Genomic DNA, 57,671 nt, shown 5'->3' on the forward strand with positions numbered 1-57,671 from the left:
CGAGCGTGCCCGGGTTGGCGTCTGCACCGGACGGAGCGACGAAATATGTCGCGCCGTGCACGCAGGTGGCCATGAGCATGCACCCTATCGCAGCGCACAGGGATTGAAGCAGGAGCGATTGACTCGGCATGTCCGTACCTCGTGGAGTTGACTGCCGCGGTACTTCGGGACGCGCTTCGCCGCCCCCTGCCACGCGGCGGTGCGGCGGCATCGAGGCGGCTTATACGCTAGTGCCCGGCGGCAGGCGCCACAGGTCGGCGTCGTGAATGCCGACGCTTCCCAGCATCGCCGCAGCGCGCGGGATCAACCGTCTCAGATGGTGATGATGGCGTACACGACATCGAGGATAAGATCGGCGGCGAGCAGACTCTCGATCAACGGATCGACCTGATTGGGAGCGCCCGCGACGAAGTACGTGCGCCCGATGCTCTCATCCTGGATCAGATCCCAGTTCAGGTTCTGCGACGACTCGACCATGCGAAACGCCTCGGGATCCGGCTTGACCAGCAGCACCGCCCCTTTCCGCAGGTAGTCTTGGAGATAGACGTGCTCCTCCACGCGAATGACTTTGCTCAGGCGCTCGATCTCGCGGCGCACCTTTTCCTTGTCATCTGCGCTGCACCGGAAAGTGATCACCACGGTGCCACTATCGTCGGGCGTCTCCTCCGAGCCATGGGCGACGATGCTGTCAATGGAGATGCCCCGGTTCGAGAACGCGGAAGCGATGCTCGTCATCGCGCCCGGCTTGTTGACCGCGATCACACGGAACAGCCAGCGATGTTGGTTGGCGGTTGTGCTCATGCCTTCTCACCCGTTGGATGGCGGAGGTTCGGGCGCATAGTCCGCCCACCGCTTGATTGGTTCCTCGCCCGAAAGGGCCCGGCACGCGCCCGCGGCCATCGCCTGCATTTCCAGCGACTCCGGAAAGACTACGACGGGCGCGAGATGGCCGATGCGGCTGCGCAGCTGATCAACGATAGCCTCCGATCGCGCCATGCCGCCCGTGACCGCGATCGCATCCACCTCGCCGCCCAGGGTTATCGCCAGGGCACCGATTTCCTTGGCCACCCAGTAGACCATCGCCTCGACCACTTGGCGCGCGGTCTCGTCGCCGGCGGCAATGCGCCGCGCGATCTCTTCGAGATCGTATGTTCCGAGGTACGACCGCAGCCCGCCGCGGGTCGAAAGCTCCCGCTCAAGTTGCTCGCGCGTGAACTTGCCGGAGTAGGCGAGGCCAATCACGTGCTTCAGCGGCAACCGGCCTGCGCGCTGAGGGCTGAACGGGCCGTCGCCGAGCAAGCTAATCGTGGCGTCGATCATGCGATTGTGACGCAGTGCCGCGACGGTGATCCCGCCGCCGAGGTGCGCCACGATCAGGTTGATCTGGTCAACTGCATGGCCGAGCTCCTCTGCCGCCCGCCGCGCCGTCTCTTTCACGCTCAGGAAATGCGCCGCGCTGCGACGCGGAACCGGCGCGTAGCCCGAGATCTCGGCCTCGGGCATGAACTCGTCCGCAACCACCGGGTCAATCATGAACGCCGGAACGCCGAGTTCGCGCGCCACCTCGGCCGCGAGGGGAATCCCCAGGTTGCACGGATGCTCGAGTTCGGCATGGCGCGTGATCGCCTCGACCAGCGCGTCGTCAACGATCACTTGGCCATTTTCGACGCGCGCGATTTCGTACACGCCCGCCTCCAGCTTGCGCTTGCCGCGCGGTAGCAGCCCGCCGCGCCCGACGATCGCATCAACGTTGGCGATCGCGTGATCGGCGAGAAACTCCCGCACCAGAGCCAGACGGTTTCGGATGTCGTCAGATGGGTCGGAAGAGGCCGGCGCGTGCCGCACCTCACCCGCGTTGAGCTCGCCCTCACCGTGGAAGAAGGAGAGCTTGGTGGAGGTCGAGCCGGGGTTGATGACGAGCACGCGGTGACGGCCGGACGCGCGGGTGAGGAGTGCGTGGCCGCGCGTGCGACGTTCGCCCGAGGGGCGCAGTTGGGTGTAGACACTCGTTAGGGCAATCGACGCCAGGCGGGAACTCAGCAGCTCCGAGCGCGACACCGGTGCGACGGGGACCTCGAGGCCGACGGTGATATTAGCGAGGCTCGCCGCGCCATAGTCGGACATCGCCATGATGGCCTTGTACACAGCATTCGCTGCGTCAATGTTGGTGAATGCCAGGATGTCGGCCTGCCCGGCCACCGACGCGCACTCCGGGAACCGCTCGATCAGTCGTTTGACCTTGACCGATTGCGGGTCAACCGCGAGGTCGAAAGAGAGCGGGCCGTAGACCTCCATGTCCTGCCATTGGTGGCGGGTGAGTTCGGCAGCGATGCGACTCGACGCGAGCGCCTTGATGTCCTCCTCATTGGCGGAGATGATGGCGACCTTGGGGCGCGCTCGCCCGAAGACGACGCGCGCGACATCGGCGGCGCTCTCGATGATGTCCACCATGCGCGCGTAGGTGCACAGGACGGTGATGCCGGGATCGGTGAGCATCATCAAGCGGCCCTCCGCGATGGGCGCCGCGTCGAAGCACGCGACAACGCTGATCGTCGGGCGGATGCGGATCTTGAGGAGCTCGCGGTACAAAGCCGGCGTGGGAGTGCCGCCCTTGATGATGATGCCCGCATCGCCCGACTGCGCGCAGGCGACGGTTTTGGCGGCGGTATCGCGGTCATCCGCGGCGGCGATGATATCCGCCGGATCCACCATGACGTGAGTCTGCTCGATGGCGTCGCGGATGAGCCGCTCGTCGCCGACCAGAATCACGCGGTCAACGATGCCGTGATCCTGCGCCGCCTCCACCAGCAGGAGATCGGCGACGCGATCCCCGCCGGCGACGACCACGCTCTTGTGCTCCAACGCGCCGGCGACGATGACGAGGTCGGAGACCGCGTGGATCTCTGACGCAGCGTTAATCGTGGGCCTCAGTGATTGTGAGGGCGGTTCGCGCATGCTATCGCGTCCTCAGTGAGCGCTCTGAGCCCAACGTGGTAGGACCTGTGCGACCGAACGTTCAGGGCAGGCCGCCGCGACCAGCGCGCCAGTCATCGGCCTTGACGTGCAGACTCCGCACCGCGGACCGCGGATGACGCGCTCAGTGCATCTCCTCCTCACATGTGCCGATGCCGTGGCGGTAGAAGCTGAAGCGCACGTTGGGATGCAACGCCAGCAGCGACATCGGCACCGCCGCGTCCGGGATCTTCTTCGAGATCATGAACGCGGTGAGGCGCATGCCGAATGGGTTGTCGTGGTTCCCCGCCTGCCAGATGGACACCCGCTCCGCCTTCCACGTCTCCACCGGCCCCACGCTCAGCGCCTGGGTCGGGACGTCCGCTACCTTTCCGCCGCCGGATGTGCGAGCATTCTGGATGATCGTCATCGGGTGCAGGTCCACCACTCGCGCACTCTGCTTCAAGTACTCTTCGGGTGGGGGAGGGGCATCCTGGTACTTGCCCTGCCGCTTCGGCGGGTCATTGAACGCCCAGTGCTTGACCTCGCCCTGGCCGCCCTGCATCACGACACAGCGTACCTGATCGAAGCTCGCGGTGTAATCGGCGAGATGATCCGCCTTGGGGAAATGCAGGTTGGCGTCCGGCATGACGAGTTGTGGGTCAATGCGGCTGAAGCACAGCTCGCGGTCGGCCTTCTCGAACGACAAGGGATGTGTCGCCGGCACCTCGCGCCCGTCGAGGTACCACTCGTCCATGCCCCAGAAGTGTGCGTGGCGCAGGTCGAGCCGGAGCGCATTGACCAACTGCGCGGCTAGCGGCAATTGCTCCGTCGGCCCGATCGGGCCGCAGATGCCGGCCGGCTTGTCCTCCGTCGCCTGCGACCAGGCCTCGACGTATTCGAGCGCCTCAGCGAGATAGAAGCTCTCCAGCGTATCGTAGAATACGATCTCGAAACCCGGCCGCGAGAGCTGTGCTATATCGTCGACCGTGAGCTTGGCGACGTCCTCGAGGATTCCGCGGTCGACGGTGGTGTAATCCCACCATTCCGGCGCGACGACGCTCAGTGGTCTGCTCATGTCAGTCTCCCTGGTCCCAGGTGATCCGCCCGGCGCGTGCGTGCCGACGCCGTCTCAACCGCTCGGCGGTCGTATCTACGTTGAATCCTATTTGACGGCACTTCGGCGTCTCCTCCTTGCGGCGGGTCCAGTGTCGCATTCCGGGCGCCGCCAAAACGAGAACCAGGGGGTGCCTCCGGTCGCCTCTCTTGCAGGTCAGAGCGGAAGTGGCGGTGAAGGTGTTTGCCATCCGCGTGGGTCCGAGGGTTTTCAATGCGCGCCAAGTTCTCGGGCGAGGTGAGCATCATGTCCCAAGCAGTCCTGACGTGTACCGACTTCCTGGTCGTGCTCGCGGTTATCGCGATTGCGCTCGCGGCCGTCACCGAGACACGCGGGCAGGGCGAACCCGGCCAAACGCTGTACAACGGCATACAACTACCGTCGCAGTGGCCGCCGCAAAGGGATGCGCTCACGCTCGCCCCGCCCCCCAAGCCACCGTATCTGGTCACGCCGCCTGACGTCATTCCAATTGACGTCGGGCGCCAGTTGTTCGTTGACGATTTCCTGATCCAACGAACGACGCTGAAGCGGACGTATCATCTCGCGGAGTACCACCCGGCCACGCCGGTCCTGAAGCCGGATCGCGCGTGGGAGGCTGAGCGCTGGCCGACGGCGATGGTGTTCAGCGACGGGGTGTGGTACGACCCGCAGGACCGACTCTTCAAGATGTGGTACATGGGCGGCTATGCGCATTCGACGTGCTACGCCACCTCGCGCGACGGTATCCACTGGGAGAAACCGGCTCTCGATATCGAATCCGGCACCAACGTCGTTCACACGAGCAAGCGCGACTCCGGCACGGCGTGGCTCGACCTCGATGAGCAGAAGCCTGAGCGGCGATACAAGATGTTTCTTTACGACTCACAGGGCGGACTCTCCAGCTGGTTCTCGTCTGACGGCATTCACTGGAGCGACGTGGGTCGCACCGGACCGACCGGCGACCGTACCACCGTCTTCTACAATCCATTCCGCGAGGTCTGGGTGTACGGCATCCGCGAGTACTTTCCGCCGCCGAATGGCGTCGGGCGCTGCCGGCGGTACTGGGAGCACCCGGACGTGCTCGCAGGCGCGAAGTGGGAGGCGGGCGAACCGACTCTGTGGGTGGGCGCCGACAAGCTCGATCCACGCCGCGCCGACCTCAACACTTCGTGCGAACTGTACAACCTCGATGCCGTGGCGTACGAGAGTATCATGCTCGGGCTGTTCAGCATCTGGCGCGGCCAGCCGCAGGATCGCGCGAAGCCCAACGAGGTGTGCGTCGGCTTCACCCGCGACGGGTTCCACTGGTATCGCCCGGATCGCCGCGCGTTCATCCCGGTGTCCGAGAACTACGGCGACTGGAACTGGGCGAACGTGCAGTCCGCCGGCGGGTGCTGCCTGGTCGTTGGTGATGAGCTGTGGTTCTACGTCAGTGGGCGGGCGGGCGAGCGCGGCTCGTCAGCCTCCGGCGTCAGCAGCACCGGCCTGGCTATGCTGCGCCGCGACGGGTTCGCTTCAATGGATGCCGACGAATCCGGCGGGACGCTCACGACGCGGCGCGTGCGGTTCAGCGGGAAGTACCTGTTCGTCAATGCGGACGCCGATGGAGGCGAACTGCGCGTCGAAGTGCTCGACGAGCACGGCAGGATGATACGGCCGTTCACGCGCGCCAACTGTGTGCCGATTTCCGCGGATAAGACCCTTCAGGCCGTACACTGGAAGGGCGCGGAAGATCTCTCCGCCGTGGCCGGCAAGCCGGTCAAGCTCCGGTTCCGCCTGACGAACGCAAGCCTCTACGCGTTCTGGGTCAGCCCGGAGAAGTCCGGCGCCAGTCGCGGTTACGTCGCTGCCGGCGGCCCGGGTTTCACCGGCCCGACTGACACCGTCGGCGCGGCCGCCTACGGCCGCTGACGCCGCCGCATCGCATGTTGCCAGAGCGTTGCCGCGCCAGGTGCGTCATTCAGAGCGGAGCGCCGAGCGTCAGCGAGGTGCAAAGCGAAGAATCCCGGCGTCGCCGATGCGCTTACGTACGGACAGCAGGAACTCGTGCGGCCGCGGCTTATCAATGAAGCGCTCGCAAGGAAGCGCCCTTCTTGCGCGCGCGGTCTCGGCAGGCGGTTGCCACCATCCCTATGAGGTTATTCGGCTTCGCCTCAGAATGACAGTGTCGGCATCCTCTGCGGGTGCTCCCCATAGGCCCTCAGCAAGAGGCATCCCGCTGCGGAGCTACGTTTCCGCGCGCAGCGCGGAACGGATCAGGTTTTCGGCCGAGAAGTCGCCGTCGGTCAACGCGGCGAGCGGCGTTTCGTCCCCGAGGATCCTGTCGCGGATCTCCGCGGGCGACAGACCGTCGGCCTCGAGCTGTTTCGACACGGCGATGAGATGCTCCAGACCGGAAGCGCAATCCCTCAGCGCCGCCCGCCCATCCTCCACCACGCTGCCGACGCCGGTGAAGAGCACCAGGCGTTCGCCCTCCAGCTCGGCGAGCCCGCGCATGTCCCTGACGAGCTGACCGACGTCCTCCTCCGGGCGGGCACCCTTGGGCGTCGGGGTGACATACAGATCGCCGGAGAAGACGTGGCCTGCGCTCTGCTCGAAGAGCGCGATGTGGCCGCGGCAATGGCCCGGGGTTTCGATGACTCGAAACTCGCGGCTCTGCGTATTGATTGTGTCGGGCGTCGGCATGGCATCGCTGGCGTCGGGAATGCCCCAGACCTCGCGCCGATAGCGCGACAGCTCCGGGCGCAGGCCGATGAGCGGCACCGATTCCCGGTGCGCGTAGATGCGCAGGCCTCGTTTGTCCTGAAGCGCCCGGTTCGCCCCAACGTGATCCTCGTGGTAGTGCGTGTTGACGATGACTTCAACGCGCTTGTCGGCGAGAAACGCGAGCAGTTCCTGCGAGATGTGGGCGCACCCCGTGTCAATCAACAGACCATCAACGAGACAGCCCGCCGTCCAGTAGATGACACCACCCGGGTTATCGCGGCCCATCCTGATGATGGTGACGTCTTCAAACTCGTATGCGCTGATCACGCAAAGCCTCTCTGCGCATGTCCTCGGCGGTCGGCGCTCCAGATCAAGGGCGCTGGCGCAATCGTCGTATCTTCGCTGTGACTGCCGTTTCTGCCTGCAAGACGGCCTCCTGCCGTACGATGGAGACCATCTGACAAAGTCTGCTCGGCCCGGCATTCTCCTGTAGGGGAGACCCTCTAGGCGCTCCCTTTCAGCGGCCCCTTGCACGCACAATCGGTTTGCCGTAGAGTTGATGCCGCCTGACGCTGCCGGAGGTCACCTATGCCGACCCTGAGACACAAGGTGCTCGCGTACATAACGCACGGCAATCGCCTGCTCGTCTTCAGCCATCCGGATGCCCCCGACGCGGGCATCCAGGTGCCCGGCGGCACGATAGGCGACGGCGAAGATCCTGCTCGGGCTGTCCTGCGTGAGGCAGTGGAGGAAACCGGCATCCATGACCTGCGCGTCGAAGCGTTCCTCGGGCGCTTTGATCAGGACGTTCCGGAACGCGGCGAGATCTTCAGGCGCAACGTCTTCCACCTCGTATGCGAAGGAAATCCGCCCGAGACATGGCAGCACGAGGAACGGCACCCGAGCGACGGCACTCCGGGGCCGATCATGTTCGAGTTCTTCTGGGTGATGCTGCCGGACGAGGTGCCTCCGCTTGCGCCGGGCCACGACGCACTGCTTGCCGAACTGCTGGCGCGAGTGCGCGCTGCGGATTAAGGGGGTAGTAGGTTGCTGTGCACCTGCGGCTGAGGCCGGGTTATCCGTGACGAGAGTATGCTTCGGGAGATCGCGCCTAGACGCTCATTGGTACGGTCAAGCCGCGCTGCGGAATCGCGCGCGGCGCGATACAGACTGGCCGTGAGCAGCCACTATGGCGGAGGCGACGACGACACCTCCATCCCCGACTCCCCGACGGGGATGACGGAGGCAGGCTGGTTGCCCGGCCACAACGAGACCTGCCGCACGGTCGCCACAAACTGGAACCCGACCGCCGCGTAAATGCGGCCCGGGGCTTCTTGGACATGGTACAGGTAGAGCCCGGACTCGCCGCGCTCGACTGCGAGTTGCTGGAGCCGGCACAGCATGGCCCGGCAGATGCCCCGCCGGCGGAAGCGCTCTCGCGTCGCGACGTCCTCCACGTTGCCCCACCCTCCGCTCCAGATGCAGGCGAGAGAGGCGGCCGGTTCCCCATCGATGCGGGCCAGCAGGCAATCCGCCCTCGGGTCTCGGCTCAGGCTCGCCCACACCTGGCGGTGCCGCAACACGGTCTCGGGATCCGCTCCTTCACCGTGCACCGCCAGCAGGTCTTCGAGTTCCTCTGGGCCGGCGACCGAGAGGGTCAAGCCAGGCACCTCCCACAGTTCCCCGCGAGCCCCGCTGCTCGGCCACGCCCGAAACGTCTGCTCCTGGCAGGCCGAGCGCCATCCCAACTCTTCAGCGAACCGTATCAGGTCTGCGTCATTGGGTGGGATGAAGAAGCGCAGGCGGGGCTGGAGATTGCGCGCGCGGTACCATGCCGCGACTTCGCTCAGGACAGCGGGCAACTGCTCCGCGGGCAACTTGCCGTCGAGGTAGGCGTGATTGCTGTCATGCGAGCCGGGATTCTCGGGATTCGCCCAGATCACTCCCCATGGCCGCGGCTCCCATGTCGCGAGGACTTCGTGGAAGGCGCGCTGGAGAGATGTCAGCTCTTCGATCCCAGGTATCTTCTGCATGGTGTCAGTGGATTGCGGGAGTGCATCCCATAGCAGAGTTGCAGGCGACACCGGGGCCGCGCATCCGCCGCTCCGCTGCTGCGCCGCAAAGCAGCGACGATCCGACGGGGCGCATGTGCTTGATCTGCCGCGGGTGGTGCCCCGGCAGAGGCTGTACGCGGCGCATGAGGCTATGCGTCGGCACGGCGGTTCACGCGCGCCGACCCACAGTGGCCGAACACCCCGCCTGTCAGGGCCAGCCCCTTCCAGGTCGGGTGTAGGCAACACCGATCATGCCATCAGCACCTCGACACAACGCGATGGCGCAGATGGCCCGCACGAGCAAGCCGTGCACGCCGTCCTTGGCGACGGCGTGCACGGCGGGCGCGACCCGGGCTCACGCCCGCCCCGCTCGTCTCCAGACTGTCTCCCCGGCCGCCCACACGGACAACAAGGGCGACGGCATCGCGCCTAACGTCGGAAGTATCGGCGCCGAGGGCGCTTCGAAGCCCGCTTGGCTGCCCGCTCCTCGCGGCGTTGCCGCTGACAATCCGGACACAGCCGCGGTGGCGGATACCCGGATCGCTCATCCCTGGCTCGCTCCGCCTCAGGGTACAGGAACGCTTGCTGGCAAGCCTCGCAGACTAGCTCGGGCTCGGAAGACAACGGCTACCAGCCGCGTCCGCCGCCGCCGCCGCCGCCGCGGCGCCCGCCGCCACCACCGCGCTCCGTGCGCGGGCGTGCCTCGTTCACCGTCAGCGCGCGCCCATCCACCTCGCGCCCGTTGAGCGCCGCGATGGCCTCGGCGGCCTTCTCCTCCGGGACGTCGACGAAGCCGAACCCCTTGTCCGGGATCAGCCGCACCTCCGACGGCTCGTACTCCGCAAACAGCTCGCGGAGCGCGCTCTCCGTTGTGGAGTAGCTCAGGTTCCCTACGTAGAGACTCTTGATGGCCATGATGGCCTCCTTCTGACACGGCCTGGCTCCGTGCGGCATTACCGCGACCAACCCGACGGCGACTTCTCACCTGCGTGCCAGGCCGCGGGCAATGGAAACGTCGCCTAGGAATATGCCCTAGCTTGCCGTCTTCGGGGACGCGCCCTCCTTAGAGAATGCCACGCCCTACTTGCGGATGTGCGCCCATTGGCAGAGTTGGCGCGGGGCGGCTCGGTTTCGGTCAACCCGGGCACGGATATACGAGGGAGGGCCCGGCCGAGCGTGCGCTCGATGTCGGCCAGCAACGGCGCATCTTCGCGCCCGGCGAGGCTCAGCGCGTCGCCGGTGGCGCCGGCGCGCGCCGTGCGACCGATGCGGTGCAGATAGTCGCCCGGTGTCGCCGGCATATCGTAATTCACGACGTGGGTCACGCCCTCGATATCCAGGCCGCGAGCGGCGATGTCGGTAGCCACCAGCACCCGCACCGCGCGCCGCCGGAAGCTGTCCAGCGCCTTCTCCCTTTGGCCTTGACTGCGATCCCCGTGGATGCAGGTCGCATTCATGTTGCTGCGTTGAAGTTGCCGCGCGAGACGATCGGCGCGGCGTCGTGTGCGCAGGAAGACGAGCACGCTGCGCATTGTATCATCTTGCAGCAGGTTGAGCAGCAAGTCCGTCCTGCGCTCGGACGGCACGTGGTACACCGCCTGCGAGATGGTCGAGGGCGGCACCGACTGAGATCCCACTTCCACCAGGACGGGATTGCGCAGAATCTCCTCGTACGCCAATTCCAGCACCGGGATAGGCATGGTGGCGGAGAACAGCAGCGACTGGCGCTCGCGCGGCAGTGCCGCCAGGATGCGCCGCAGGTCGGGCAGGAAGCCCATGTCCATCATGCGGTCGGCTTCATCCACCACCAGCACCTCGATCGAACTCAGGCGGGCGGCGCCGCGGCGATAGTGGTCGAGCAGGCGGCCGGGTGTGGCAACAACGATGTCGCAGCCTGACCGCAGCGCCCGCCGCTGGCCCTCCATCGCGACCCCGCCGTACACGGCGACGGTGCGAAGGCCGGTGCCGCGTGTCAGCGCCACAGCGTGCTGAGCGGTCTGCGCTGCGATCTCGCGCGTCGGCGCGACGATGAGCGCCCGCGTGGCGCCGTTCTGTCCCCGCCGCAGTCGCTCGATGATCGGGAGCAGGAAGGCCGCGGTTTTGCCGCTGCCTGTCTCCGCAGTAGCGATAACATCCCGACCGGACATGGCCGGTGGAATGGCCTTGCATTGGATAGGTGTTGGGGTTTCGAAGCCCAAGTGACGAACCGCTTGCAGAAGCTGGGGGTGAAGGTTGAATTGCGTGAAGATGTCAGATGTCTCGCATGCCAGAGGAAACCGTATCGCCGGCGCGCCCTGCTGGCTGCCGATGTGGCTGACTCTTAATTGTCCCCTCGCGATGCGTGAGAACCGGGATCACCCGGCTCATCCGACAGGTCATGCACGAAGGCTTACGTCGGAATACTACCACATCCCAGGGAGTATGTCAAACGGTCTGACGTCCCCCGCGACGCCCACAACGCGTTTTTCCGCGGTCGTGAATCGCCAATCCGCCGTGCGCCGTGCTTCTCCCGGCGTCGGCCCGGTCCTTGCCTGGGCTCCCCCTCATTCCTGCTTCAGCCATTCCAACGTGAGTATCGCCAGGACGATGGATTCCCTGAAGTTCTCCTGCCCCGCCTCGTACAGGCACGCGATCTCCCCGCTGGGCACCACCGCCAGGCATGAGTAGGCGCTCGGCCCGGGGTGAAGCGTCTTCGCGATGGGCCAGGTTGTGCCCTCGTCATAGCTCGCGCGCACGGTCATGTTGACGCGGCCGCTCTCGCTGGCGGGGTTCGAGAACAGAATGACGCTCTCGCCTTGCTCGGGCCAGGAATACCGGCGGATGCTCGCCTGGCAGACCGGCTCGATCAGGGCCGGATCGAAGCGCTGATCGGTCCACGTCAGCCCACCGTCGCCGCTGACTGCGACCTGGCGGGCGTGCAGCACGGGGTTGTTGTTCCGCATGTTAAGCATGAGCCGATCGCCGGTCAGTTCCACGACCTCGCACTCGTCGGTCTTAGGCTGCGGCGCACGACCGCCGAGCCGCCACGTCTCCCCGTGGTCGTCGGAATAGACGACATGGGAGTAGCCGTCCCTGGTCCCTGCCTCGATATGGTCACAGGCAATGAGCAGCCGCCCCCGGTGCGGGCCTCGCTCGATCTGTATGCCTGCCCCCGGGCCGGTCGCGTACCAGGTCCAGTTGGGCTGCTTGACGTCTGACGTGATTTCCCGGGGCTCGGACCACGTGACGCCGTCATCCCCGGAGCAGGTGACGAAGGCGCGCCGCGTGTCCTTGCTCGTCTCGCCGATGATTGCGCTTTCCCCGTCATCACCGCGGTTCCCCGTCATAAGGAGCCAGACGGTTCCCGTGTCGCGGTCGAGCACCGGGCATGGATTGCCGCAGGTGTTGGGTCCGTCATCCCACACGACCCGCTGCTCGCTCCACGTCCGCCCGCCGTCGGTCGAGCGTTTGAGGAGCAGGTCAATGTCCCCGCTGTCGCTGGGGCCATGCCTGCGGCCTTCGCAGAACGCGAGGATCGTACCGCGCGAAGTCGCGATGATTGCCGGGATGCGGTAGGTGTGATACCCCCCCTCGCCGCTGGTGAACAACGCGCTGTGCACCAGAGGTGTCATGGTCTTCTCGCTTCCAGTGTTGTTGTCTGCGTGGGTGCAGTCCCCCCCGAGGATCATCGTCACCCCAATCATCAGAGCAATAGCACGAAGTCCAACACTTCCCACCGCATCATACCCCCACGCGCCTGGTCAGCTGCACGGTGGCTCCCCCCAATCTCTGCTGCCACGCGACGCGGCGTATTGGGCGGACGGGCCGCACGAGTTCCGCGCTCAGCAGGAATTCCGAAGGTGGCGCCGCACTCTACCAGAGGAAAGCGGTTGACCAATGTCTATCACAAACGAACATTCCGCGCTGGTCATTTCCATCCTGCTCGCAGCATGCACTGCGAGCCAATCCACTGGATCATCCTTCACCCTGGCGCGCAAGGGCCGACCGGCGTGTACCATCGTCGTGGCCGCCGATCCGACGCCGGCGGCCCGGTTGGCGGCGCTGGAGCTCCAGCACCATGTCCTCAAGATCACCGGCGCTGATGTGCCCATAGCCACCGACAAGCAAAGCGTCACGGGGCCGCGGGTTCTCGTTGGTGAAAGCGCCGCCACGCGGAAAATCGGCCTGCGCGGATCGGACTTTTCGCCGCAGGAATATCTTATTGCATTCCGGCCCGAGACGCTGATTCTTATCGGCCGCGACTGGGAGGATACCGAGGACAACCGTGCGGAGCCGGGCAGGAGTATGGCGGGGAGTCTCTCGGATCTGCGGCACCGGGTGGACTACTGGAAGACGGTTGGTTGTCCCCAGCGGAGCACCGGGGAAATCGAGCTTCCCGGCGTCTTTGACGACCAGGGGACCTGTTATGCGGCCTACGACTTTCTGGAGCGCTTTTGCGGGGTGCGGTGGTACGGACCGGCGCAAGTCAACATTGTGTGTCCCAGCCGCGCGACCCTGACCATCCGCGGAACCGATATCCGCCGCGCGCCGGCCCTGAAGCATCGCAGTGCCCTGTGGAACGGCAGTTGGCCTTTCATGAGCGGCCAGTGGGGAAGCGTGACGAGGCCGGAGGTCGTGCTGTACTGGAGGCGGCTGCGGCTGGGCGGCGAGAAATGGGCGGCGAATCACACCTTTCATGGACGGACCGTGGAATCCGTGTTCAACGATCCGGCGTACCAGGCCGAGGGGCCGGGTCGCGGCTCACAGCTGTGCTACTCGCACCCGAAACTGGTTGCCCACGTGGCCCGAATGGCACGCGATTTCTTCGACCGCAAAGCCGAGGTCGCGGAGGGGTGCCTGGCGGTGGGGGACTACTTCGCGATCGTTCCTGACGACAACCCAAATTTCTGCCGGTGCGCCGCATGTAGGGCTCTGTTAGAGACCGGAGTAGACCGGGCGACCGGGCAGTTCAGCAGTGGGTGGGCCAGCGACTACTGGTTCACGTTTGTCAACGCGGTCGCGCGCGAGGTCGGCAAGACGCACCCCGACAAGTACATCGCCACTCTCGCCTACTGGTGTTACGCCTATCCGCCTCGGGACTTCGAAATCGAGGCGAACGTCTCTGTGGCTCCCTGCTTGCACGTCTGCTACTACCCGGTGCACTACGGGATACGCGACAACGACATGAGGCTCTACAAGGGGTGGCTGGACCAGACCAAGGCGCCGATGTTCATGTGGACCTACTATCATCATCCCATGGAGGCGGGCCTCGTCAACGGGTGGAAGTGCTTCCCGCACTTCATGGTTCACGAGACGGCGCGCGCGATGCGGATGTTCATGAAAGACGGCATCAGAGGGATATTTGTGTGCGGTGAGCCGGATCAGCTTGAGGCCTACGTGATGGTCAAGTTGTGGGACGAGCCGGGTCAAGATGTGGACGGGCTAATGGAGGAATTCTTCCGTTTGTATTTCGGCGGCGCTGCTGAATCGATGAACAAGTTCTACTCGCGGATTGAGGAGATCGCCTCCGACCCGGCCAACTACTCAGCGCAATACCAAACGGCGGCAAGCATATCCTGGGAAAGCGTCGCCTGGGAGCAACTGGGAACTGCGGAGAGATTGGAGGAGCTGGGTGCGCTGATCGCCGAGGCGGAGGCAGGCGCGCAGACCGAATTAGAGAAGCAGCGCGTCGCCCTGTGGCGCGAGGCGATCTGGCAGTGGATGGTTGATGGGCGCGCGCAGCACCTTGCACGGTGACGCTGGCAGCGAACTGGACCGTGCACGCGGATCATCGTCGCGTGCGTCAGGCCGTGACGGGGCATGCTGCACCCGTGAGCCTTCTGACTGCGCTCCGGAGCTCACGGCAACTTCGTGAAACCTGCCGCCCGCGGCCGACGGACGTCCGCCCCACGAATCAGTTCTGCTGCCCTCCGCGGCGCGTCCAATCCGCTCGCCGTCGCTACCGTTTCCCCATCTCGCGCGCCGCTTGCTTGATCGCCTTGATCAACTGCGTTCGATTCGCCACCGTCCACTCCGGGCTGATCCCGATCAACACCGCGCGGCTCAGCAGGTCGGTCGTCCGCGGGCACATGTTCTGGGAATAACCGGGCTTTGATCCCCTATTCTCGGGCCGCAGATACGGGTTCATCGCGGGGTGATATGCCCCGCGCCGCTCCAGAATCGGATCCCAGTTCGAGTACACGTGCCGCCCGCTGTCAATCGGCCGATATGCCCACGCGCCGCCGGGAGCGATCAGCGTCACGAACGCCCGCGCCTCGTCCTCGCTGTCGAAGATCAGGCCGAGCGTCGTCGCGCAGTCGCCCTCCGGATCGTTGTTCTTCAGGAGTCTGAGACCACTATCGGCAATCGCCGCCACGACCCGCCGCTTGTGATTGCGCATCTTTGCCAGGAGACCGTCCACGCGCTTGAGTTGCACCCGCAGCACCGCGGCAAGGATCTCATTCATTCGGTATGCGCCGCCGATGAATGGCTCGATGCTAAGATCCGCGCGGTGCGGCCGGAACGCCGTACCGGGATCGTGCTGGATGATGGCCCGCTCGTAGATCGTCGGGTTATCGGTGACGACCGCGCCGCCTTCGCCGCATGTGATGTTCTTGTAGTAGTTGAAGCTGAAGGCGCCGACGTGCCCGATCGAACCTAAGCGCTTGCCCTTGTACGATCCGCCGTCGGCCTGACAAGCGTCCTCGATCACCCGCAACCGGTGCTTGCGCGCGATGCGCATCACCCCGTCCATGTTGGCCGGCAACCCGCTCATGTGCACCGGCATGATCGCGGCGGTGCGTTTCGTGAGCTTCGCTTCGGCGTCCGCCGGGTCGAGCATCAGGGACTCGTCAACCTCGGCAATGATCGGCACTGCGCCCACCGCCAGTACCGCCGCCGGACTGGCCATGAACGTGTAGGCGGGCACGATCACTTCATCTCCCGGCCCCACGCCAAGGCCCGCGAGTGCGCAGATGAGCGCGCCCGTGCCGCTCGTCACAAGCAGCGCGTACTTCGTTCCCGTCTTCTCCGCCAGTTCTTTCTCGAACCACGCACATTCGCCCAACTCGCCCGGCTTGCCCGGCAGGAACCGGAAGAGCTTTCCGCTCGTGATGACGCGAGCTGCCGCATCTGCCTCCTGCTTCCCGATCTTCAGCATCGGATTCAGCTCCTGTCGCTGAGGCGCTATGAGTCCGGAAACCCGCCCCGCTCAACGCCGGCTTGTTTCCGCAACTCCCAATTTCGCCCTCCGTCCGTAGGACGCCTGCGACCGGCTGGCCGCGCAGCGTATGCCGTCGCAACACAGGCCGCTAGGACAGACATGTCGCGGCTCGTCGCGACTCACGTCAACTGTTTGCATCACGTTCGATTCCGCGACTGAATGAGGGACTTCGGGCCGGGCGTCGCTGTCCTGGCGGCGGTCGCATCTGGCGGGCGCCGGCGACCTTCTCCGAGGCAAACACCGCAGCAACTGCTCCCCGAAGAGTGAAGGCTCCGACCGGGGGAGGCCGTGCACCAGGTCTGAACCGGTCATGTACGTTGCGGGTCGCTGGCCCGAGCGCCCGGTCCACCCGCGGACACGCCACCGGCGCTGTGTCTGGTGGGGACGACGTAGGCTGCCCCGGATGCCGCCCGAACCGCGGCGGATGGGCGCGTCTTTGGCACAGCGAGCGCACAGGAAGCCGAGTCGGGGGCACGGAACCCCCCGACCTACAGGTTTGAGTCAGGAGACTACGATGGGCATACTTCGCAGGGCTCTACTCGCGGTTGGCGGGTTGACCGCAGCCGGGTTGGTATCGATGATCGCGGCGGGAGGCGATGTCCACTCTGCCAGCTACAAGGGATCCAAGCTATGCCTGGCCTGCCACAAGAAACCGCACCAGGCCATCGCGGAGAGCTACCCGAAGACGCCCCATGCTCTGGCGTTCTGGAAGGTGGGGGAAGAGAAGGACGGGCAGAGGATCCTTGGCGACTTCAGGACGGAGCCCGGATTCACACGGGCCCAAGTTGCCTACGTCCTCGGCGTCGGGAGGTACGAGCAGGCATACCTCGACAAAGACTTTCAACTGCTGCCCCTGTTCTGGGAAGTCGCAAGCAAGAGTTGGGTGAAACGAATGCCTTCGGTGGACGGTGCTGCACAGTGCCTTGCGTGTCATGTCACGGGCTACGATCCGGCGAATAGGAAATGGACTGAGCCGGGAGTGGGCTGTGAGTCTTGCCACGGCCCTGGCAGCGAGCACACCAGCGCGAGCGACAAGAAGGCCTCCATCGTCCGGCCGCAGACACTGGATCCGCTGCGGGAGGCGATGATCTGCGGGCAGTGCCACAGCCTCGGGCAGTCCAAGTCCAGCGCCTCTCCCCGCTCCCTGGAATACCGACCTGGTGATGATCTGGCCGCCACCTTCACTGACGCCAGACCCAGCGCGCACGTGCCGCACGAACTGCCGCCTTGGACGGAGTACTCGGAGTGGATCCAGAGCGGGCACGCCGGCGCTTCTCCGCCGACCACGTGCACCAAGTGCCATGAGCCTCACGGGCTAGGCAACCGGCCGCACCAGGTGCGCACGGAGGGCAATGCTCTCTGCCTGGATTGTCATGGAGCGTTGACCGGGGCACAGCACGCGCCAGCTAGTTTGGAGAAGGCCACCTGCACCAGCTGCCATATGCCTCAGGGCAGCCACTTCTTCAGGGAGCCGGGCCAGTAGTCGGGGCCAAATCCGTCAGACAACCATTGATCGGGAGTACACGCGACGCACCGGTCGAGACGAGACTTCGAGTCGCGCCTTGCCGCTGATGCGATCGGGTCAGTCGCCCGCCCTGGTTCTGACGAAGTCCATCGTGTCACCGGCCGCAATGCCGCGTGCGTCACAGAATCCCGCGTTTACCTCGACGACGTACATCGCGTTGCCGCCGGACGGTATCAGCGTTTCCGACAGCGGCGTGGTGTTCTGCGCGATGGACACGATCTGCTTGGCCTCGCTGACGAAGATGACGTCGAGCGGAATCAGGGTGTCTTTCATCCAGAATGTCAGCGGCCCGGAGGACTCGAAGATGAACAGCATGCCGGCGTCCGGGGGCAGATAGCTCCGGTGCATCAGCCCTTGTGTGCGCTCCGCCGGCGTATCGGCTATCTCAATGTCAATCCGCGCAATCGTCTCCGCGGTGGCCTGGCGAACGAACCACAACTCGCCCTCTTTGGTGAACTGCACTTCCGGCGCACTCGTGATGACGTTCGAACCGCAGCCCGTCACGAGCGCTAGTATGAGCGCGCCTATTACGGAGACTGTTGGAGCCATTCCGCACCGCCACCTGGCCATGGGCCGTCCCTCGTCACGTTCGCCAAACGCCGCGGGCGAGGAAGCAGAGCGCGGCGATGGCGGACAACTTCTGCGGGTTACTGGCGCTTTCCTGGCGGCAGTCGCCGTAGCCTACCGGGATCATCGCCGAACTCAGAGTATCTGGGTCTCCCCAGGCAGTCAATTTGGCGGGCGGCGGTGATCGCGAGTCGAAGCGACACCCGTCGCGGCCGCACGTTGCCGGCGCGCATGACAACTGCTGCTTAGGAATACCACGGCTCAGCGGCGTTTCTTCATCGCCTTCTGCGCCCTGGCCCAGGTGTCGCGCAGGGTAACCGTGCGGTTGAAGCAAAGCTTCTCCCGCGTCGAGTCGGGATCAACGCAGAAATACCCCTGCCGTTCGAACTGATAGCGCGTGCCCGGCGGGGTGCCGATGACGCTTGGCTCCACATGGCAGGTCGTCACTTCCAGTGACTTTGGGTTCAGGTTTGACAAGTAGTCCTGCCCCTCTTCCACTTCGTCGGGATCCGGCTTCACGAAGAGGTGGTCGTAGATGCGCGCCTCCGCGGGAACCGCGTGCTGCGCCGAAACCCAATGCAGCGTGACCTTGGCCTTCCGGCCGTCCGGCGCATCGCCGCCCCGCGTCTCCGGATCGTAGGTGCAATGCACCTCCGCTATCTCGCCGCGCTCGTCCTTCACCACATCGACGCACTTGATGAAGTAGGCGTAGCGCAGTCGCACCTCTCGCCCCGGAGCCAGGCGGTAGAACTTCGGCGGCGGCTCCTCACGGAAGTCTTCGCGCTCGATAAACAACTCGCGCGCGAACGGCACCTTGCGCGTCCCGGCGCTCGGATCCTCGGGATTGTTCACGGCATCCAGTTCCTCGACCTGGCCCTCGGGGTAGTTGACCAGGACGACCTTCAACGGGTTCATCACTGCCATCACGCGCGGTGACCGCTTGTTCAGGTCATCGCGCGCGCAGTCCTCCAGCACGGCGACATCAACCACGTTGTAGTTCTTGGCCACTCCGATCCTGCTGCAGAACTCGCGGATGGCCTCCGGGGTATAGCCGCGCCGCCGCAGCCCGGCCAATGTCGGCAAGCGCGGGTCATCATACCCGCGGACGCGGTCGCCGTTGACGAGTTCGATAAACCGACGCTTGCTCATCACGGTGTACGACAGGTTAAGGCGCGCGAACTCGATCTGGCGCGGGTGGAAGATGCCGAGCTGATCCAGGAACCAGTCATACAGCGGACGGTGGTTCTCGTATTCCAGCGAGCACAGGGAGTGCGTGATCCCTTCAATGGAGTCCTGCAAGGGGTGCGCCCAGTCGTACATCGGGTAGATGCACCAGTTGTTGCCCTGGCGGTGGTGCTCGGCGTGCCGGATACGGTACATCACGGGATCGCGAAGGTTGAGGTTGCCCGAAGCCATGTCAATTCGAGCGCGAAGCGTGCGCGACCCGTCCGGGAACTCGCCCGCGCGCATGCGCTGGAACAGGTCCAAATTCTCCTCGACGCTGCGGTTGCGGTACGGGCTCTCAACGCCAGGCTCGGTCGGCGTGCCGCGCGTCTCGATGACCTCTTCCGGCGACAGGTCGCAGACATAGGCCTTGCCCTGCTTGATGAGTTCGATGGCCAACTCGTACTGCCGCTCGAAGTAATCGGAGCCGAAGAGCAGCCGGTCGCCCCAGTCAACCCCAAGCCAGCGCACGTCCTCGATGATGGCGTCAACGAATTCCTGTTCTTCCCTGACGGGGTTGGTGTCATCGAACCGCAGGTTGAACAGGCCGCCGAACTCCTGGGCGATGCCGTAGTCAATCCAGATCGCCTTCGCATGGCCGATGTGGAGGTAGGCGTTCGGCTCAGGCGGAAAGCGCGTGTGCACGCGGTCGAACCTGCCGCTCTGCAAGTCCTCCTTGACCGCCTCGCGGATGAAGTCGGTTGACGGTTCGCCGCGATCCCCGCTCGTATTCGCCGCATCCGGCTTGTGCGTTCCAGCCATGTTGAAAACCGCCTCTCTCCCGACCGGTATCCCGAAACCGGGATTCCGCTTTTCCTCGACCGCCGGACATGATTCTGCCACAGCACTCATGGAATGGTCAAGGAAAAGCGAAGCGGCGGTGTCGGTCAGAATGCTTGGCAGTGAACGGTTCCACATGGGATAGAGTCCCGGCTTGGAGAAAGAAAGGCAAGGGCGTTGGGGCAGTGGCGCCCGTGCGCCCCCGGCTCGGCAGACTGGCTCAGGCTGCGCTAAGGCTTTGCTTGGACAATCCGTAGCTCACAGCAGGCGATGTCCGCGACGGGAGTGCCGCGTGCGGTTAGGTCGAAGGCGAAGTCGGGAGATTTGACGCGTTCAATATGGGCGCCCAGAAGGCTTGAGAAGTGATAGAATCACGCCGCAGAGATTCCCCTGGCAAGGCAGGGATGATCGATGCCTGCTGGCTTGCGCGGCGATGGCAAGGAGATGGCGGAAATGCAGAAGCCGTTCGTAATTCGGGAAGGCTGGCTGAGGTTCATGTATCTCTACACCATTGTGGGAGCGGGCGCAATGGGAGTGGGAATCGTGACCGCGCCGCAAGCGGTCAAGGCAGCATTTCGCTGGCCCGTGGACGAGCCCGTTGCCCTGGGCATATTGGGCAGCGTTTACGTCGCCTTTGGGCTCCTGTCTGCGTTCGGCTTGCGCGATCCCCTGAAGTTTGCGCCGGTTCTGCTGCTCCAGCTGTGCTACAAGTCAATCTGGTTCGTCGCGGTGCTTGTTCCCCTGCTTATCACGGGGCGATTTCCCGGGTACGGTCTCCCAATTGCCGCGATATTCGCGACGTACATCATCGGAGACCTGATCGCGCTCCCGTTCCGGTATCTTCTTGCTCGACCATCCGGCAGTCATCAGGCTGCAGTGCCAGCGGGCGGGTCATAGACCGCCTCGGCGACCGACCAGGCGCCGCGCTTGTCGCAAACCACCTTCTGAGGGCGCCTGGATGGCTCTGTGGCGGGCAGCGTGCGTCTTCGGCGCAACGTCGGCCACGTGATACGTAAGTCGGGGTGCAGCCCCGGACCGTTTGCCAGTGACAACCGCGGAAGGGAGGCGAAGATGCACGAGTTACCGTGGCTGGACGGATACTCAGAGCAGTCGACAGATGATCTCATCGCACTTGAGGGAAAGTATCGGATCGACTCACTCGTCGCCGCATTTGAGGAGGCCCTCGGTCGGAAAGCTGCGCGTGTCGGAACAGAGAACCTGACGGACGAGGAATCCATTATCCTCGCCGTTGAGGCGCTCGAGAGGGAGGTAAACAACGGGGGATACGGTCAGTTCTTCGCCAACACGTCCAACGAGTTCGCCCCGATAATCGTCGACGCCCTCACTCGCATTGGCTGCCCTAAAGTCGCTGCGCTCACTCAAGACGCGATTAACACCCTCGGCATTCAAGGGCCTGTTGCGGGCGATGCCATCGACCGCGCGATGGCCCAGGCAAGTGAGGAACGCGACGACGAGCTGGCGGAGTGCGATGATCGCTATTTCGAGAGCGCGGGGGATCTCTCGATTCCGCTGTTCGAGTTCATCAGGAATAACAGAGACGCGATTCGCCTGACATGAGATGGGCTCATGCAGCGGAGAACCGTCTCGGTTAGCCGCCGCGGTCGGCGTATCGGGGCATTACGCGTCTATGCCGCCGAGAGTCCCGATCCGAGTTCGCGCATCCAGCCGTCGTGGTTCTTGACCTGGAAGGCGGTCTCCGTTCCGTCAGTCAACTTCAGGATCAGGAACTTGCGGCCGCCGCGGTAGTTTCCTGCGAACCATTGGTCATCGCGGATCTCCGCGATGTCCGACAGCGGGATCTCAGTGTCCCGGCCAATCGGTTTCCTGAAAATGAGCCTGCGGTCGGTGAGCGCGATCACGCCGTAGGTCTTGGCGGAGATGATGCCGCCAATCATGCCCTGATAGAAGCCGGTTTCGGGCCCGACGAGCACCTTCTCCCGCGACCGCGCAAGCGATCTCTTTAGGTCGCCTGCCCTCCATAGCCAGAAGGCCAGGCCGCCAGAGACCACTGCCACGGTTATGAGAATAACCTCGAAGTCAATCACTCGACTTTCTACGGTCAGACAGTCTTGCACCCGACCGCTGCGAATTCTCACTCGGCTATTGTTTCACCGCGCGCATGCGTCCTTCTCTGCGGTGCCTGTCTGCCATTCGAGCTGCAGGGCGCCGACGAATTGGAGATACGGACGTTAGGTTCCCTCGGTTGCGGCAGACGATAGACGCGCGAAGTTGGCGATCGCCAGCGGCACCCGCTGGTTGTTCACTCCAGTTCGCGCAGGGCACCAAGCCGCACGTTCCCGTGATTCGCTCAGCCGTCTCTGCGTCGAATACCCGTGAAGGTGCGCGGTGTCTGCGGCCGAAAACAACAACGTCGATCGAAGTCCTCGATCCTTGGAGGATGGCGCCTGATGATAGCGGGCATGATCGCAGTATTGGCGATTGGAGCGGGCGGGCGGCAGATGCTCGCCACTCCGGGGTTTGACCGCGGGCTGGCAGGCTGGCACGCTGCGGTCGGGGCCAACCTCGCGCAGCCCTCGTCGGTTGACGGCCGCAGCGCGGCGTCCATCATCGTCGAGGACGGTGCGGAGGTGGGGTTCCCGTGCTTGTACCAGGAAACCGCAGTGAAGCCGGGGGAGGTGCTCGAGGCCCGGGTTGAGGCCATGGGCAGGGATGTGCGCGACGGGTTTGGCGCGTACGCGGCGCTGGAGTTCTACGATGCCGATGAACAGCGCATGACTTTCTCCCAGTCCGAGGCGGCGCCGAGGGATGGGAAGTGGACGCAGTTGGTCGTGCGTGCAATCGCGCCCGAGGATTGCGTCAAGGCGCGCTTCTGCCTTCTGCTGAACGGACGCGGGCAGGCGTTCTTTGACACTGCAACGCTCGTTCGGGTGGGCGCTGTTTCGGCGGCGCCGGTCACCGGCACCGTGACCCTCAGAGCGACTGACAAGGTGGTCTGTGATCCACTGATCGGCTTTGGCGCGGAAGACGACGGCTGGTTCTACAGCCCGGAGAACGCCGGACACGGCGTTACGGACGAGGATATCGCAATCCGCGAGGCCCGCATCAAATGGATGGCCCCCGACTGGGTGCGCATGTTCTGCTGGTACAAGGACTGGTGTCCGAGCGGCGACTGGGAGACCTTCACGTTTGGTAGCCCCAACATGCGGAGCCACTACCGCACGCTCGACCTCTACCAGAAGATCGGGGCGCGCGTGAACGTCACGGGCGTGGAGTGGGGGATGACCGACCCGTACGGCCAGCCGGAACGTGCAGCGCGCGCGATCGGCGCGCTGTTCGAGCATCTCATCAAGGACAAGGGATACACCTGCGTCGGCGACTGGACCCTTACGAACGAGCCGAACGGGTCGTTTGTTCACATGGGATATGACTTCAACCGTTTCCTTGAGCTGCACCGACTGGTGAAGCGAGAGTTCGAGAAGCGGGGACTGCGCGTGCGTATCGTCGGCAGCGACGACACCAGCGGCCTCGATTGGTTTACGCGCTGCGTGCAGGACAACGAGTACTATCAGACCGCCGACCTCTTTTCATCGCACTTCTACGTGCAGTACCCCAACCGGCCTCTCGCGCCGTTGTCCATGGACGATCGGCTGGCGCTGATCGGCCAGCATCGTCAGAAGAAGCCCTTCGTGATCGGGGAGTTCGGATTCCAGGACGCACGCTCGGGCACGTTGGAGAACCCGCTGATGGAGACGTACCCCTACGCGGTGTGGACGGCCGCATTTGTGATCGAGGGGCTGAACCGGGGCGTGGCCGGATTCTCGATCTGGTGCCTGCACGAGGTTTACTATCCCGGCGGCGGATTCATGAACTACGGGCTATGGGACTTCAGGGACAACGGCTGGAAACCGCGACCCGTCTATCATGCGTGGGCGATGTTCTCCAAGCTGACCAAAGCGGGCGATACCGTGCGCACCTGCGAATCGTCACACCCCGACGCCGTGATAGGATCGATCGCGGGAGACACCCTCTTCTGGGTCAACCGGAGCGACCAAGTGCTGCCGGTCCGTATATCGGGGCTCAAGGCGACCGAGGTGCGCATCATGACCGAGGCGACCCTTGAGGGTGACCGCGAGTGCGGGACGGTGGAGAAACTGAACGACGGCCTCTTCACCGCGCCGCCCCAGAGCTTCGGCTACGCGCGGTGATCGAGTCTTGCCCTTGAGAGATATACTCCGGCGCACACGTGAAGTGACCGCGCATTAGTCCCCATCTGTCGGCTGCTGCCGTGCCGGCTTGCCCCCGGCTCGGTTCACCAGCACGCGCTGTCGCGACGCCGACGAGAACCGCCCGCGGGCAACATCCTCTTCGGTGAACGCGGCCATGAGTATCTCCCTGTCCGAGCGACGATTGCGATCATAGACCAGGTAGATCGTGCCGTCCGGGCTTTGCACCGCATCCGGGTAGGACACCTGAGATCGCTCATCCACGACCAGGCCGCCATACCAACTCGTGCCGTCGTCATAGGACAAATAGGCCGTGAGGTGGGAGCGCGTCTTGCCGTCGGGCGGGTCGTGTGTGACGCGCAGCAGCTTCCCCGAACTCAGCCTGCGGATGAAGAAGCGCGCGGTCGGAATGTGCTGGATGGCGGAGGGCGCTCCCGGGCTCCACGTCTCGCCTCGGTCCGTGGAAATGCTTTCGCCGATGCCGTAGCGCGTGCGCACCAGCATCCACAGGCTGGCGTCGTTGCGCTCCACGATCATATGCTCATCCGCAGAGGCCTGAGGAATGTGCGCCTGGCCCAGCAGGGAGAAGGTTGCCCCCGCGTCGGTGGAACGGAACACATTCGATCCCACCTCCGAGCCCAGGTTGTGTGTGAAGCGCGGGTCGTCGAAGTCGGCGGGCGACTGCCATACGGCCACCGGCAGAAGCCATTCGCCGGTGGAGAGGACGATGGGCTTGTTCATCATTATCCCGTTGCAGATGCGCCGCGGCGGCGACCAGGCGGGATGCTCTTTCTCCGAGTCCTCGGTCATGATCGCCCACACTCCAGCCCGGCCATCCCAGTGATGGTACGCCTGGGCCCAGAATAACCACAACCGCCCCTCGGGATCATGCCACAAGCAGGGATCGAACGCCCGGACGCTCCCCGGTGGGTCAATCACGACCACCGGCGGGCTCCACGTTGCGCCGTCGTCGCCGCTGGTCACGGCCACCACGTAGTTCTGGGGCCCTTCCCCTGGCCCACCGCCGTACCAGACGGCCCACAGGCGACCATTCTTGGCGCGCTCGATGCCCGGAATACCCTGGAAGGCGCGCGTGCTGTCCCCGTATTCCGGTCCGGGGCAGACGTTTACGGCGGGCGCTTGGAGCGCGGGGTCGTTTGCGGTTTGAGCGGCTTGAGGATCCGCCATCCGAACAGCGCCTCCATTTGGGCCGAGAATGAGCGCAGCGACCAAGAGCGGCACAGCCTTCCCGCACATCATGCGCATATCCTGCACATCGGATTGGCTGCCGCGGGATGACGGTCACGAGCCAGTGATACGTCCCCCGCGTCACCGGCGTGGCCTGGTGCGCACGCGGGCAAGTGCGACATCGTGGCGCTGCCATCGGTGTCAGCACGCCCACGCGATGTCGAGAGCTCTTTTAGTTCGCCGCAGTCGCTGGCTGTGGCCGCGCGGATAACTCGAACTCGTCCACTGTATTGCCCGCGACATCAATGATGCGGACGTCTGCCTGCTCCGCGCCGACATCAACGCGCATGAAACACACGACGCTCTCGGCTTTGACCGTCTCCGGCAGAGGGGGCGCGTCAATCGGTCGCGCTCCGCCGCCGGCGACCCCGCCCTCCAGGAAGTGAACCCCGCCCGCGACCGCGTGATGGTAGTGATGATCGTGCCCGCTAAAGACCGCAGTGACCTTGTGGTCCTGAAAGACACTGCCGAATCGGGTGCGCAGCTCTTTGCTGCCCTCCACCCGCGACGCCTTGACGCTGTACGGCGGGAAATGGAAGAACACGAAGATGTACTTCGCATCCTGGTGCTTGGCCAAGTCATCCCTGAGCCACTGCATCTGCCGCTGCCAGTACCGCTCGTCGCGCTCTTCATGGCGTCTCTCATCTTCCGCCGTACGCGACTGGTTGTCTTCCGGCAGGTACAGACCGGGGCTGTCAAACACGACGAAATGCGCCGCGCCGCGGTCGAAGGAGTAGTACCGCTCATTCCCAGGCAGCACGAAGAACTGGAAATACAGGTCCGAGGCACGGTCGTGGTTGCCCAGCGCGGGATAGTACGGGACGCTGCACATGAGGTCGTGGTTGACGCGGAAGAACTCCTCCCAGTCGCCGATGTCGCGGCCGTCCGAAACCAGATCGCCGGCATTAAACACCATGTCGGGATTGCCGGCCATGATGCGCTCGACGATGGGGCGGTGCGCCGGGTTGCCCCGGTTCTGGGTGTCGCTCACGACGGCGAAGCTGAACGGATGCTCGCCTTCGGGAACGGTGGTGAACGTGCAGCGGCTGGTGTCGCCGGCGTCTCCTTGCAGATTATAGGTGTAGGTCGTGCCCGGCTCCAGATCGCGCAGCTTCACTGAGTGTGTTTGGTACTCACGGACAATCGAGTCATGGCCCGCCGGGGGATTGACCGTGACCTCTCCGCTCACTGTCGCCCAGCAAATCGTAGCGTTGTCGGTGCCCACGTTCTGCACGTACGGGCCAATGGCGATCGTTGACTGCCCCTGCGTCCATACGGGGGTGAGAATCCCCAGGACTAGAAACACCGTGATCGCGGCGGTGATCCCGCTCTGGCGGGTGATGCTCCGAGTCATTGTGGCCTCCCTTTATCTACAGCCTGCTCTCCCCGGGCCGCCAGGCGCGGCACACGCCTGGCGGCCGACATGCCATTCGTTGAGCAAGAGACTGTCTCCTGCCCGGTCACGGTCGTGTGGCGCCTATGCCGTTGAGCGCGGGAGAAGCAGGATGATTCCGGGCACAGGCTTGTCTAGTGATGGTGGATGAAAACGACCTGCCACCGACACCGCGGAGATGTGAACGAGGTCAGGGAGTCTAATACGAGGTCAACGGGCGCGCCGCCCCCTGCGTGTCCGCCTCTCGCATCCCAATCACTCCAGCCAGTATGAGTAGAGGTCGGCATTGCGCAAGGTGAAGCGCAGGCTCACGGTCTGGTCGCTCAGCCCGGCAACGTCGCCGCCCTGCCACTTGACCTGCGCGCGCGGCGCATCGCCAACGATGGCAGCGGAAACCGCCACGACGCTACCGTCCCTGTCCAGGATGTCGACCCGCAGCTCGCCCTCGGGCGCTTCGACGTTAACGAAGAGAGCACGCCCCGACATCCTGAAGGGCGCGGTGACGACGGCACCTCCATCGCCGCCGGCATTAAGGGAAACGAAGCCGTCCCGCCGCAGCACCGCGAGGCAGATCGCGCCCGCATCACGGTCGAGACCTGGAAGCGGAACCGTCTCGCCGTGCGGGTATTCGCCGACGTACTCCCAACTTGCGCGGTACTTGAGGCCGGTGTAGTAGAACCATAACTCATCGCCGCGGAGCACCGCGCTGGATGGCCCGATGAGCTGCGTCAGGTCGTAGGCGTTCTCGTCCTTTGGCGATGGGCCGATGAACGCTGCGCGGTTGCCCAGGCGGTGCCACGTCCTGAGATCTCGGCTGCACGCGAGTTGAACCAGGTGAAAGCCGTCGGTGTTGGGATAGTTGGGAATTGGACCGGTCGCGTGGTACATCGCTGGCAAGCCGATGTAGACTCCCTCGTAGCAGAACACGCCCATGTTGTACACATCAACATTGTACACGGCCGGGTCATTGTAGAATGGCTGAAGCAGCCCGGGATTGCCCAATCGCGCCTCGATGTTCTGCCGGCCGAGTTCCTGGTCCAGGTCATCGGCATGGAACACGAGTCCGTAGTCGGTCCAGTTCTCGAAGTCCGCGCTGGTGGCCAGCGCAACCGAGCGGCCGTACGGGCCGCCAACTTTGGGGGTGGCAATGAATAGGTGCCGTTTCTCGTCGAACGACAGGTTGTACTCGTCTGACGAGGAGATGGGCTCAGCATCCAATGGCGTCCAGGTCGCCATGTCTGGGGATACCGTCGGAACCAGTCCTTCCGGCGTATGTTGCAGCGATTTGTAGCGTTGTTGCGGGTCGGGATCAGTCCCGTCATACACCACGCAGTAGAACGGCCTATCACTTACCGCTCCTCGTCGCCAATCGAGCCCGTCCTTGCTTTCCCAGATCGTGGTGACGGTGGTCGGCCCGCCGGTGCCCGCCACTGCGAATCTGAAAACCTGGGCATCACGATCCCAACACGGCGCGCTGCGGATCTGGAAGACCGTTTCACCCCGGTCGGTGTCAGGCCGAATCACCGCGCCCTTCTTAGTGGGCTGGTGCATGGTGCGCGTGAGATTGTCGATCTGTGCCACGCCGTGATCGTCCAAGAACAACTGCCGTTCCCCGAGGGATATGCCGAACATCGCTTCGCTCCCGGCTGCCGCGTCCTCGTTGCATGCTGCCGCTGCGGTCAGTAGAACCAGCGCGGTCATCGCCACCAGCGCTCGTCTCATTGCTGCAATCCGTCCTCGGTCAGCATCCCGGCACCTATCGGTTGGCATGTCCGCCGAACATGCCGGCCCGTAAGCCTCGCGCCGCGAAACCTCACGTCCGCTCGGCCGACGCAGGGATCACCGGCAGCTCCACGTGCGAGGGATGTGCGTCGTCGCGATAGACCGTGATGGTCGGGACGATATTGTCGTCGTCTCCGGGATCATTGCCCGTGCTCAACTTGGGATGCAGCTGATAGGTCGGGTAGTCGGCGCACGCGATTGCGACCCGAATGCGATGCCCCTTCCGGAAGACCCAGGAGGTGGGGTGAAAATCAATGACCAGCGCAACGACTGCGCCGCCTGCAAGCGCGCGATCTGTGTAGTCGGCCTTCTCGTAGCCGTGCCACGGAAGGTCGGGCAGCACGTCAATGCCCGACTTGCCGCCCGCGATAATCCTGTCGTTGTCGCGGAGCGCGGCAAAGCCGGCCCGCAGTTGCCCCTCGGTGACCAGAATCGCCTCGCCGTTTTCATCGACGTCTTCGAGGTACACGAAGAAATCGCCGTACTCCGCGGTCGAGGAGACCCAGAAGCGCACTATCGGATGCCCGGTGACCTCCGTGTCGCGATCCATACCCGGTGATGTGTAGATCAGGCACTGCTTGTCCTTCTCAGTGCGATCCGGCATCTGGTCGGGCGACTCGCCCGCAATCCCCAGCCAGCGATTGCCGCCGTTGGTGCCGTAGGTTGAGCTGTGGGTGAAGTCCGCCGCATACGTATCCGCGCCGTCCTGCTCCCGCTGTCCGCTCAAGCAGTTGCTCGCATCGAAGTAGTAGCGCGTCAACACCTGCCGCTTCAGCGGCCATTCGTCTTCGAACCGCCAGCCCCCGCCGTTCATGACGTAGATGTAGATGGGCGGCTCGAGGTCCACTCCGTTCTCGATTCCTTTGAGGTAGCGATCAAAGAATCGCAGATGCTCTGTCAGCAGCATCTGCAGCACCTGCGTTCTGTCTTCGCCGAGGAACTCCCAGAACGGCCCCGAACCCAGACCGTGATACCCTGGCACCATCAGCAGCTTGGACGGGTTCGTGGGCCGCAGCGTGCACTGCAACTCGAACGAGCCGCGGGTGAAACCGTCGAACCACCCGCCCAAGTTGTAGATCGGGATTCCGGACTCCATCATGCCGCGTACGTGCGCGTTCGGCCCCAGTTCGTACAACGTCGGCCCGAGGGGGCTGCGCGCGTCGATGAACGTCAGTTTGGCAGCCCACGACGCGTAGTCGTAATTGCCACTGTCGTGTCGCCGCGTGGCCTCATAATAGACATGCTTGCGCTCGACGCCATCGCGGTAGGTGGGAGGATCGCCGTCGTCGAGGAAGCCGCCGTTGCCGTTTGCATCCACGGGAATCTCGTCAGCCAGATCGCCGTCACCGTCCTCGTCAATGACCGGCTTGGCCGGCTGAATCCCCACGTCAGGCAGGTAGTAGTTGCGCTGAAGCGGATACATGTACTCAGACCAGTGCTTGAGGAACCCCTGGACGTAGATCCCGCCGGGATAGACCTCGCCCGTGTAGCCTTCGAGGGGTATCACGGCCGGGACAATGCACTTCAGCGCCGCAGGCTTCTGCGATGCAACCGCCGTCTGCGACCAGCCGACGTACGATCCGCCGTACATGCCGACGTTCCCGTCGCACCAGGGCTGAGCCGCGATCCAGTCAACCAGCTCCTTTCCGTCCTGCGCGATCCGCGGCATGAAATCCATCAGCCACCCGGTGGAGGCCCCCGTGCCCCGCATGTCGGCGTACGCGACCGCGTAGCCATAGGACAGGAAGAATCGCGCCTCCTCTGAGCTCGTCAAGTCGCGTATCTTGCCGGAGTTCGGGTCAATGGAGGAACGCTGGTATGGCGTGTAGCCGAGGATGACCGGGAATGTCGTCCGCTCCGGGCCGTCCTGCGGAAGGTACACGTCTACCGCCAGCTTCTCGCCGTCGGACAAAGGCACGTAGGCCGCAAAGACCTCGATGGCCTTGTACTGAGGCGCCGTGTATCCCGAGTAGGTAAAAGGCTTGCTGACCTTTTCCGGTGGGTTATCCGGATTGCCCTGGGCAAGGCCCACGGCATTCAACCCGAGCACAAGCATGATGATCCAGACGAACACGAAACGCCTCACGGGTGTCTATCCTCCTGTCATGAGCTGGAACCAGTCGCGGTTCCCATGCGCGATGTCGGTGTCGAAGACGCCTCCAGCGAATCCACAGTTCACCGAGTCCGCGGCTGCGCAGCAGGTTACGGTTCCCCTGCCTGCAGGGCTGGCTGCGTCGCGATTGGCTCCTGAGTTCTTGCCGTAATGCTCGCGCCGCGCCGCGATCGTGAGCATGTGCAGGGCTTTTCGCCGGCCCAGGATGGCTTCCTTTCCGCGCAGGTATAATCCCTCCGTGGTGAAGTCTCGCCGCGGTTGTGCTGGGGCCGCGCCAATGGGGCTCAATGCGAGACGCCCGGACACGACAGCGCGACGTGGGCTCGGCATGCAGCTATCGAGGTCCGTGCAATAGGGAAAGCCTGGCGGACCGCGAGAGGTCTCTCACTGCGTTTCGCTAGCCAGGCCCACTCCGGTGTCGGTTGTGACTTGGCGTGTGAGGTGCCCTTGCCGCTCGCCTCCGGTCGGCGCACTTGAGAACTGGTAGTACACGAGCTCGTGATCCGCCGTCAGCGTGTGTTCGACGCCGCGCACGCAAGCGACCATGTCGCCGGGCTCCAGAGCGAACTCCTTGACCACCCCGGTCGGGCTGCGCAAGGTCACTCTCGGGTTCCCCTCCGTGAACCACCAGTACTCATCCACGTCGTGGTAGTGCAAGTCCACATCCGTGTTGGGCGGTAGCCGAAACTGGTGGAAGGTCGCGGGATCGACCGGATTGAGAAGACCGGCCAATTCCTGGGATAGGCGTTCACCGCGACCCGTGCGGACAATGCAGAGAGACGGGTCATCGATGTTCTGTGTGAATGCGCTCGCGGGATCATCCCTCTTCACGTCGGCCCTCAGCAATCATGTGTCAATCCTCGGATAGCATGAGAGGAGTTGGGTGTCCAGGCCCCGGGGGCGGTGGAACGGTGCGTCCTACTTCCAGGAGGCAGCGTGCTCTCCATGTCGGCGTGACCCACGAGGGCGGGCTGCAATCCCCTGACGAGCGTTTACGCAGCTATCCACGCGCCACAACGCTCCTCGTCTGCAGCGCTCTTCCCCGCGCCCGCATCGCTTCCCTGCGAGCGGTGTCTCATGGCGATTTCACCGACAGAGACCCTTTCATCCGTCATCATTTCTAGCATTATCATTGGTTCTGCCGGTAATCAACTCTCTGCGTTCTCGCATCTGCCTTCGAAAGCGCTCGGACTCCCCGGGATAGACGTAGTAGTAGGCGGTAGCCGCCGCCCCGGCAAAAAGCCATGAGCCGCAGGCCACCATGAGGGCATAGGTCAGGCCGTGGCTTTCGAACATGTCGGCGAACTTGCCAAGGCCGATCACGGCCACCGACGCCACCGCGCCCTGGAAGAACTCAGTGATCGCCATGGCGGTGGCGCGGAACTCCGGCCGGATCACTGCCTGAACCAGGGGCTGTTTGACTCCCCGCCGTGTCCATTCGAGAAAGAATCCCGCGAATACACCGCAGGCCAGAATAGCTCTAAGCTCCTCGGCTGCGGTGATCATGTACCACATAGCCGGGAAAGACAGCGCAATGGACACCTGGGACAATGCGGCGCGGCCGTGGTGCGGCCAGCGCTCGTCCGCGACGTCGCAGGCGATGCCCCCGACCAGGCTGCCGATGGCCAGAGCCAGCACCATGCCGCCGAAGATGATGGGTGCCTGTCCTTCCGCGAATCCGCGGTCATCCACAAGCCAGGTAACGAAGTATATGGACAGGGAATTCAGGGTGGTCATGAGGAAGCATCCCTGGACCAGATTCACCCACATGGTGCGGCTCCGCAGCACCTCTTTGACGTCGAGCATTCTGAAGCGGAAACGTGCAGCATCGGCCTCGGTCATGACTCCTTCCAGCTCCGGTTCCGCCGCGCCACGCACCGGATGTCGCACCAGGAGGGCAATCAGGATTCCGGCGAGGACGCTGGCCGCGCCGAGGATCACGAATGCCCAGCGCCATCCCGTGTCCGGGTTGAGGTCGATAATGCCCCATTGCCACCCGCGGTTGGACACTTCGAGCAATTGACCGAAACCCACCGCGGCGGCCACCACCCCCAGCATCCCGATCATGCCCAGGGCTCCCATGGCCCGCCCTCTTCTATGAGGACCGAATACATCGGCCAACATGCTGAAGGACGCAGGGTAGAGCGCGCCGAGTCCAATGCAGGCGATCACGCGCACGAACAGAAGCTCCCAGTAGTCAGTAGCCAGGGCGGCCAGAGCCATCAGCGTGCCCCAGATCCCGGTACCGAGGACGAGAATCCATTTCCGGTTGTAGCGGTCCGCGGCAAATCCCCAGAACGGGCCGCTCATGGTCTGTATGATGGTGCGCACCGCGTAAATCACGCCACCGGCGCCGTAAGTCAACGAGAGCGAAGCGCGGATCGCAGGGAACAGCATGGGTAAGGCCAAGTCCTCGGCGCTATCCTTGAAGAAGCCGAACCCGATGGGGATGATAATCCTCGCTTTTTCGCCTAGCGTCTTCCTCTGCAAAGCATGCTCCTTTGCGCCATCTCTCGGACACTACTTCTCCTGTTGGCTGCATCCGATCCCCAGCCTCCGGCGCAGCTTAGCAAGTCCTTCTCGGCACAGATCCAAGGCATGATACTCACACTCCCACTCGCCATGCCCGCAGAACCAGTAGAGGCCCTCGGGGCCGATTCTTCGAGCGGGGAATCCTCGCAAGTCACTGAGGCGCGTAGCCTGGCCGGTGGTGAGCCCGATGTGCTCAGGCACGGCCGCGTCCTTGCCGATCTTGTTCTTCCATCCGGCTAGACAGCGGCCCTCCTCCTCTGGCCCGTATTGACTCAGATAATCGAAACCTTTTGCAGCAACCGGCGGATTTGAGTCAGGAATCGGCATCTCCTGTCACTGTGGACTGATTGGGGCAAGTCCAGGGTTCTTGGGGAAATCGACAGGTCAAATGCCATTGTGGGCGCAGAATGAGGGCAAGAGGGAGTAACAAGCCCACGGTTCTTGTTGGTCTTGGGACGGCGGAATCGGGCCGATCGTGCGCGTGAATCGGCTGTCAAGGCCCGGAGACCGCGCCCACGGTTCCGGCAGAGAGAAGTTCCCGGACTCGGGTCATGGTCGGCGAAGACGACCTCCGGTCGAGACGTTGTCGAGTTGTGCACGAGGTCGCGAGGCTCAATGCCAGAGCCTTTCGGTCGGGGAATGGCAGGAATTGGGAGCGGTGCGCGCCGGCCAATGGCGGCTCGACACCTACAGCAGCACCGAGGGCATAGGCCTGGGCTGCCCTTCGGCCGGTTCCATCAGCGCTTGAGAAGCGCACGCCACTTGACGCGGGCGACTATGTGTGCTGTAATTAGATATATGTCGAATACTCGCACGAATAATGTGCAGCACTTCACAGCCATGTTCGGGGCGCTGTCCAACCCGAACCGGCTCCGCGTGTTCCTGCGGCTATTATCTTGCTGTGGGCCGGAGGCAGCTGGCCTCACGGACGACCAGGCAACTGCGTTCGTGGGCGAGTTGGGCCGTGACCTTGGGATCGCCGCCTCGACCGTGTCCCACCATATCAAAGAACTTCATCGGTCCGGCCTCATCCAGATGGAGAGGCGAGGGCAGAGGGTGGCATGCTGGGTGGATCGTGGCACTTTGCGGGAGCTGGCAGAGTTCTTCTCCCTCCAGGTCGGGCAGCAGCAGTCGTGTTTCTGTCAGCAAGGTCGGGAAGTGTCCGATCATCGTAACGAAGGCAAGCGGTGAGCGCGGAGACAAATGAGGATATCCGCCAGGCGGTCGGCAAGGCCTATGGCGAGATCGCGAAGGCGGACGGCAGATGCTGCGGACTGTTGCAGTCCCGCTGCGTTCTGACGCCGGCCCAGGGCGCTGTCTGCCGCGGCTAGAATGTTCGGATTCGGCCCTTGGCGGGACGCCTTGGTTTGGCGGCGGGGGGACTAAGGCCCTGGTGGGAAGGCAAAAGGAGGAAGGGTGCAATGAGTGAGCAAAGCGGTCAGCCTTCGGTGGATCAGGAGGCGCAAAAGAGTGAGCTGAGCCGGAAACTGGACGCGATCGGATGGGGACTTTTCTTCCTCATGCTCGGCGGGATCTGGCTCTCTCCGGAGACGTGGATCCCAGAGGATAAGTGGGTGATGGCAGCGGCCATCGGCGTCGGGGTGATCCTGATCGTGATGAACGTCGCCCGCTATCTCTGGGCTGTCAAGCCAAGTGTCGGGGCCATCGTGCTGGGCGCCCTGGCCCTGGCCTGGGGCGTGGCTGGGTTCTACGGAACCAACCTGCCGTTCTTCCCCATCCTGTTCGTCCTCATCGGCGTCGGCATCATATTGTCCGCTGGAAAGCGCGCACGGCGTCGCGGCCGTTGCTGAGCGGGGTCCGGGAAACCGATTTCGGCCTTTTGCGGCCGACAACTGGAGGTGTTCGACATGAAAGGGCTTCGATGGTTGCCTGTCATCGCGGGTGCTATACTCGCCGCTCATCACTTCGGCCCGAAGATGGGCAGCGTTTGCGAGCGAGTCTTCGACAAGATGCCTGACAACTTCCCACCCAAGTGGATGTACCTAAACATCACGGCCATCCGGGAGCAAAACGACCGCATCATCCAACTGCTGGAAGAACAGGCCAAAACCTGACCTTACGCTCTTAACGTTCGCACGCGCCACGCTGTCGGTGTTCCTCTAAGGCGGCGTGTCAATAGCTCCTGCTGCCGGGTGCCCGAAGACGATTCGGTGGGATCTGTGGAGACACGTCCCCGGGCAAAATGGGGGAGGGATCGGGACACTGGGTACCGATCAAGCGTCAACGAAACCGCCGCGGCGCCGCCGATCGAGCTTGCTGAGGACCAACAACCTCCGCCAATAGCTTCAGCGGCGTTGTGCTACCGCGTTGAGCCGGTCTCGCGCTCGCTTGATCGCTGCGCCCTGCAACATCTGCTCAAGGCCGGCCCGGGTCCCAGATGGTGCAAGCGATGTATCGCTCTACCCGCTGCTTGTCGTTGAAGTAGTAGGCCGTCACACACTTGCCGTCCGGCCTTTGGACGGTTCGCGGGTAACCCAGGTCCCACACTGCGCCGTCGTCGCGCAACACGATCTCCTCGCCCCACGTCTTGCCCCGGTCGCTGCTGATCAACGCCCGGATCCCATACGGCGCAGCGCGGTACCCATAGGTCAAGGCGATGCGACCGTCCTGAAGCCAGATCATGTGCGGCGGGTTGCCATGGTTGTTGACGGTGGGCTCGGCCAGGCGATACCAGTTGCGTCCATTATCCGGGGATAAATAGCCTTCGATCCACCACTGCTTCTTGCCTTCCTCGACGCCGGCGCAGCGTATGATCGAAAGGAGCGCATCATCTGAAAGGCGCAAGGTCGAAGGCATGATCGCGTACCCCTCGGGCCCGGGCTGCTCCCCGATCCATCCCACGAGCGCCCACGTCTTTCCCCCGTCCGTCGTACGGATACAGCACGGCCAGCCTTCGCCGCCTTCGTCTTTCTCCGCGGCAATGAAGGCCATGAGATCACGCGTGCCGTTTACGATATAGTCGGTGCGCGCGAGCAATCCTTTCCGGCCGAAATCCGGCAACTGAAACGGGCCGTGCCAAGTTCGACAGCGGTCCAAGGAGTAGAGGAACTGGCCGCCTCTGAAGCGCGCCGCAAAGTCGGGATGGGAAAAGTCAATCGCTTCCGAGAGGCCTTGCGACGCGCGTTCGCGTCCGTTCTCGTCAAGATACGACGGGGCTTCGATTGTCCACGTCTCTCCTCCGTCCAAGCTGCGTGCCTGCCGCGCCACTGAACCGCGGTCGGGGTCGATGGGGTGGCCATCGGGTTTGGCCTTGTAGTGGCCCAAGGTGAATCCGACGACGATCTCGTCGCCCCATGACCATATCCCGTTGTTGGCAGGCCACCCGGCAAACCGCCCCTCCTCGAGATACACGATACGGTGTTCGACCGGCCCTGCGCCTTCACCGGACCGTGCGGCACCGATCGAGAAAACCAGGGGACCAAAAGGCATTGAGAGCATATCCGCTAATCCCTCCTTCTGCGTTGTTTGTCCTAGTTCGTTGTCTGCCCCCTTGTGCACCTGCCGTTGACGTGATGCCGCGGCCGAATCCTCTGTTGGCGGTCAAAGGGCATGTGAGGCCGGCTGCGGTCGTCAAGAGCCAACAGGAGCCGTCTGGGACGGGCTGGCCCTGACAAGCCTCACTGCAGGCCAGAGCGCTGTGCGCCCGCATCGTGTTGCAGTGTCTGCGCCGCGCTCTGCCGACGCCTGCGCCTCCAGCGACGTGTCGAAGATCTCCACGTTGATCAACTCATCCCGCAGCTTGCCGTTCAATGACTCCGGGTAGCCCGTATCCAGGTCGAGGACGCGCGCGGATAGGCCACAGCATAGCGGGCTCTAGGCCGGGTTCCCGACCGCGTTCGTCTCTCGCTGCTCCGGTGGCCATAACAGGGTCACCGGGCTGGCGCGACGAAAACGACGTACGCTCCTAGAGCTCCGCCCGCTCGAGACATGGCGGATGGCCCGGAAAGAAGGGAACGCTCGCGGCGGAAGAGGCAAAGGGAACTGAGTCCCGGTTCCGCGGGAGAGGAGAGACTGTAATCATGGCACGAGCCCGAGCACGGGCTATGGTGGTAGTCGGCATCGGCTGCTCCCTGTTGCTGGTCGGTCTGACGGTTGCCACGTTCGGTCAGGAAGCAGATGAGCCCATCAGTTCAGTGGTGCAGAAGGCTGGCAACGCCGACGATGATGGCGAACGGCTGGCGATGTTGCGCCAACTGCGGCAGAGGCCCGACCTGGACCCGGCCCTCGCCGCCGACCTCGACAAGCTCATCCCCTTCATCGAGCAGTGGGTGGACGGCAAGCGTCTCCACTTCTACAGCAGCCAGGTCGGCAGAACCAAGGGCTATGACTTCGGCATCGCGCCGGATTCGCCGCTCCATCCGTTGACGTATCTCTACAGTGGGCGGATGGTGCTGACAATCGTGATGCAGAGCGGCAATATCTGGAGCTACCCGGACCGCCGCGCCGAGTGGTTCGACATCGCGCGCGGGTTCTTCGAGCAGGCCCACGCGGCATTCCCCGACAACCGCATCGCCCGCATGTACCTGGGCGAGCCCACCCCGTGGGAGAGGCAGTGGCCGCAAGTCCCTGGCGCGCCGGAGTGGGCAATCAACCAGCGCGTCGGCCTGGAGGGGATCGCCGACATCGTCGAGTGGTGGATCGACCACCGCCTGCAGGAGAACGGTGAGTTCGGCGGAGGTTGGGGCGACGACTGTGAGATGTGGCGCTGGTGGGTGCCGGTGCTCATCGGCTTCCATGACCCCAAGATCACCGGCGCCCAGGCCTTCTTCTCCAACGCGCTGATGAGCGAGGAGCACATGCGGGGCGGCTATACGTCCCGGATGACCGACGTCGAGCACACTGCGGAGGACTCTACCGACGCGATTCTGCCCATGATGCACCTCGGGCCCGACGACGACGTATGGCAGCGCCGGGCGCTGCGGCTCGCTGAGCTGATGCGCGACCCGTGGACCGGGCGCAACGAATGCGGCTTTCTCCAGTTCAAGAGCACGTACTTCACCTTCAATGCGGTCGACGACGACCCGCAGAAGGCCTGTGACACGCCCTACCATGTGCGCGCCATACAGCCCGCGTTGCTGTACTGGCAGCGGACCCGAGACACCGAGCTGACGGAGCTGTTCACCGCGTGGATGGACACCTGGGTGGACGCGACGGCGCGCGCCGAGAACGGCAAGCCTGCCGGCATCATCCCCGCCGCCATCCACTGGCCGGACGGCGGGATTGGCGGACTATCCAAGGACTGGTGGGATCCCCGTAACCACAGCGAGCCGACGCTCTACCAATGGCCGAGCGCCATGGGTGCAATGACGGATGCGCTTCTGCTGACATACCACATCACCGCCAGCGAGAAGTATCTTGAACCGATTCGCTCCATGGCCCGCATTCGGCTGAGACACATCGAAGACCCACAGAAGGGAGAACCCGGCTCCGAGGCCTGGTGTGCGGCACGCATGGGCTTCCTTGCCGGCACCATCGCCAAGTACCGCCTGCTCACTGGTGATGACCAGTTCGACCGGCTGTTGGGCGGGGGCGCATCCCCGCACGTGGCCTTCCGGCTGACCGGCGAGCGCGACCCGCTGCACGCCGCCCTGCGGGACAATGCCAGGGCCTTCGCTCACAACTTCGAGCGCTACACGAGCGAGGTCCGCTACACCGATCGAGTGCTGCGCTTCCCGGCGGTATTCCAAGGCGACGTCAAGCTCGCCGAGCCCAGCTTCCAGGTGCACAGCCCAAGGCCGGAACTTCTCTACTCGACGGCGACAGGCGATCCCGGCGCAGTTGGCTACTTCCCCATGAATGCCGTTCGCTGGCTGACGTCGCCTCGGGAGATTGCCGCCCTGGTGACGGATGCTGGGGCCAGTCGCTTCGAGGCCGAGCTGTTCCACTTCGGTGTCGAGCCGCGCGAGATGGGGGCGGAACTGTACCTGCTGAACCCAGGTGAGTACGCGTTGTCGCTGCTCGACCCGGAATCGGATCGACCCCTCCATGCGCAGCGCGTGACAGTCGCAGGCCCGCGCACACGCGTCGAGCTCGAACTGCCGGCACGGCGGCTCTGCGTGGTCCGTATCGAGCCGCCTCGCTGACGAACTGGTGAGCCGCGGAGGCGGGCAGGCCTAGCGGCGGCCCGGGAGGACCAGGCTGTGGCCGTCAAATCGCAATGAGACACCTCTGGGCTTGCCTCAGATTCGCTCGACTGACCCCGTGCCCCCAATTCCTCGGCGTGTGCGGCCGTGTGCACGGCACGCGGCTCAAGAAGCGCGTCAAATGGTTTCATGGGTGGTTGACAAGGACACGTCTGCACATGGCGTTGCTTGGAATGCGCGCGAGCGCGTAGAGGCGGCTTCGTTCACGCTTGACACGCGCGACGTTTCCCAGACCATGCGTGCCAGGCTCACGGCCACCTGACAGACACTCCCCACCCCTTGCTCAGTATGTTTGGGGCCATGATGCAACCTACGGAGCGGGCGCTACGTCATGCTTCTCCAAATGTCGGAAGTGTTCGCCAACGGCATCCGTCGCCCCAGTTCAAGTGCGGCTACGTCGAGCGGAACGAACGCTCTGCCGTTCCAAGTGAGGAAGAGCAAGCTCGGGTCATCCAGCGGTCGACGGAAGTGGAACTCCACGGAGAGAACGTCAGTCCTGTCTGGGGTGAGCCGACGGAGAGCGGCGTCGAACAAGGACGTTCGATAGACGCGTCCCGGGGTCAACTGCCGATTGCAGCGGACAACGCGAGCGAACAGGTTTCCCAGCCATCCGGGCCGGTCGGTGCTCAGGACGAAAGACCGCAGCCCCGTGCGCTCAAGCGTGACCTGTCCGTTCAGGCTCGAGAGAATCCGTGTCGGCACGGTTCGCCGCAGGTTGAACTGGTAAATGCCGCCGACATAGAGCGTCAAGAATTGCCCGCTTGTGTTGAGGATCACCACCGTCCCGTCGGGATTCTTCTCGACGTGGGCGCGGACAACGTCCAGACTCGTCAGTACATCGTGCTCAGGCCGCTGCATGCTCGCCAGGTACGTCTTAGGCAGGACAGCGGAAAAAACCGCGCCAGGCAAGAACAGGCCGATCAGAACATACCAGCCCCAGATCCGAGTCGGCAGCGCAATCGGAGGGCGACGCGGCGGTTCTTCGCCTCGTTGGTGGCATCGGCGAGCCAACGGCGCCGTCGTGCAGAGCAGGAGCGCCAATAGGTAGCTCATCGGAACGAACGGATAGTAGAGCAGTCTTCCGGAAGGATCCGTGGCAGCCTGTGGCAGTAGCGCCAGCACGAACAACGCTAACGACCACTGCACCACGGGCTCGCGCCGCATCGGCCAGATGCCCCACAGAAAAAGGAGCCAGACGAGTCCACCAAGCAGCGCCAAAGGCACTGAAGTGTGAGGCGCGAAAAGTGTCAGGATCGGCGGGATCAGGGTCAGCGCGCCCGAGAACATCACCGGCATCGCCGTGGCGACATTGCCCAGGTATAGGCGAGTCTGCGCCAACGGATCGAGATAGAGGAGATTGCCCATTCCGCCGAGATGCAGCAGCTCATAGGCAGCCAAGAACACAAACAGTATTGCTGCGCTGTACCACGATCGTTTGATCGCTAGGGCAAACGGCGCTTTCTCCGATCGCGTCAAGAGCCACTCCAGCAACACTACGGAGAGCGGTGCGACCACCGCAGATTCCTTGCACGTCAACGCAAGGGCCAGGCATAGCAGCGATGTCGCCAACAGGATCGGACGACCAGTCTCTCGCCAAGAGACATGCGCAAGCAGCGCCGCGTTAATGAACGTGACGCATAGTAGGTCGGTCATCGTCGCGATCCATCCCACAGTCAGCGAATGGTCCTCACAGGTGATGAACAGCAGTCCCGCCACAAATGCGACCAATGCCCTGCCGGTCAGCCGTGCGAATAACCGGAACGTGGTGAACGCGACAAGTCCATGGAGAACGATCGACAGAAGATGTAGTGGCAATGCGTTGTCCTTGAAGAGCCGATAGGACCCTTCGAGGATTAGACTCGGGAGCGGACGGAAGAAGCCCCCCTGTGTCCCCCGTTCGAACCACCATAGGTTGGTGAAATCGGGAACCTGCTCAATGCCAACTGACCAAAGCCCCAGCCAACGGGAGTACGGCAATGGTTGTTGGCGCAACGCATTGACAAGGAGAAGGTCGTCTGCTACGAAGCCGCCCGACAGATAAGCGTGGTTCAGCACCAGCGACAGCAGCAGGAACAAGAACAGAGTCGGCCAAAGGGCTAGCCAATGGCTTGCCTTGACGTTTGATGGCCGTGGGATCTCGTGATTCACCGGCCAATTGTCTTCGCCGACAGATGGATGCTACCCTCGTATCGAGGGGTCACCCGATCCGGGGTTGTCCATGGCAACGGGCAATAAATCAGGCCGGACAAACCAGCCTAGACGCTGCCGGCCACCGTTGAGCGACGCGTCTTCGCTGACACCGGGATTACCGCCCACCATCCCGCCGCCTGAGCCGTCTCGGTCGCGCGGATCGTCAGGTCACCTACAAAGGGGCCGTGGCTGCATACGCGACTCGGCTGCGGTCAGGCTCGTGCATCGACGCGTCCGTCCTGCCTCAACCCGATTCAACAACTCACAGGGCACAGGGTTGCGCTAGGCCCAGACGACGAGAGCTCTCGGTGCGAGGCCCCATTCCTGGTGTCCCAATGCTATTTGATGGAAACGAACCGACCTGGGATCGAATGTATCTCCATATGTGGACAAGGTCGCGGACTCCGATGACGGAGTGTACTGGTCAAGCAGTTTCCCCCTGCTCGAAAGCCGCAGGTCACTCTCTGAGGTGACGTCGCCAGCGGCTCAGGCCGCAAACAGATGATCCCATCGACTTTAATTTTACGAAAGGCAGCATAAGATATATTGACGGAAGCACGAACATCAACTATAATGAACCACGGTTGACTTTTCTTCAATACGACGAGGAGCGACATAGACGATGCCCAGCGAGTTGCCAGACTGGTTGGCCGACCTCGATGAGGAGGATCTACAGTTCATCAGACGGCTGGTCTTGGGTTCCGGCTCGCTCAAGGCGCTGGCTGAGGCGTATGGCGTCTCTTACCCAACGGTGCGGGCCCGCCTCGACCGGCTGATCGCGAAAGTCAAAGCGGCGGAGGATGCTTCGCCGTGGGACCCGTTCCGAAGACGAATCGCGATCCTCGTCGCCGATGGCAGGTTGGCGCCATCCGTGGCTCGGGAGTTGATCCGAGCGCACGCCGAGAGCGTGAACGGAAGTGAGAACGGAGGCAGAGTAGGTGAGCAATAGACCTATCATCATCGCATTTGCGGCGGTCGCGATTGGCGCGGCGTACGGCGCTCTCTCGACTGCGGACTGGCACTGGACGGTCTCTGCGCGGTGGGCATGGCTTCCTGGCACGCTCTGGGGAGTGCTGGTGGGCACATACGGAAGCATTGCCTGGCGTCTCGCGCGGATAGGTCGCGGGCGCAGCTGGGTGATGACCCTCGGTATGCTGCTGGTAGGGGCCTCTGCCGGCATGCTCGTAGGCGGCCTGGCTTTGCTGGCCATGCACCGGCCCTGGCACATCTGGTATACCTGGCTGCTGCCCGGCGTCCTCGGGTGCACGCTAGTACCTTACCGGCTCTCAGGCGTTCGCCGCGATTACGAGGCGGCGGAGATGCGCCGGATCTCGGCAAGCGACATTGTCTCGACCTAGCGAGGTCCATGCGCCAAGGGGATGCGCGCACGACCTGCGCTATCCCGCCAACGAACGCCGTCCGGGATAGCGTCGTGCGTGAGGCGAGCCCTGCGCTGATACGCAAATCTCTAAGAGGAGGCGTCATAAGTGAAAACTCGAACGCTGGTGCTGGTCGGTTGGGTCGTGGTCGGATTGGCCGTCCTGACGGTGGTGCTGATGAATGGCGGCAAGGTCACGCAAGCGCAGCGCGGCTCCGACAATCGAGTCGTGCTCGCTAATGGAATCACAGTTCTGATGTACCCCGTACCGGGAGCAGAGAAGGTGGCGCTTGTGTACTTCCACCCTGTTGGATTCCTCCACGAGCCGAAGGGCATGATTCAGGCGGCCCACTTGCTGGAGCACTTGGCGTGTCAAGGCGCGACGAAGAGCTACCAAGCCGGCGAGGCTATGCGCCTGTTGAACCAAGAGGGTATGGCGAATGCAGAGACCCTCTCAGACTTCACCTACTTCGACCATGTGCTTCCCCCAGGGCAGTTGGAGCCGGCGCTGCAGATCGCGGCGGAGCGACTAAGCAGTCTCAGAATCGTCCCTGAGATCATTCGCCAGGAAGCACCGAAGTGTCATCAGGAGGCCGACATTGTCGAGCGCAACCCGAGCGCGGGGATGCTGAAGCATGCCTTCATGGCGTTCGGTCAGGCGTGGCGCCACGGCGCGAGGGAGGTACAAGTGCGCGAGGGGCTTGAACGCATTCCCGTCGCGGACCTGGAGCGCTTCTATCGCGCCTCATACAATCCCCAAGGCGTGGTTGTAGTCTTGGCTGGCGCATTCGAGCGCGCCAAGGCGCTGGAGCTGGTCGAGAAGCACTTGGGCAGCATCAAACCCACCGGCGCAGCTGCGCCTCAACCGTTGCCGTGGTCACAGGTGCCTGAGGAGATGACGGTGCAGTGGGATAGCAGCGTCCGGGCGGTGTGCATCGGCTTTCCGCCGCCGGACGATGTCAAGGAGCGCTTTCTGCTCAACCTGTGGGGCAATCTGCTGTTTCAGAGGCTCATGACCGACACCCATATCCAGGCGGCGGCCGACGCGATGTACTGCACGAATTCGACGTGGGGGGTTGGGACGCTCCCCTTCTTCGTCTATGCAACCGCGAAGGCGAACGTGAGCGCTGAGCAACTTCAGCGACTGCTGGCCGCACGTGTGCGCAGCATCACAGCGGCGAAGCCCGGCTTGACCGAGATGATGCAGTTCCGTGCCATGGCATCCCAGTTCGCCCATCCCCCGGAGTTCAACGAGGGCTTCATCCGCCAGCAGGGCCAGGCGCTTGCGTCGCAGCTTGGCCGCAATCCTGATGAAGCAGCCGCGATGGTGATGGGGAACATGGCCATTCAAGCGGGCTTGCGTGAGTTGCTGCTGGGAACAGACTCAGCACAAGTTGCGAAGGCGCTCCAGGCGGTGACCGCCGACGACCTTCACCGCCTGCTGCGCCGGACCCTCGATCCATCCAGGGGCTTCGTCACCGTCCTGATGCCCATGGGTCAAGCAAGGTAGCGTACTGTGAATAATCCAGGCCAGACGCACGGCCTGTGAGGTGATTGGGCGCCAGTAGGGTGGGGACTCAGCCCCCCACCCGCAGGCCGCCCCAACTCCGAAGCCCAGGGGGACGGAGACGAAGCCTTCCGATCCCAAGGCGTTCTGACGGTGGCGGAGGAAAACGACCTGGGATCGAGACTCTCTCCGGCTGTGGACTGCAACGGCGGGCTCCGATGACAGAGCGTCTTCGAGTAGGGGATGCTGGTATCGAAACGCTCTCTCTCGTCCGGAGAGCGGTCTCAGCGTCCCTGAACCTCTACATTTGGCCCTATAATACCGGTTCGAGAGCAGGGCGATCGCGGGAGCAGCGGCGCGAAGTGTCCTATTGGCCTGTGACATGTGCGCAGAAGGCCCACCTGCCCCGCACAACGGGTGTCCCAAGCCCATGTGTAGCCGCTGCCTAAATGCCCGGTTTCTTTGCCACTTCGCGCTCATCAACAATAGGAGTGTTGCCAGGTAAGGGAATGCGATTGAGATCAATCACGGTCCCGTCGACATGCAGAACCACGTCGGTTCGCGCGCGAGCACAATACCCGGCGCGCTGGCCGGGCTGCAATGGACGCCATCCCTCCTCCTCCAAGCGGACGTACTCCGCCGGCTCGCCAGAGGGTAGTCGCACAATCTCGAGTTTGCGCGGTGGATTGGACGGGGGTACGAGGATTCTTAGATACGGTTTCGTGTAGAAATCGCCGGCCATCGCATGCGCTTCGATGGGTTTGAACGTCTTGAGCGTGAGCGGCGCGCCTGCGGTCTTGACCTTCAGCACCGCGGGCCAGAGGCGCTCGAATTCTTCACGGCTATCGAAGTGGATGTCGTACAAGACCTCTGCCGGTCCCCCCGTAAAGGGGCTAATCTCAAGCGCGCGGTGAAGATGCGCATTGAATTTTGGTGGCCAGGACTTCGGCCATGCCTTGACAGATCCGTAGCCGACAAGAGCCCACAGAGGAGCCACTGCAAGCGCTGTAACGACCCCGATCGCAACTACGCTGGCCACCCACGATCGTGAAAGGCCTGCGTCCGTCGCTGGCATGCCGACCAGCCGTCGAACCCGGCTGAGCAGCGATCCGTGCGTGGCGGTCAGCGCTGGCTGCGGCGCGGGGCAGCGAAGCTGCTCCAGCTCGGCCAGGGCGCGCGCATAGGTGACCGCATCCCCGCAGACGGCCACCGCCAGATCGTCGCAGCAGTGTTCCCGCTCCACGCGGATGCGATGTGATAGCCACCAGACCGCTGGATGGTAGAAGAGCAGGGTTTCCACCACGGTCTGTAACATGTTAACCAGGTAATCGCTGCGGCGGATGTGAGCCAGCTCGTGGGCGATCAGCGTCTCCAACTGCTCCGGCGTAAGGCCAGCCAGCGCACTGGGCGGCAGCAGGATCGCCGGCCGTAGCCAACCGATCACCATCGGGACTCTGGCCGCGGCCGACTCCAGTAGCCGCACCGGCCGGCTGACTTTCAGCCCTCGCGACAAGGTCGCAAGGGTCTGTCGCCAACGATCCTCGCTCAGCAGGACGCCTCGCCGCTTGCTGCGCACTATCCGACTCCATCCGATCAGCAGTCGGAGCGAGAGGGCGAACACGCCGATCATCCAGGCCGCGGCCACCCATGCCAGCCGCGCCTCGCCCCAGGCCCAAGCGCTGGTCAATCGCGCTCGCCAGCTCGGAGACGGTATCTTGGGAAGGTTGTGCAGTGCCGCAGCCGCAGGCGCGCGTGCGCTCGCCAGCGGAATCGGCTTAGACACCACCGGCGTCGTAGCTGGCGGCGGCTCACGACCTACCGTCACACTGACCGGCTGTGAGCTTTCCGACATGAGGACGAAAGTCACTATCGGGCAGGCCGCCATTACCGCCAGGACAGCCAGCAGTGCGGCATAGCGTGTAGCGGCCTTCGCCCGCCGCAAGCCGGCCAGGGCAACCAGCGCGAGGAGAGCGGCTGCCGCGCCCTGCCAGATGAAATGCACCAGCACCGAGCTCAGCTTCAGAACGGTAGGATCGTCGAGCAGCTTCATAATCCCACTCATTTCCGTCTCCCTTCGACCTCGTCGAGCAGCCGGCGGATCTCGTCCAGTTCCTCTGGTTTGGCCTTCTTATGTTCGAGAGCGCTAAGCACCAACTGTCTGGTTGACCCCTCGAAGACCCGCTCGAGTAGATCCCCAGCCAGTCTCCTCACAACTCTCTGCCGGCTGTGGCGTGGACGATAGACGTGCGCGCGCTGGCTTCTGTCGCACACTACCAGTCCCTTGTCCCTCATGATTTGCAGCGTCTTGAGAACGGTGGTGTAGCCGGCGCGCCTGCGCCGCGAAAGCGCCTCCATGACAGCTCTAACGGTGCTGGGTCCCTGATCCCAGAGGGTCTTCAGAATCTCCAGTTCGAGGTCCGTCGGTCGCCTCGTCGCCGGTGATGCCATTTCTGAACGCTCCTTCATGCCGCCGTGCTTGTCGGCCGGGCAGAACGCCGTGTCCGCTCTACCCGTGCTGTCTACGACTTCTTTCGTACGAAGGATTACCATTTACTGCTTGATCTGTCAAGGGCAAGTCGTAGCTACTGCGGCGGTCAAGCGGCGATGAGACCGGCTCGGGACACCCAGGCTGATCTCACATCCGCTGAGCCGACCGGCGGCGTCAATGCGCATCAACATACACCCGTTTGCACAGGATGCTGCTCGCAATCAGTCCAAGCACACAGACGTGGTCTCACGCAGGCTTGACAAGGACGCCTGACGCCATGAGCAACCGGTTTCTCAGGTCTCCCCTCCTCAAGACGCTTTTGCCCGACTGGTATGTGTTCCATCAGCCCTGTCCGTATCCGCCAGGTCTTGATGGACTCCTTTTCGATGGCTTCATCGAACGGTTGAAGGACACCTTCGATGCGATGGTGAAAGGGGAATCACGTCGGGGTGGGCCTCAGGCCCGGCCATAATGCACCGTGACACGACGGACAAAGGAGATGCATCATGAAGCCGATCACGCGGAGAACCTTTATCAAGACCTCGATTGCGGGCGCCGGATGGGTGGTCGCAGGGCTTCCCTCCGCTAAGATCGTCGGAGCCAACGACGATCTGCGCGTGGCCGTCGTCGGATTCCACGGTCAGGGCAGGTCACACGTCGGGCGCTGGGTCGGCATGGAAGGCGTGCGCTTGGTAGCGCTGTGCGACGTGGACGAATCGGTCCTCAATGGCATGGCGGCTCAGCTAGATCAGAATAACATCAGCGTCGAGAAGTACACCGATGTGAGGAGGCTGCTCGAGAACGACGAGATTGACGCAATCAGCATCGCCACGCCGAACCACTGGCATTCGCTGATAACGATCTGGGCGTGCCAGGCGGGCAAAGACGTCTATGTGGAGAAGCCTTGCAGTCACAACGTGTTCGAGGGACGCAAGTGCGTGGAGGCCGCCAGGAAATACAACCGGATCGTGCAGCACGGCACGCAGAATCGTGCCAGCTCGGACTGGGCGCGACAGATCGCCGTAGCTCAGAGCGGCAAATACGGGAAACTCCTGGTGTCCAAGGGCTACTGCTGCAAGCCGCGGTGGAGCATCGGCTTCAAGCCGATCGAAGATCCGCCCGAGCATCTTCACTTCGATCTGTGGCTCGGCCCAGCGCCGATGCAGCCGTATCACGGTAATCTCGTCCACTATAATTGGCACTGGTTCTGGGCCACGGGAAACGGCGATATAGGCAATCAGGGGGTCCACCAGATGGATATCGCTCGCTGGGCAATCAAGGGCGCCACGTTGCCCAGAAGCGTTGTCAGCATGGGCGGACGCTGGGTCGATGGCCCTGATTTCAAGGACCAGGGCGAGACTCCCAACATGGAGCTATCCGTGTTCGATTTCGGGGAGTCGCTGCTGGTCTTCGAAACCCGAGGTCTGGTGGGTAACCAATTAGGCGGGGTTTATTCGAACAAGGTGGCCAACGAGTTCTATCTCGAGGAGGGTGCGATCAAGGACGGTCAGTTCTTTCCCAAAGGGAGCGACCAAGGCGAGCCGCTGGCGGAAGTGGACTACCACGTCTACCCCAACTGGATCTTCGGGAACTTCATTGACTGCGTTCGCAGCCGCAAGCAGGAGGAGCTGAACGCCGATATCCTGGAGGGCCACTACTCCAGCGCCCTCTGCCACCTCGGCAACATCCCGTATCGCGTGGGAGAAGACGTCCCCTTCGAGGAGCGTCCAACGATTTTTCAGGAAAACGAGATCGTGAGCGACAGCATGCGCACGGTCCTCGAGAATACGGAGGCCCTCGGCGTGAAGCCGGAAGAGGCCACTTATCGCTTGGGCCCGAAGCTCGAATTCGATCCCGAGGCGGAGCGGTTCGTCAACAACCCGCAAGCGAACCAGCTCCTCACGAGAGAGTACCGCGATCCCTTCGTCGTGCCCAACAAGGTGTAAGACGCGTCCGCGCATCAGATGAGTCCTAGGGGTTGCTGAAAGGCGGCTCTCGCCGGTCTCTTTCTCTGTCCGGGAGCGACTGTGGTCTCGCAGTCGCTCCCGACTGGACCACGCCAACGCGCGACCCGTTGGCCGTCACAGGCAATGCGACGCGTCCGTTGGTGAATCACGCGGGGTGGGTGTCCCTGCGGGTGCGTCGTGTCCCGTCCGCGCGAACTTGCGATTGTCCTCACGCCTCGCTACCAGGGCTTGTGTCTGAGGCGCTTTCCGCCGCGCCGTAATCGGTTCCCTGTGCAAGGAGGCGGCGGGTCGAACCAACATGCCGCCCAAACCGAGGAAATCCGGACGAGACCCAGGAGTGCGACGCGAGATCAGTTGGGCGGGCGGCCGCCACAACGTGGACACAGGGCAGGCCTCGGCATCAACCGCGACACCGTTTGCCGGCAAACGCATTGCCTGGTTGTCTGACCGCTTGTTGCCCCGACGGCTTCGTGGTACAATCAACCCGCGGAGGACGGGCATCGAAGCGCTTGTCCAAGCCGGGCTCCGGCCTGGCGCCTAAGCCGATCAGCGAGGCAGCGCGCGTGATGTGCTTGGCGCGCGCCGGGATCGGCCGCAATCCGAGGAATGCGCGGTGACGCTGCCCCCGGAAGGAGGTGAAGCAAGGCCGCTCGGGGCATCGTGAGCGTTATGGTTCGATCTGATCGGACTATCGCTTTCGCATCACGCGGAGGAGGGACACGATGCGAACGAACCGCGGTTTTACCCTGATTGAGCTGCTGGTGGTGATCGCGATCATCGCGATCCTGGCCGCCATTCTGTTCCCCGTGTTCGCCCGAGCGCGGGAGGCGGCGAGAAAAGCCACCTGCCTATCCAACCTGAAGCAGATCGCTCTCGCGGCGATCATGTACGCCCAGGACTATGACGAGGTGCTGCCTAGCGCCAACGGCACCGGCTACGAGTGTACGTCGCACGCGGTGGAACCGGGAAACTCCTACATCACGATAGATGACGCCAACACGGCCGGGCTCGGCAGCACGGACTACTGGCAGTTGGGAGACGCGTTGCTGCCGTACGTCAAGAGCGTTGATCTGTTCAACTGCCCTACGCTGATCCGACGTGACGACCAGCAGGTGGTCGAAATCGTGGTGTTGACCGCGGGCCCCGCAGTGGGCGCGCGCAAGTTCGGGTGCGCCGCTATCCCCCCGGGTGACAACGACCGCTGGGACTTCGTTGGCTCCTACTGGTGGGGCTGCTGTCACTATCCCTCCGGGCCCGGCGTCTTGGCGTCGGACTACTGTGAGGAGCTGGGGGCGGTCTGGGACGCCGCCGTCTGGCTTCTGGGTTACGTCGATGACACGGACGACCCGGCGGAGTACTGGGCGTGCGGCAACGCGGTGGGCAACTTCGACGACCCGGTGTGGAAGCCGATGGCTGGCTGCAAATCGTACGGTGTTCACGAAGGTTACGGCTACGACTACATCAACGACCACGTGATCCCCGTGGAGATGGGCGGCGACCCACCGACGATCCCGATCTGTATGCCCGTCGCGTTCGTGGACGGCCACGTCAAGTACTACCGTGGCAGCTTCTACGAGACGATGATGCTGATGACGCAGCCCAACGAGATCCAGTAGGACACGGGCTGGTGATTCGTGACGTGCGTTTCGCCGGTGTGTGAAGCTTGAGAAGGCCAGCCCGTCTGAGTTCGTCTCTGGACGGGCCGGCCTTCTCGCTTCGAGATGCCTCGCGGTCGGACGACGCCGCCCCGGTCAGCCAGCCGCAGGACGACGGCGCGGAACCGGGGCGACTTCCCTGTTAGTTTAGTCCAAGGTCAGGAGGGACGGCGATGTTTGCGACAAGACGGCACATCCTAGCGTTGCTCACTGCTGCGGCGTTCGTGTGTCTGAACTCATGGGGTGCGCGGGCAGAGGAATCGGCGCCGGTGGCCGCCGAGGACATGCTGGCGCAGTACGTGAACGCCCCGGATCCGACGTGTCGGTGGGAGAAGGGGCCCGCGGCGTGGGACGATACGGGATCGCTCAGCGACATCCTGCTGACTTCGCAGACGTGGCGCGGGATCACATGGAAGCACTTGCTGCGACTTGCCATACCCGCCGAGGTCAAGTATCCGGGCTGGATGCTGCTCTACATCACCGGCGGCTCCGGCGAGGCAAGGCCGGGGAGGCGGGAAGGCCAGGACGCCGAGGCGATCGCCATTGCTCGCGCGATCGAAGCGCCGGTGGCCGTGTTGTACCGCGTGCCCAATCAGCCTCTGTTCGACGGCATGGTCGAGGATGAGATTATCTCCTACACGTTCCAGAACTACATGATGGATGCCGACCCGACCTGGCCGCTCCTGTTTCCGATGACCAAGAGCGCGGCGCGAGCGATGGACGCCCTGCAACAATACGCCAAGCGGGAGTGGCAGCAGGAGATCCACAGTTTCGTGGTGTTCGGCCATTCGAAGCGGGGCTGGACGACGTGGCTGACGGCGGCGGCGGACCGCGGCAAGCGGGTCAAGGCAATCGCCCCCGCGGTGTTTGACAACCTCAACATACGCGAGCAGATGCCGCACCAGGTAGAGCTGTGGGGCGCGTATAGCGAGGAGATTGATGACTATTCGTCCAAGGGCCTGACTGAATTGCTCGACACGCCACGAGGTCGGATGCTGGTGACGTCGGTTGACCCCTACACCTTCAGGGCGAATCTAACCATGCCGAAGTTGATCCTCAACGGCTCCAATGACCCGTACTGGGCGACGGACGCCCTCAACTATTACTGGGATGACCTGGTGGGCCCGAAGTACGTGCTCTATGCGCCGAACCGCGGCCACGGGATCATGGGATCCGAGTGCGTCCCGAACACCCTTAGCGCCTTCTTCCGCACCGTGGCGGCGGGCAAGGCCATGCCGGAGATCTCCTGGACCAGACAGGTCGAAGGCGATACAGTAACACTCACCATCAAGGCCCCACAGGCAACCGGCGCGCGGGCGTGGGCGGCAACCGCCGATGATTTGGACTTTCGCCCTCAGACGTGGCGGTCAACCGAGATGGCGGGCGGCAACGGGGTCTTCACAGTCACCATCGCGCGGCCGGCGGACAAGAACATCGCAGTCTTCGGGGAGGCAGACTTCACGGCTGACGGTAGGGCCTTTACTCTGTCGACCCAGAATGCGATCCTGAAGAAGTAGTGTCGATCCTCAGCGTCCGCGGGGAATCTCTGACTAGGCCGGCCTGGTGTGGAGCGTCCGTGCTCCGACGCAACCGCCACGTCATGCATGCCGGTCGCTGCGCGGGCGCGATACGCCAAAGGCTTATTTACCCTTGCTCAGAGGACAGTAAGTCACATCCGTCCGAGGCGGACAAGTCCGGCGCGGACTGCTGAGTCACATCAGCCGGCGCATTGAAGTACACCTCAGGCGTCCCTGATCCCGCATCTCGTAGTTCCGGCGAGCTTGCGATAGTCATCACGCGCAACCACGTCGTCCGTGCCTGGAGTGCCGCTGTGCCGCGCCGGGACTGCCGGCGCTCTTTGGGCACAGGGATGCCCTTCGCCGCAGAGCAAGCGCTTCATTGCGGCACAGTCATTGAGGTACCAAGAGGACTGACTTCGGCGCGCATGGAATGGCCATCCGCCAAGTCGGAATCGCGCCATTGCGCTGACGGCCGACGGAGACAAGGCTGGTGAGAGTGTCGACGGTTGTTGCCGCCGTAGTGGTAGTCGCTTTGGCTGGAATCGTGTGTGCCCGTCAGGCGCCTGTGTACGGTCGGGCTGGCGCGGGCGGGGGCGCGTTCACTGGTGCGAGGATACCCCAGGGGCGCTCGATGATTCCGCGCCAGGCTTTGGATCGCCCGGCACCGCCATCACGTGCTGATTCCCCCAACGCCATGAGGAGCAATACGATGAGACTGCACGAGACACGCTGGAAGGTTGACGGCAGACCTGTGCTTGGCACTTACGCCGGCGGGCCGGACAAGCTGGAGGATCTTCGGCATATCCGCGACGCGGGAATGAACGTCGTGCTTGCCGGCGAGGTCGAGTTGAACCCCGAGACGCCCGCGGGCGCGTTCTGCCTCGACAACGGCATCAAGGTCATGCACCACCTGACCCAGTTTGTCTATCACGGAGTCAGGCTCCGCGATGCGATCACGGCGGATCAAACGACGATTCCGCTCTTCTTCGCCAGCAGCGTTCCGGGACGGAAATCGCGGGTCGTCCAGGTTGACGATGAGATGATCCACTACCAGCGCATAACTGAGGCGGGGCTTGAGGGTTGTCAGCGTGGGTATGGCGACACGAAGCCGGCCGCACACCGGGAGGGCATTATCCTGTTCTGGCCTGAGGCATGCGCGGCGGAGGTCGCGCGGGTGAAGGACTCGCCCAACCTCTGGGGCTACTACGTGCTCGACGACAGCCCGGGTGATGCCGCGTCGGCGCTGCGCGCGTTGTATCAGGTGGTGCAGAAGGTGGACCCCGGTGGTCGCCACCCGGTGTGCGCCGGGTTTGGCGATGCCGGTTCGGTTATCAACCTGGTGCCGGGCAGTTGCGACATCATGCTCATCTACTGGTATCCCGTAAGCAGGTCCGGATATGACCGCGAGCGCACGGCGGCGGAGGTGCAGCACATGCTGACCACCGCGCGCCGGCGGGTGCCGGGCATCGAGTTCATGGGCGTGTACCAGGCGTTCGACGGCGCCCCCGGCGGAACGGGGCAGGGGGTACCGACCGCTGACCAGCTTCGAGAGCAACTCGAGGACTTCATCCGCGAGGGCGCCTGCGGGCTCGTCGCCTTCATCACTCACGCGACGGGCCTGCCGGGCTGGGCCGACATGCCGGAGCTAAGATCCACCATCAAGCAGGCCAACCAGGAGATAGTGGCCACCGGGGGCCTAGAGGTGAGACCCGAGACGGATTCCATGAAGCGAAATCGCATTCAGCCCGAGGGGCACTGGGAGCACCCGCGGCCGGTGCCGGGCGTCGTGCCCGCCTGGTACGCTGTGGGGCCCTTCGAGGATACGGAAGGGAAGGTGCTTGACGCGGTCTTTCCCCCGGACCAGGGGATTGACCCGAACGGCGTCTACCCGGTGAAGTTCGGTTCGGCCACGTGGCGCGTACGCGAGACGACCTGCGGGGTGCTGGGCTTGTCCGACCTCTACGGGCACTTCGAGCACGGCCTGGAGTACGCATTCTGCGACGTGACCAGTCCACACGAACAGACGGTGCAGATGCGCGTTTGCTCGGATGATGACGCTGTAGTCCGTCTGAACGGGAAGGAAGTATATCGCTTCGACGGCAACCGGGGGCTCGAATACGACAAGGACACCGTCCGGATGACGCTGCCTGCCGGCACGTCGCGGATCGAGGCTAAGATCTACAATCGCGGAGGCATCTGGGGACTGATCATGCGGTTCACCGACCTAGATGGGCGGCCAGTCGAGGGGCTACAATTCTCGCCGGACGCCGGCTGAGGACGCCTTGTGCTTGCCACATCGCGATGACACATCCGTGATAAGGCTGGTTTCGTCAAGCGCTTGATGCGGTCAAATCAAAGAGTCAATCGGGCTGCACTCCCGGTGTCCCTGCTCTTGCATCTTGTGGCCCTGACGAGCTTGCGATAATCCTCGCGCCTGGCCACAAAGGTCCGTCCCTCAAGTGGTTTTCGGCGCGCCAAGATGGGCTTTCTGTGGGCGCGCACGGCCATGATGTACCGGCCTCATGGGCGCCTGACCGGCACAGACGGTCTCACGTGGGCTTGATCGGTGCATCCGTTCCGAAAGACGGCGAGGACATTCAGGAATTGATGTCAGGCGTGTGCGACTGTGCATCGCTCTGGGAGACCGCCTACCAGTTGAACCTTTTCGCGAAGTCCGCGTCTTTCTAATTGAGAGGAAACCGAGGAGGCATCGTTGTCTTCAAGTAGAGATCTGGTACGAACCGAGCTCCTCGCCATCCGATACGCGCGAGGAGACGATGAAGCCATGGGTGAGCTGGCCTCAATCTGGCAGAACCCCCTCTACTACTACGTACGGCGTCTTGCTCGAGACGAAGAGGACACCTTGGACATTATGCAGGACACGTGGGTGCTGGTCATTCGGAGATTCAGGCAGCTGCGGAACCCGGCCGCCTTCCCCGCGTGGCTCTTCAAGATCGCTCGGAATGTCGCACACAGCCATACCCGCAAGAGCCGGCGCCAGGAAATCGGTGCTGAGGACGAACCCGTACCCCAAAGGATGCAGGAAGAAAGCAGCGACCCGCTGGCCGAATTCACCGCGGAAGACGTTCATCGCGCACTGGGAAAACTCACTATGGCACACCGCGACTGTCTCACGCTACACTTCATTGAAGGGTTTTCACTCCTGGAAGTGAGCCAGATCGCGGGCGTCCCGCTCGGGACAGTCAAGTCGAGGCTCTACCATGCCAAGAAATGCCTTCGTCGCGCACTGGAAGAGGAGGTCAACCGAGATGAATGACACAGAGCGGAGGGAGGACATTCTGCAACTCGACGCGATCCCGGCAGATCTCAGAGACAGACTGCGACGGCAAGTCATGGGCATGCTCCACCAACCCTTGAGCCTATGGGAACGATTGCTGCTTGCCTGGGTTGCCGTGTTGATGGTGGGCCTCGCGGTTTTCTGCGCTCTGATGCTGTTTAGAACCGACTTGGCTGCATCGCAGCGCTTCTACCTGGTTGTGACGCTGCCGCTTGCTGGCGTGGTCGCCGTCTGGTCCTTCCACACACTGAGGCGAGGCACCCGTCGCCCGATGAAGGACGATGTACTTGTCGAAGGTGCGGCATGGCTGTTTTTCGTGATCGTCGTGTGCTGGGAGCTCATCACTGGCCGCGGGGAAAGTGCGGTCGTGGCGATTATAGTGGCCATTGTCTTGGTTGGCTTCCCTATTACGTGGGGCCGCGTAAGGACGTCGGAGCTGCGCATCCGTGAGACAGTATTGCGTATCGCATTACATTCCCTGGACAGTGGGGGAAACGCCGACCGAGGAGCCAGGCAATATGGCAAGAGCAACACGGAGACACCGAGAGACGCGGCATAGGTTCGGGTTGGCCCGCGCGTACTTGTCAGCCCCGCTTGACCCCTGTCCCCCCGACCCCCCGAAGAATGCCGTCAGGGCGAATCCTGGCGGTCTGATCGCCTTTGGTTCCGCCGCTCAGCCCTGCTATCCTGTATTGTATGGACTTCGTGGGCAATCTGTTCTCGGACGTCTCTCGTGTACCGGCCTCACGGGCGCCTGACCGGCACTTGTGGTCCAGACGAGCTTGCGATAGTTCTCACGCCTGGCCACAAAGGTCCGTACCTGCAGCGCGTTTCGGCGCCTCAGCATCCCCTCCCGGCGGCGGAGTCGAGCAGGAACACTCGCCCTGCTTGCCCAAAATGGCTAGGGCCGTTGCGCGGCCATCCCGGCGCCAAAGGCGCTCAGGGACTGTAGCACTCTGTGCATTCCGACAGCGGCGAGAACACGTACCTGCTGCGCGCAACACGCGGGCAGGTTCACACCACAAAGGGGAGCGTGCGATGCGAATACTACTGCGATTGGCGGCCTGCGCGGCCCTTCTGGCAGCCTGCCTGGGGATGGCGCAGGGCAGTCTCATAGACGAGAGCCTGCAGGCGCTGCGTGCCGGGCCCGACCCCGGGGATCACTTCTCGTTCGTGGTGGTGGCGGACACCCACGCCGGGCTGACACCGGACGAGAGCGTCACGCTGCGGGCGAACATGCGCGAGATCGCCCTGCTCCGCCCGGAGCTGGTGCTCGCCGCGGGCGACCTCATCAAGGGCTCGGCCATCGACACCCTGGACCGGGAGTTCGCCCAGGCCTGGTCCGACAGCAAGCTCTGCGGCGCCCCGTTCTTCCCCGTCCCCGGCAACCACGACACCGCCGGCCCGGAGACCTCCGCCCTCTGGGAGAAGCTCTACGGCCCGCTCCGCTATTCCTTCGACCGGGGCAATGTCCACTTCGTGGGGCTCAACACCATGGAGGCCGGCGGCCTGCAGTCTCCGGCCGTGCTCGCCTGGCTCGAGGCCGACCTCGCCGCCGCCACGGCCAAGCATGTCGTCGTCTTCCAGCACGACCCGGGCTGGGCCCGCGACTGGCCCCGCTGGCAGCCCATCCACGATATCCTGCGCCAGTACCCGGTGCGGCTGGTGGTGGCCGGGCACTGGCACAGCTACCACAAGTTCGACCCCGTGGACGGCATCCACTATCTGGTCATCCCCGCCGTGAACGGCATCACCCCCCAGGTGACCCCCGCGCAAATGGAGGAAGGCCGTTTCTCCGGCTACCTGCTGGTCAACGTGCGCGGGGACGAGATCTCCTACGCTCCCATCCGCGCCGGCAGCATCTACCCGCCCGATGTTTCGCTGATGCGTAACACGCTCGAGCGCGAGCGGCTGCGCCGGCAGGCGGTGCAGGCCCCGGTGATCGGCTACACCTTCGGCCGCCCCGTCCAGCGAGCCATCCGGGTGAAGATATCCAACCCCTACCCCAAGCCCCTCGCATCCACGCTCACCTGGGAAACCGAGGGCAAGTGGCAGATCACGCCGCGCTCCGCCAAATACCTGGCGCCCGCCAATGGCGACACCTCCCTCACGTTCGCGGTGCGCGC

Annotated in this window: 44 protein-coding genes (1 of these 44 cut by a window edge); 22 read left to right on the forward strand and 22 right to left on the reverse strand. The window is 63.6% G+C overall.

The genetic code is table 11. The features are described from left to right. Positions 1–312: 312 nt before the first annotated feature. From JSV65_05610 to JSV65_05620, 3 genes are all read right to left on the reverse strand, one after another. Positions 313–801 carry an ACT domain-containing protein gene (locus JSV65_05610; GenBank protein UCH35829.1) on the reverse strand — a complete coding sequence of 163 codons (489 nt, stop codon included), beginning with the start codon at positions 799–801 and terminating at the stop codon, positions 313–315. 6 nt (positions 802–807) lie between these two features. Beyond that, on the reverse strand, positions 808–2,955 hold the full coding sequence (buk, locus tag JSV65_05615; GenBank protein ID UCH35830.1) for a butyrate kinase: 2,148 nt from the start codon (positions 2,953–2,955) through the stop codon (positions 808–810). Between the two features lie 142 nt (positions 2,956–3,097). After that, positions 3,098–4,030 carry a glucosamine-6-phosphate isomerase gene (locus JSV65_05620; protein ID UCH35831.1) on the reverse strand — a complete coding sequence of 311 codons (933 nt, stop codon included), beginning with the start codon at positions 4,028–4,030 and terminating at the stop codon, positions 3,098–3,100. 252 nt (positions 4,031–4,282) lie between these two features. On the opposite strand from JSV65_05620, the gene JSV65_05625 reads away from it, so the two are divergent. Then, the gene (locus JSV65_05625) at positions 4,283–5,959 is read left to right on the forward strand and encodes a glycosyl hydrolase family 32 (protein UCH35832.1); all 1,677 of its coding nucleotides are present in this window, start codon (positions 4,283–4,285) and stop codon (positions 5,957–5,959) included. 315 nt (positions 5,960–6,274) lie between these two features. Here the strand turns inward: JSV65_05625 and JSV65_05630 are convergent, their stop codons facing one another. Further along, positions 6,275–7,081 carry an MBL fold metallo-hydrolase gene (locus tag JSV65_05630; protein UCH35833.1) on the reverse strand — a complete coding sequence of 269 codons (807 nt, stop codon included), beginning with the start codon at positions 7,079–7,081 and terminating at the stop codon, positions 6,275–6,277. Positions 7,082–7,342: 261 nt separating this feature from the next. Here JSV65_05630 and JSV65_05635 point away from each other — a divergent pair, with 261 nt between their 5' ends. Then, positions 7,343–7,789: an NUDIX domain-containing protein gene (locus JSV65_05635; protein ID UCH35834.1), complete on the forward strand. Its 447-nt coding sequence runs from the start codon at positions 7,343–7,345 to the stop codon at positions 7,787–7,789. A gap of 152 nt (positions 7,790–7,941) precedes the next feature. Here JSV65_05635 and JSV65_05640 read toward each other — a convergent pair whose 3' ends face one another. The 4 genes from JSV65_05640 to JSV65_05655 all read right to left on the reverse strand — a co-directional run bounded on the left by JSV65_05640 (position 7,942) and on the right by JSV65_05655 (position 12,419). Continuing rightward, a complete protein-coding gene (locus tag JSV65_05640) occupies positions 7,942–8,787 on the reverse strand; it encodes a GNAT family N-acetyltransferase (GenBank protein UCH35835.1) in 846 nt (281 codons plus the stop codon). A gap of 648 nt (positions 8,788–9,435) precedes the next feature. Next, positions 9,436–9,723 (reverse strand): RNA-binding protein, encoded by a 288-nt coding sequence (locus tag JSV65_05645; GenBank protein ID UCH35836.1) that lies wholly within the window; start codon positions 9,721–9,723, stop codon positions 9,436–9,438. Between the two features lie 104 nt (positions 9,724–9,827). Further along, positions 9,828–10,955 carry a DEAD/DEAH box helicase gene (locus JSV65_05650; protein ID UCH35837.1) on the reverse strand — a complete coding sequence of 376 codons (1,128 nt, stop codon included), beginning with the start codon at positions 10,953–10,955 and terminating at the stop codon, positions 9,828–9,830. A 396-nt stretch (positions 10,956–11,351) separates the two neighbouring features. After that, positions 11,352–12,419 carry an exo-alpha-sialidase gene (locus JSV65_05655; protein ID UCH35838.1) on the reverse strand — a complete coding sequence of 356 codons (1,068 nt, stop codon included), beginning with the start codon at positions 12,417–12,419 and terminating at the stop codon, positions 11,352–11,354. A 265-nt stretch (positions 12,420–12,684) separates the two neighbouring features. On the opposite strand from JSV65_05655, the gene JSV65_05660 reads away from it, so the two are divergent. Then, on the forward strand, positions 12,685–14,544 hold the full coding sequence (locus JSV65_05660) for a DUF4838 domain-containing protein (protein UCH35839.1): 1,860 nt from the start codon (positions 12,685–12,687) through the stop codon (positions 14,542–14,544). A gap of 202 nt (positions 14,545–14,746) precedes the next feature. Here JSV65_05660 and JSV65_05665 read toward each other — a convergent pair whose 3' ends face one another. Further along, the gene (locus JSV65_05665) at positions 14,747–15,946 is read right to left on the reverse strand and encodes a DegT/DnrJ/EryC1/StrS family aminotransferase (GenBank protein ID UCH35840.1); all 1,200 of its coding nucleotides are present in this window, start codon (positions 15,944–15,946) and stop codon (positions 14,747–14,749) included. A gap of 577 nt (positions 15,947–16,523) precedes the next feature. Here JSV65_05665 and JSV65_05670 point away from each other — a divergent pair. Further along, complete coding sequence (locus JSV65_05670; protein UCH35841.1) at positions 16,524–17,492, forward strand: hypothetical protein; 969 nt, start codon at positions 16,524–16,526, stop codon at positions 17,490–17,492. Between the two features lie 99 nt (positions 17,493–17,591). On the opposite strand, the gene JSV65_05675 is transcribed toward JSV65_05670, so the two are convergent. Both JSV65_05675 and JSV65_05680 read right to left on the reverse strand, forming a co-directional pair. Next, positions 17,592–18,083 (reverse strand): DUF192 domain-containing protein, encoded by a 492-nt coding sequence (locus JSV65_05675; GenBank protein ID UCH35842.1) that lies wholly within the window; start codon positions 18,081–18,083, stop codon positions 17,592–17,594. A 279-nt stretch (positions 18,084–18,362) separates the two neighbouring features. Next, complete coding sequence (locus tag JSV65_05680; GenBank protein UCH35843.1) at positions 18,363–20,087, reverse strand: glutamine--tRNA ligase/YqeY domain fusion protein; 1,725 nt, start codon at positions 20,085–20,087, stop codon at positions 18,363–18,365. A 471-nt stretch (positions 20,088–20,558) separates the two neighbouring features. Between JSV65_05680 and JSV65_05685 the strand changes: the two genes are divergently transcribed. Continuing rightward, on the forward strand, positions 20,559–21,002 hold the full coding sequence (locus JSV65_05685; GenBank protein ID UCH35844.1) for a hypothetical protein: 444 nt from the start codon (positions 20,559–20,561) through the stop codon (positions 21,000–21,002). Between the two features lie 174 nt (positions 21,003–21,176). Next, positions 21,177–21,683 (forward strand): DUF4375 domain-containing protein, encoded by a 507-nt coding sequence (locus JSV65_05690; GenBank protein ID UCH35845.1) that lies wholly within the window; start codon positions 21,177–21,179, stop codon positions 21,681–21,683. Between the two features lie 68 nt (positions 21,684–21,751). On the opposite strand, the gene JSV65_05695 is transcribed toward JSV65_05690, so the two are convergent. Continuing rightward, complete coding sequence (locus tag JSV65_05695; protein ID UCH35846.1) at positions 21,752–22,171, reverse strand: hypothetical protein; 420 nt, start codon at positions 22,169–22,171, stop codon at positions 21,752–21,754. Positions 22,172–22,534: 363 nt separating this feature from the next. On the opposite strand from JSV65_05695, the gene JSV65_05700 reads away from it, so the two are divergent. Further along, positions 22,535–24,292 carry a hypothetical protein gene (locus JSV65_05700; GenBank protein UCH35847.1) on the forward strand — a complete coding sequence of 586 codons (1,758 nt, stop codon included), beginning with the start codon at positions 22,535–22,537 and terminating at the stop codon, positions 24,290–24,292. Positions 24,293–24,346: 54 nt separating this feature from the next. On the opposite strand, the gene JSV65_05705 is transcribed toward JSV65_05700, so the two are convergent. The 6 genes from JSV65_05705 to JSV65_05730 all read right to left on the reverse strand — a co-directional run bounded on the left by JSV65_05705 (position 24,347) and on the right by JSV65_05730 (position 33,243). Then, the gene (locus JSV65_05705) at positions 24,347–25,498 is read right to left on the reverse strand and encodes an exo-alpha-sialidase (GenBank protein ID UCH35848.1); all 1,152 of its coding nucleotides are present in this window, start codon (positions 25,496–25,498) and stop codon (positions 24,347–24,349) included. Between the two features lie 232 nt (positions 25,499–25,730). Beyond that, positions 25,731–26,912: a metallophosphoesterase family protein gene (locus JSV65_05710; protein UCH35849.1), complete on the reverse strand. Its 1,182-nt coding sequence runs from the start codon at positions 26,910–26,912 to the stop codon at positions 25,731–25,733. A 294-nt stretch (positions 26,913–27,206) separates the two neighbouring features. Continuing rightward, positions 27,207–28,673: a hypothetical protein gene (locus JSV65_05715; GenBank protein ID UCH35850.1), complete on the reverse strand. Its 1,467-nt coding sequence runs from the start codon at positions 28,671–28,673 to the stop codon at positions 27,207–27,209. Positions 28,674–28,764: 91 nt separating this feature from the next. After that, the gene (locus tag JSV65_05720) at positions 28,765–30,819 is read right to left on the reverse strand and encodes a CocE/NonD family hydrolase (protein UCH35851.1); all 2,055 of its coding nucleotides are present in this window, start codon (positions 30,817–30,819) and stop codon (positions 28,765–28,767) included. Positions 30,820–31,230: 411 nt separating this feature from the next. Then, positions 31,231–31,677, reverse strand: coding sequence for a hypothetical protein (locus JSV65_05725; GenBank protein ID UCH35852.1), 447 nt, complete (start codon positions 31,675–31,677; stop codon positions 31,231–31,233). Between the two features lie 273 nt (positions 31,678–31,950). Continuing rightward, complete coding sequence (locus tag JSV65_05730) at positions 31,951–33,243, reverse strand: MFS transporter (GenBank protein UCH35853.1); 1,293 nt, start codon at positions 33,241–33,243, stop codon at positions 31,951–31,953. A 933-nt stretch (positions 33,244–34,176) separates the two neighbouring features. Here JSV65_05730 and JSV65_05735 point away from each other — a divergent pair. The 4 genes from JSV65_05735 to JSV65_05750 all read left to right on the forward strand — a co-directional run bounded on the left by JSV65_05735 (position 34,177) and on the right by JSV65_05750 (position 35,453). After that, positions 34,177–34,569, forward strand: a complete 393-nt coding sequence (locus JSV65_05735) for a helix-turn-helix transcriptional regulator (GenBank protein UCH35854.1) — start codon at positions 34,177–34,179, stop codon at positions 34,567–34,569. Then, positions 34,566–34,709: a hypothetical protein gene (locus tag JSV65_05740; protein ID UCH35855.1), complete on the forward strand. Its 144-nt coding sequence runs from the start codon at positions 34,566–34,568 to the stop codon at positions 34,707–34,709. Before JSV65_05735 ends, JSV65_05740 begins: the two co-directional genes overlap by 4 nt. Before the next feature lie 90 nt (positions 34,710–34,799). Next, positions 34,800–35,189, forward strand: a complete 390-nt coding sequence (locus JSV65_05745) for a hypothetical protein (GenBank protein ID UCH35856.1) — start codon at positions 34,800–34,802, stop codon at positions 35,187–35,189. Positions 35,190–35,246: 57 nt separating this feature from the next. Continuing rightward, a complete protein-coding gene (locus JSV65_05750; GenBank protein ID UCH35857.1) occupies positions 35,247–35,453 on the forward strand; it encodes a hypothetical protein in 207 nt (68 codons plus the stop codon). Positions 35,454–35,754: 301 nt separating this feature from the next. On the opposite strand, the gene JSV65_05755 is transcribed toward JSV65_05750, so the two are convergent. Further along, positions 35,755–36,828, reverse strand: coding sequence for an exo-alpha-sialidase (locus JSV65_05755; GenBank protein UCH35858.1), 1,074 nt, complete (start codon positions 36,826–36,828; stop codon positions 35,755–35,757). 590 nt (positions 36,829–37,418) lie between these two features. Here JSV65_05755 and JSV65_05760 point away from each other — a divergent pair. Beyond that, the gene (locus JSV65_05760) at positions 37,419–39,482 is read left to right on the forward strand and encodes a hypothetical protein (GenBank protein ID UCH35859.1); all 2,064 of its coding nucleotides are present in this window, start codon (positions 37,419–37,421) and stop codon (positions 39,480–39,482) included. Between the two features lie 384 nt (positions 39,483–39,866). On the opposite strand, the gene JSV65_05765 is transcribed toward JSV65_05760, so the two are convergent. Continuing rightward, positions 39,867–41,618, reverse strand: a complete 1,752-nt coding sequence (locus tag JSV65_05765; GenBank protein UCH35860.1) for a glycosyltransferase family 39 protein — start codon at positions 41,616–41,618, stop codon at positions 39,867–39,869. Between the two features lie 736 nt (positions 41,619–42,354). Between JSV65_05765 and JSV65_05770 the strand changes: the two genes are divergently transcribed. The 3 genes from JSV65_05770 to JSV65_05780 all read left to right on the forward strand — a co-directional run bounded on the left by JSV65_05770 (position 42,355) and on the right by JSV65_05780 (position 44,620). Next, positions 42,355–42,681, forward strand: a complete 327-nt coding sequence (locus JSV65_05770; GenBank protein UCH35861.1) for a DUF2089 family protein — start codon at positions 42,355–42,357, stop codon at positions 42,679–42,681. Then, complete coding sequence (locus JSV65_05775; GenBank protein ID UCH35862.1) at positions 42,671–43,090, forward strand: hypothetical protein; 420 nt, start codon at positions 42,671–42,673, stop codon at positions 43,088–43,090. The genes JSV65_05770 and JSV65_05775 overlap by 11 nt, the downstream gene beginning before the upstream one ends. A gap of 129 nt (positions 43,091–43,219) precedes the next feature. Further along, positions 43,220–44,620, forward strand: a complete 1,401-nt coding sequence (locus JSV65_05780; GenBank protein UCH35863.1) for an insulinase family protein — start codon at positions 43,220–43,222, stop codon at positions 44,618–44,620. A 442-nt stretch (positions 44,621–45,062) separates the two neighbouring features. Here the strand turns inward: JSV65_05780 and JSV65_05785 are convergent, their stop codons facing one another. Both JSV65_05785 and JSV65_05790 read right to left on the reverse strand, forming a co-directional pair. Beyond that, entirely contained in the window at positions 45,063–46,667 is a 1,605-nt protein-coding gene (locus tag JSV65_05785; GenBank protein UCH35864.1) for a M48 family metalloprotease, read from the reverse strand. A gap of 8 nt (positions 46,668–46,675) precedes the next feature. Then, the gene (locus JSV65_05790) at positions 46,676–47,065 is read right to left on the reverse strand and encodes a BlaI/MecI/CopY family transcriptional regulator (GenBank protein UCH36707.1); all 390 of its coding nucleotides are present in this window, start codon (positions 47,063–47,065) and stop codon (positions 46,676–46,678) included. Positions 47,066–47,611: 546 nt separating this feature from the next. Here JSV65_05790 and JSV65_05795 point away from each other — a divergent pair. The 7 genes from JSV65_05795 to JSV65_05825 form a co-directional block, all read left to right on the forward strand. Further along, on the forward strand, positions 47,612–49,051 hold the full coding sequence (locus tag JSV65_05795; protein ID UCH35865.1) for a Gfo/Idh/MocA family oxidoreductase: 1,440 nt from the start codon (positions 47,612–47,614) through the stop codon (positions 49,049–49,051). 743 nt (positions 49,052–49,794) lie between these two features. Next, positions 49,795–50,688 (forward strand): DUF1559 domain-containing protein, encoded by an 894-nt coding sequence (locus tag JSV65_05800; GenBank protein ID UCH35866.1) that lies wholly within the window; start codon positions 49,795–49,797, stop codon positions 50,686–50,688. A 212-nt stretch (positions 50,689–50,900) separates the two neighbouring features. After that, on the forward strand, positions 50,901–52,244 hold the full coding sequence (locus JSV65_05805) for a phenylacetic acid degradation protein (protein ID UCH35867.1): 1,344 nt from the start codon (positions 50,901–50,903) through the stop codon (positions 52,242–52,244). 712 nt (positions 52,245–52,956) lie between these two features. Further along, positions 52,957–54,522: a hypothetical protein gene (locus JSV65_05810; protein UCH35868.1), complete on the forward strand. Its 1,566-nt coding sequence runs from the start codon at positions 52,957–52,959 to the stop codon at positions 54,520–54,522. A gap of 510 nt (positions 54,523–55,032) precedes the next feature. Continuing rightward, positions 55,033–55,524: an RNA polymerase sigma factor gene (locus tag JSV65_05815; GenBank protein UCH35869.1), complete on the forward strand. Its 492-nt coding sequence runs from the start codon at positions 55,033–55,035 to the stop codon at positions 55,522–55,524. Next, the gene (locus tag JSV65_05820; protein UCH35870.1) at positions 55,517–56,104 is read left to right on the forward strand and encodes a hypothetical protein; all 588 of its coding nucleotides are present in this window, start codon (positions 55,517–55,519) and stop codon (positions 56,102–56,104) included. The genes JSV65_05815 and JSV65_05820 overlap by 8 nt, the downstream gene beginning before the upstream one ends. Positions 56,105–56,583: 479 nt before the next feature. Beyond that, positions 56,584–57,671 carry the 5' portion of a metallophosphoesterase gene (locus JSV65_05825; GenBank protein UCH35871.1) on the forward strand. It continues 727 nt past the right edge of the window, so only the first 1,088 of its 1,815 coding nucleotides appear in the window; the start codon lies at positions 56,584–56,586; its stop codon lies beyond the right edge, outside the window.

It is taken from the genome of Armatimonadota bacterium, assembly GCA_020354555.1.
GTDB lineage: Bacteria > Armatimonadota > Hebobacteria.

Coding starts and splice junctions, on each gene's coding strand:
- JSV65_05610 (UCH35829.1), bottom strand. CDS start 801: ATGAGCACAACCGCCAACCAACATCGCTGGCTGTTCCGTGTGATCGCG.
- buk (UCH35830.1), bottom strand. CDS start 2,955: ATGCGCGAACCGCCCTCACAATCACTGAGGCCCACGATTAACGCTGCG.
- JSV65_05620 (UCH35831.1), bottom strand. CDS start 4,030: ATGAGCAGACCACTGAGCGTCGTCGCGCCGGAATGGTGGGATTACACC.
- JSV65_05625 (UCH35832.1), top strand. CDS start 4,283: ATGCGCGCCAAGTTCTCGGGCGAGGTGAGCATCATGTCCCAAGCAGTC.
- JSV65_05635 (UCH35834.1), top strand. CDS start 7,343: ATGCCGACCCTGAGACACAAGGTGCTCGCGTACATAACGCACGGCAAT.
- JSV65_05640 (UCH35835.1), bottom strand. CDS start 8,787: ATGCAGAAGATACCTGGGATCGAAGAGCTGACATCTCTCCAGCGCGCC.
- JSV65_05645 (UCH35836.1), bottom strand. CDS start 9,723: ATGGCCATCAAGAGTCTCTACGTAGGGAACCTGAGCTACTCCACAACG.
- JSV65_05650 (UCH35837.1), bottom strand. CDS start 10,955: ATGTCCGGTCGGGATGTTATCGCTACTGCGGAGACAGGCAGCGGCAAA.
- JSV65_05655 (UCH35838.1), bottom strand. CDS start 12,419: ATGACACCTCTGGTGCACAGCGCGTTGTTCACCAGCGGCGAGGGGGGG.
- JSV65_05660 (UCH35839.1), top strand. CDS start 12,685: ATGTCTATCACAAACGAACATTCCGCGCTGGTCATTTCCATCCTGCTC.
- JSV65_05665 (UCH35840.1), bottom strand. CDS start 15,946: ATGCTGAAGATCGGGAAGCAGGAGGCAGATGCGGCAGCTCGCGTCATC.
- JSV65_05670 (UCH35841.1), top strand. CDS start 16,524: ATGGGCATACTTCGCAGGGCTCTACTCGCGGTTGGCGGGTTGACCGCA.
- JSV65_05675 (UCH35842.1), bottom strand. CDS start 18,083: ATGGCTCCAACAGTCTCCGTAATAGGCGCGCTCATACTAGCGCTCGTG.
- JSV65_05680 (UCH35843.1), bottom strand. CDS start 20,087: ATGGCTGGAACGCACAAGCCGGATGCGGCGAATACGAGCGGGGATCGC.
- JSV65_05685 (UCH35844.1), top strand. CDS start 20,559: ATGCAGAAGCCGTTCGTAATTCGGGAAGGCTGGCTGAGGTTCATGTAT.
- JSV65_05690 (UCH35845.1), top strand. CDS start 21,177: ATGCACGAGTTACCGTGGCTGGACGGATACTCAGAGCAGTCGACAGAT.
- JSV65_05700 (UCH35847.1), top strand. CDS start 22,535: ATGATAGCGGGCATGATCGCAGTATTGGCGATTGGAGCGGGCGGGCGG.
- JSV65_05705 (UCH35848.1), bottom strand. CDS start 25,498: ATGGCGGATCCTCAAGCCGCTCAAACCGCAAACGACCCCGCGCTCCAA.
- JSV65_05710 (UCH35849.1), bottom strand. CDS start 26,912: ATGACTCGGAGCATCACCCGCCAGAGCGGGATCACCGCCGCGATCACG.
- JSV65_05715 (UCH35850.1), bottom strand. CDS start 28,673: ATGAGACGAGCGCTGGTGGCGATGACCGCGCTGGTTCTACTGACCGCA.
- JSV65_05730 (UCH35853.1), bottom strand. CDS start 33,243: ATGCTGTTCCCTGCGATCCGCGCTTCGCTCTCGTTGACTTACGGCGCC.
- JSV65_05735 (UCH35854.1), top strand. CDS start 34,177: ATGTCGAATACTCGCACGAATAATGTGCAGCACTTCACAGCCATGTTC.
- JSV65_05745 (UCH35856.1), top strand. CDS start 34,800: ATGAGTGAGCAAAGCGGTCAGCCTTCGGTGGATCAGGAGGCGCAAAAG.
- JSV65_05750 (UCH35857.1), top strand. CDS start 35,247: ATGAAAGGGCTTCGATGGTTGCCTGTCATCGCGGGTGCTATACTCGCC.
- JSV65_05755 (UCH35858.1), bottom strand. CDS start 36,828: ATGCCTTTTGGTCCCCTGGTTTTCTCGATCGGTGCCGCACGGTCCGGT.
- JSV65_05760 (UCH35859.1), top strand. CDS start 37,419: ATGGCACGAGCCCGAGCACGGGCTATGGTGGTAGTCGGCATCGGCTGC.
- JSV65_05770 (UCH35861.1), top strand. CDS start 42,355: ATGCCCAGCGAGTTGCCAGACTGGTTGGCCGACCTCGATGAGGAGGAT.
- JSV65_05785 (UCH35864.1), bottom strand. CDS start 46,667: ATGAAGCTGCTCGACGATCCTACCGTTCTGAAGCTGAGCTCGGTGCTG.
- JSV65_05790 (UCH36707.1), bottom strand. CDS start 47,065: ATGGCATCACCGGCGACGAGGCGACCGACGGACCTCGAACTGGAGATT.
- JSV65_05795 (UCH35865.1), top strand. CDS start 47,612: ATGAAGCCGATCACGCGGAGAACCTTTATCAAGACCTCGATTGCGGGC.
- JSV65_05800 (UCH35866.1), top strand. CDS start 49,795: ATGCGAACGAACCGCGGTTTTACCCTGATTGAGCTGCTGGTGGTGATC.
- JSV65_05805 (UCH35867.1), top strand. CDS start 50,901: ATGTTTGCGACAAGACGGCACATCCTAGCGTTGCTCACTGCTGCGGCG.
- JSV65_05810 (UCH35868.1), top strand. CDS start 52,957: ATGAGACTGCACGAGACACGCTGGAAGGTTGACGGCAGACCTGTGCTT.
- JSV65_05815 (UCH35869.1), top strand. CDS start 55,033: ATGGGTGAGCTGGCCTCAATCTGGCAGAACCCCCTCTACTACTACGTA.
- JSV65_05820 (UCH35870.1), top strand. CDS start 55,517: ATGAATGACACAGAGCGGAGGGAGGACATTCTGCAACTCGACGCGATC.